The organism is Streptomyces sedi, assembly GCF_006335015.1.
GTDB lineage: Bacteria > Actinomycetota > Actinomycetes > Streptomycetales > Streptomycetaceae > Streptomyces > Streptomyces sedi.
The window spans coordinates 56192-111915 of record NZ_VDGT01000003.1 but is presented as its reverse complement, the minus strand read 5'-3'; the positions used below and the strand labels follow the sequence as shown (position 1 = coordinate 111915).

Here is a 55724-nt window from a genome sequence, read left to right as displayed (position 1 = left end):
CGCCGAACGCGGTGATCGCCGTCGCGGCCCCGCCGCTGACGCCCAGTCGCTTCAGCCAGCCGACGAACGGCTGGAGCAGCGCGGTGATCAAGAGCCCGGCCGCGAACGAGATGACCAGCAGGCTGACCGCGCTGACCACCTGGATCAGCACCCAGATGACCGCCGCCAGCACCAGGGTGCGCCACGCCGCCTCGGCCGCGACCCGCGCCCCCCACGGGATCGCCGCCGCCGGCTCCGGACGCTCGGGGATCGGGGCCTCGTCGTTCCCGCCCGTGCCGCCGTCGTCGCCGCCGCCCCCCTCGGCAGGCGGCGGGTAGAGCGAGGGGCTGCCGGCCAGCACGGCACGGCGCGCCCTGGCCTCAGCCGGCTCACCCGTCGGCTCGGCGTCCGGGGGCTTGGCGGCGCCGCCGCGCGCCGACGGATAGCCCGCGCCCACGACGCCCTGCTCCCCCGCCTCCTGCTCCCTCCGCTCCTGTTCGCGTTCAGCAGCCGCACGGAAACCGGAGACGCGCGACACCGTGCGCGAGACCCCGCTCCTCAGCCGACCCAGACGTGACATCAGGCTCCTCCGCCCCCTTTTTCACCGCAGTGCGCGGAAAGACGTTACCGCGCGGCGGCGACGGCCGGGCGGCGGGCCGGGGAATGCGCCGCTTCCCCACGGCGCGCCCACCCCGCCCCCACGGCTCCCCCTCCGAAACGGCGAGATCCCCACGCCGGTCGGCGTGGGGATCTCGGGAGCGTGTCGCCGCGGGCGGTGCCGCGGGTCGGCTCGGCGCCAGCTGGTCAGTGCCGGCTGGTCAGTACCAGTTGTTGGCCTGCCAGAACTCCCAGGCACCACAGGGGCTGCCGTAGCGGCTCTCCATGTAGTTGACGCCCCACTGGATCTGGGTGGCGGGGTTGGTCTGCCAGTCGGAACCGGCCGAGGCCATCTTGGAGCCCGGCAGCGCCTGCATCAGACCGTAGGCACCCGAGGAGGGGTTGGTGGCCGTGTGGTCCCAACCACTCTCGTGGTCAACGATGTTGGAGAAGCACTGGAACTGGTCGGCGCCCACGATCTGCCGCGCCAGGGCCTGGATGTCGGACTTGGAGTACGACGACTGGGCGGGGGCGGAGACAGCGGCGCTCGCGGCCTCGGCCTCGGCGGCGGCCTGCTCGGCGGCTTCCCGCTCGGCCTCCTCCTGGGCTTCCCGCTCGGCGGCGGCACGACGCTCCTGGGCGTTCTCCGCGGCGGCGACCCTGGCGGCCTCCTGCGCGGCGCGAACGACCTCGGCCTCGGCGGCGGTGGACTGCGACTCCGCCTGCTGGTTCAGCGACGCGGTGTGCAGCTGGGCGTTCGTGCCAGCGGGTATCTCAGCGAGCAGTGTCGCGTCCGCCGCAGCAACCTCGATGTCTCCGGCGGGGCTCTGCTGATCCCCGGAGGCGACACCGACAGCGGCGCCGACGCTGGTCACCGCGGTGGCCGAAGCCACCGCGAATCCCCGGACCGAAATCCCGGTCACACGGTTTCCTTCCGACATCGCCCACGCGAACGACCACCTGGGCGCAATCGTGCCCCTGACACGGGCCTCCCCCGGACTGTCCGGTCGGAGGCGCTGGCCCGGTCGGGGTCCTTCCCGCCGGAGGCGAGGGGACCCACATGGTGCTTCGGGCGGCATACGGCGCGCGACTGTTCAGTTGTGTAAAACGCTGTCCCTGCGGGGTCCTTGGTGGACTCCACTGCCGTATGCGGGGCCTGACAGACGCACACACTGCCGGAGACGGCTACCGCGAAGCAATTCGGTCCTCTGTGGGAAAGCTCACACGCCTTTGGCCCTTGTCAGCACGGGAATTCCCCCAAACAGCCCACCACCTGCGGCTCCGCATCACGGGAAGATCACGGAGGAGGCCAGAGGGGCCCGTCGCCCGACTCCCCGCCGCCGCCGGCCCGCGGGGAAGGTCCGGCGCACCCGCCACCTTTCGGCGGATGCGCCGGAGTTGCCCTTCGGGAGCGGGAACGGACGGAGAACGGCCGTTATCGGCGACGGCCGTCATCCACGCGCACCGCGCCGCCCGGAGGGGCCACGCGTCAGACCCGACCCTCCTCCAGCATCTCCGTCACCAGCGCGGCGATCGGGGACCTTTCGGAACGGGTCAGCGTCACATGGGCGAAGAGCGGGTGCCCCTTCAGCTTCTCCACGACGGCGACGACGCCGTCGTAGCGGCCCACCCTGAGGTTGTCGCGCTGGGCCACGTCGTGGGTGAGCACCACGCGCGAGTTCTGCCCGATGCGGGAGAGCACGGTCAGCAACACGTTGCGCTCCAGGGACTGGGCCTCGTCCACGATCACGAACGCGTCGTGGAGGGAACGCCCCCGGATGTGGGTCAGCGGCAGCACCTCCAACATGCCGCGCGCGACCACCTCCTCGATGACCTCGCGGGTGGTCACGGCCGAGAGCGTGTCGAAGACCGCCTGGGCCCACGGGTTCATCTTCTCGGCCTCGGTGCCCGGCAGATAGCCGAGGTCCTGGCCGCCAACCGCGTACAGCGGCCGGAAGACCATCACCTTGCTGTGCTGCCGACGCTCCAGGACGGCCTCCAGGCCGGCGCAGAGCGCCAGCGCCGACTTGCCGGTGCCGGCGCGCCCACCGAGCGACACGATGCCCACGTCCGGGTCGAGCAGCAGGTCGAGCGCCACGCGCTGCTCCGCGCTGCGGCCGTGGATGCCGAACGCCTCGCGGTCGCCGCGCACCAGCCGCACCCGGCCGTCCGCCGTGACCCTGCCCAGCGCGCGCCCCTTCTCCGAGGAGATCACCAGGCCGGTGTGGACCGGGAGTCCGGCCGCCACCGGGTCGGCGACCGGATCGGCCACGCTCTCCTGCGCGAACAGCTCGTCCACGGCCTCGCCGCCCAGGGTGACCTCGGCCAGCCCCGTCCAGCCGTCGGCGTCCGTGATGGCGAGCTCGGCGCGGTACTCCTCCGCCGCCAGCCCCACCGAGGATGCCTTGATGCGCAGCGGCAGGTCCTTGGAGACGACCGTGACGTCGTGCCCCTCGGCCTGGAGGTTGCGCGCGACGGCGAGGATGCGCGAGTCGTTGTCCGCGAGACGGCCACGCTCGTTGAGCATGGCGGGCGGCAGGATCGCCGGGTCGGAGTGGTTCAGCTCGACTCTCAGGGTGCCCCCGAGGTCTCCGATGGGGAGGGGGGTGTCGAGCCGGCCGTACCGCACCCGGTAGTCGTCGAGGCGCCGCAGCACCTGACGGGCGAAGTACCCGAGCTCCGGGTGGTGCCGCTTCGCCTCCAACTCGGAGATCACGACAACCGGCAGAACCACCTCGTGTTCATCGAACCGGGTGAGTGCCGCGGGGTCGGCGAGCAGGACGCTGGTGTCGAGGACATACATGCGCCGGTCGTGAGTGCGCTTCTTGCTGATGGCCACGGGTGGACGAACCCCCTCGGAAGAGGTGCGGGAATCGCGGCGCCCTGGGCGCCGGGGTTCTGACGGCCGGCCCTGGCCCGCACGCACGGGCCCGGTGCCGGGCCTGGTCCATGTCCGTGGTGCGCAAACGGGCCTCCCGGCGGACCACGCCCACGCGCGGTCCGCGGTGAATATGCCCGCACACCGCCCATCTCATGCGACCGCACGCTCGGACGCGTGAGCGATTCACCCGCCGTTCGGCGGCACGGCGACGCCCCGTCCCCGGCGCGCCGCCTCCCGTCACGCTCCGCTCAGACGCCGTACCTACGGTGCCTCGCCGCATAGTCGCGCAGCGCCCGGAGGAAGTCGACCTTCCGGAACGCCGGCCAGTACGCCTCGCAGAAGTAGTACTCCGAGTGGGCGCTCTGCCAGAGCATGAACCCGGAGAGCCGCTGCTCCCCGCTGGTCCTGATGACCAGGTCGGGGTCCGGCTGCCCCCGGGTGTAAAGGTGCTCCGAGATGTCCTCGACGCTCAGTCCCTCGGCGACCTCGGACAGCGCCTGACCCTCCGCCGCCCGCTTGGCCAGCAGCGAACGGACCGCGTCGGTGATCTCCTGCCGGCCGCCGTAGCCGACCGCGACGTTGACCAGTATTCCCTCGCGCTCGCCCGCCAGCTCCTCCGCCTCGCGAAGCACCTTCCTGGTGCGCTCCGGCAGGGCCTCGACCGCGCCCACGTGGTTGACCCGCCAGCGGCCGTCCTCCGCCAGGTCGCGCACGGCGCCCTCGACGATGCCGAGCAACACCTCCAGCTCGGCCGGCTCGCGGTTGAGGTTGTCGGTGGAGAGCAGCCACAGGGTGACCACCTCCACGTCGGTCTCCTCGCACCAGCCGAGCAGGTCGCGGATCTTGGCCGCGCCCGCCTCGTGCCCCTGCCGGGTGGTGCTGCCGGCGGCCTTCGCCCAACGACGGTTGCCGTCGAGGATCACGCCGATGTGCTTGGGACCGCCGTCGGTGTCGAGGCGCCCCTCGACGCGTCGGGCGTACAGCCTGACCGCCAGCCGCCTCAGGGTCTTGTGCAGCTTGTTCATCGCCTCTGACTCCAGCCCCTCCGTAGGCCCGCGTGTGCCGGGAACTCTACTGCCGCGCGGGGCGCCCTCCGCACCAACTGGGCCTGGACGAGGGGCATCCGGCCAGTCGGCGCCGCCGCGCCTACCCCTCGAAGGGTCCGGGAGAAGGGCCCGGGAGAGCGGCGGTTCGGAGGCCCGGCAGAGCGGGGTGAAGCGGGAAAGAAAGCGGGCCGGTCCGTGGGGGGGGTTACGGACCGGCCCGAGGGGGGGTTTCCACCGTAACGCATCACACGACGACGTGCCCCGCGGCGGCGGCGGATTTACCCGGCGAGTCCGCCGACGGCCAGGGAGCCCAGCGCGCCCAGCGCCATGAACGGCCCGAACGGGACCGCGGTGCGCCGGCTCGCCCGCCCCGCCACCATCAGGCAGAGCCCGTAGCCGGCGGCCAGCGCGAAGCCCACGAACGTGCCGAAGAACACGTGGTCCCAGCCGTACCAGCCGAGGATCAGCCCTATGGAGGGCGCCAGCTTCACGTCACCGAAACCCATACCCCTCGGATTGATGAGAAAGAGGACGAAGTAGACCGCGGTCAGCACGAGCGCGGCCAGCAGCGCCCTCGGCCAGCTGCCCCCGGCCCCGGGCAGCACGGCGCATATCCCCAGCCCGACGGCCAGCCCGACGACCAGCGGCAGCGTCAGCACGTCGGGCAGCCGCTGCACCGCGAGGTCGACCGTCGCCAGCAGCACCAGCGGCGGCACCGCCAGCAGCCAGACGACCAGCTCGGGGCGGGGCCCGGCGACCGCGGCCACCACCCCGCAGCACCCGGCGGTGACCAGCGCGAGCCGCAGCGGCGAGGGGCCGTGGCGGGGAGCCCCCTCCGCGAGACAGTCCGGGCACCGGCCCCGGCCGACCCAGCCGCGCCAACCCGCGCGGACCGGCCGGCCGTCGGCCGACGGCACGCCCAGCGGATGCCCGGCGGGGCAGGAGTCGCGCCACGACTGCTCGGGCTCGACGGCGAGCCGGTAGCCGGCGCGCACCAGCAGCGGACCGGCCCACGCGCCCAGCGCGAGGGCCACCACGACCAGCGCGGAGAGCACGGGAGATGGGGACGACAGCGACAGCACGCGCCGAGCGTACGGCGTGCCCGTGCCACCCGGCGGGATCACCTGTGGACGGAGACACCGACGAACGGAAAAGACGATGAACAGCTGGGGATAAGCCGGGCGGGAAAGGCCGGACGAGGAAGAAGCGGAGGAGGAAGTGGAAGTGAGGGGAGGCGTCGGAGCGAGCGCCGAGCCGCGTCGGGGCACCCGTCCGCCATGACTCCCAGGCGGGTCGGCCCGCCCAAAGGGGGGAAGGGGCAGACCGACCCGTCAAGTGGGGCAGATCGGAGCGGGGGGGGTGGCTCACGATCCGCCCGGCCAGCTGCCGCCGGGGTGGGAGAGGCGGCGCTGGCGCACAAGGTGTCAGCGACTGCCAACACGTAAGAACCATACCGCACGGCCTCGGAACCAGCCCCACGGGAACAGTGTCGGAGCGCAGTGGGGACACGGGGTGAAACGGTTTAGTGCACTGCCCGTCGGACGTTCACCGGATCACCCGCCACGCGTTCACAGGACCACCCCTCGCGCGGCGAGTTCCAGCCACGGCGATGGCGGGGAAGGGCCGCACGGCGCGAACCCCGGCGCGAGCCCGGTACAAGCCCCGGCGCGAGCCCGGCACAAGCCCCGCGCGAGCCCGGCCGGGGTTCCGTTCAGTCCGCGGAGGCGGTGCCGAGGCGGCGCAGCGCGCGGCCGTAGCGTCGGGCGACCACGCGGCGCGCCACGCGGCCCAGCGGGCCCGCGGCCCGCATGTACCAGGCGGCCGGCCGGCTGATCGCCGTGACCGTGAACGTGACCAACCCCTCGGAGTCGCGCTCCAGCACGAACGCCTCCTCACCCGACTCGGGGTGGCCGGCCAGCGTGCCGTAGGCGAACCCGACCCGGTCCCGTTCCGCCACGCACCACACCACCCGGCAGGGGGCGCGCAGAGCCAGGCGGCGGAAGCCCACGACGATCGTCGCCTCGACCCCGGGGGCCGCGCGCGGGGTGTCGCGGGCGACGGGCACCCAGGCCGCGCGGTGCATCCGCCAGTCGAACAGGGCCTCCCCGGCCGCCGCCCACACCTCCGGCCCCGAGCCCAGCGGCACGCGGGAGCGCAGCCGGTGCCAACCGGCCGGAACCCGAACCCGCCCCTCGTCGGCGTCGCGGGTGATCCCGACCTCGTGGTAACTGAACGGCGCGCGGGACGGTTCCTCGGACAAGTGGACTCGTCACCCCTCGTTGCCGGTTGAGGACAGTCACCTCCTACCATGCACGGTACCGTCGTCGGTTTCAGGGGGCCCTCCATGGCAGCGCAGCACGAACCGTCGCAGTTCTCCCCTCTGGGGCCCTCCGACCCCCGCCAGGTCGCCGGCTACCGGCTGGTGGCCAGGCTCGGTTCGGGCGGGATGGGGAGCGTGTACCTCTCGTTCACCCCCGGCGGGCAACCGGTCGCGGTGAAGGTGGTGCGCGGCGAGTTCGCCGACGACCAGGCGTTCCGGCGGCGGTTCGAGCACGAGGTGCGGGCCGCCCGGCGGGTGCAGGGCGTCTACACCGTTCCCGTGTTGGACAGCAACACCGAGGGCGCGGCGCCCTGGCTGGCCACCGCGTTCGTTCCCGGGCTCTCGCTGCACGAGGTGATCGGGCAGCACGGGCCGCTGCCCGCGCAGACGGTGCTGCTGCTGGTCGGCGGCGTCGCGGAGGCGCTCCAGTCGATCCACGCGGCCGGGATCGTGCACCGCGACCTGAAGCCGGGGAACGTGCTGCTGAGCGGCGACGGCCCGAAGGTGATCGACTTCGGCATCGCCAGGGCGGCCGACGTGTCCGCGTTGACCGGCACGGACGTGCGGGTGGGCACACCCGCGTTCATGGCGCCCGAGCAGATCACCGGGACCTCGCTCACGCCGGCGGCGGACGTCTTCGCGCTCGGCATCGTCGCTTTCCACGCGGCCACCGGCGCCCACCCGTTCGGCGAGGGCGCGCCGCACGCCATGATGTACCGGATGGTGCAGGAGGAGCCCGAACTGGGCTCCGCGCCCGAGGCGTTGCGCGGGCTGATCGGCGCCTGCCTGGCCAAGGACCCGGCGGCGCGGCCGACTCCGGCGCGGATCATCGAGGGGTGCCGGGCGCTGTCGCCCGGCCAGACGCTGCAGCGCGGCGAGAGCTGGCTGCCCCCCTCGGTGGCGGCTGCGGTCGCCGTACGGCGCAACGCGTCGCTGCCGGCGCCGCAGGCGCCGGGGGACGCGGGGGGCGCGCCCGCGACGCCCCCGCCGGGGCGGCCGACGCCGCCACCTCCGTCGGGCCCGCCGGCCGCGCCGCCGGCCACCCCGCCGCTGGTGACCAACGAGCCGGGCCCGAACGGCGGTTCGGACGCGACCGCGCCACAGCAGGCGGCGCGGGGACGGCGCACCATCGTCCTGCTGGCGGCGACGGCCCTGGTGGCGGCCCTCGCGGGCGCCGGCCTCGCCATCAAGTTCGCCGGCACGGAGGCCGCGTCGACCAACCCGGAGGCGAGCGAGGGTGCGACCGACGGCGCGTCGAACGGCGACGGTGGCGAAGGCGCGGCCGACACGGGGAACCCCTCGGGCGACGCGCCGGAGCAGGACGGCGACGACGGAGAGGGCGCGGCCGACGACACCGGCCCCGACGCGGGCACGGGGGCGGAGCCCGACCCGGACTCGGAGTACACGCTGGTGGAGAGCGGGGTCAAACTGGACATCGTGGCGCCGGTCTTCACCCGGGACACCACCAGCAACTCGGACGGCCGTTGCATCGGTGGCAACATCACCGAGGTCGACCTGGATGATCTCAGCGTGGGCAACGGCTTCGGTGCGGTGGGGCTACCCCCGGCGAACGGGCCGGAGTTCGTCTACGTGTACTGCGAGGAGCAGGGGCTGACCGACCAGGGGATCGAGTTTCATCCGCAGAGCTTCGTGGGACAGATCGACGACCCGAACCTCTCACCCGAGGACTGCTTCGAGGCCGCCCACGCGGCGAACCTGCCTCCCCTGATCCCGATCGACGACATCTGGGAGGACCGCACGCTCCGGGAGGGCACCGGGCTCTGCTTCGAGACGCCGGAGGACAACGTGGTGCTGCTCTGGATCGACCGGGTGACGCCGCAGCCCCACAACAAGGAGCTGCGGACCTACCTCACCACGGCCACGCAGTGGAGCCCGAAGTAGCCGTCACCCACCGGTGGGCCAGGAGATCTCGACACGGCGGTTCTGCTGGCGGCCCTCTTCGGTGTCGTTGTCGTAGAGCGGGTAGTCCTCGCTGTAGCCGCGGACGTTGAAGTCGATCGTGTCGGGGTCGGCGATCATCTCCAGCAGCACGAGATGGGTGTTGCTGGCGCGGTTCTCGGACAGAGCGACGCCGTTCTCGTAGGAGCCGAGGTCGTCGGTGAACCCGAAGATGTTCACCGTCGACGGCTGGTACTCCTCGATGGCCGCGGCGACCTCGGTCAGCGCCTCCCGCGACTCCTCGGTGATCTCGTCGCTGTCGCGGCCGAAGACGACATCGGTCTGAAGCGTGAACTTGTGCTGCCCGCTGGTGCGTTCCTCGCGCTGCTCGCCACCGCCGTTGGGCTCCTGGCCCTGCTCCTCCTCCTCGGGTGGGGTGGTCGGCTCCTCGGGAGGCGCGGTGCCCTCGGGAGTCTCCTCCTGCTCCCCGGAGTCGTCCGACTGCCCTCCCCCGACGTCCTCGATGATGAACTTCACGTCCAGGACACGCGGATCGGCGAGGGTCGCGCCGTCGGTCAGCATCAGTCCTGAAGCCCCCGGGTCGATCTCGGGAGGCGCGGGCGCCTGGTAGCCCGGCGGTTGTTCGACGGCTTCCACATCGTCGTCTGCCACCGCGAGGGGGACGCCGAACGCCCACACGGCGACGGCGGTCGTGGCGACCACGGCGACCTGGCCGTGGCGGCGGTACGCGTGCATCTCTCGGCCTCTCAGGGGCTTCGGGTGTCCGGCGCGGCGCGCCGGATCAGCGGATCTCGACGGTGGCGGGCGGCATCTGCCCGATCTGGAAGTCGACCTCGGTGGTGCTGGGATCGGGCTCGGGGAACTGCGCGAACCAGGTAGCGGTGTCGCCCGCTTCGAGGTGCAGGTCGAAGTTGGTGCAGAGGCAGCGGCCCTCGGTGTCCCGGAGGATCAGGTAACGCTTGCCCTCCTCCCTCGCCGTGATCGCGGCACCCGCCATGGAGAAGTCGTTGCCGGCGAGTTCGCGCTCGGCCCCCGCCCACGCGCGTGAACGCCAGTCGTCACCGCCGCCGTTGTGCAGGGTGCCCTCGATGGTGAGGAAGCCTCCCGACTCGCGCTGAGCGCTCGTGATGGTGAGCGTGATCTGCTCCTCGCCCGTGACCTCTGCGAGCACCTGCGGCTCCTCGCTGGTCTCCTCCTCGTCGCCCCCTGCTCCGTCGTCCTCCGACGGGTCGCCCTCGGGGGCGCTGCTCTCTCCGCTCGGTGCCGACGCCGACTCGTCGTCGTCCCCGCCGCCGCTGCAACTGGCGACGGCGATCACCAGGGCTGCTCCCAGCGCGACAACGATCAGAATGAGGCGCGATTTATTGTCACGGAGATCCATCGGGCGCTATTCCTTTACCTGTCAATAAGAACTGAGATCATTCTTCCAAATGAACGGCGAACATGTCTCTGGCTTCCGGCAGTTCGTCGCCGCCGGGGTCGAAGGACCAGTCACGGTCGTCCTCACAACCGAACTCGATCCGGTCCTCGTCCTCGGAGACGAGTCGGCAGAGTCCGCCGACCACCGCCGTCGCCTCGGCCTCCGCGTACTCGTTCGACGTGGCGGGGATGAGGGAGTCCCCCACGGGCTCAAGCGTCCGTACCCGCACCGTGTACCGGAGTCCCTCCGCGCTCGGCTCACAGGCGATGACCTCCGCACCGTTGCGTTCGGCCAGCCGGGGCGCCGCCCGGGCGCAGGGCGCGCCCGTCAGCGAGCCGCCGCCGTCGATGATGTCCTCCAGGTCCGCGTCCTCGTCGTCGAGGGCGTCCCGGAAGTCGCCGTAGAGCTGGTCCCTCGCCTCTCGGGCGGCGGCCAGGGCAGCCGCGTCGGCGGCGGACTGGCCGCCGCTCCGGGTCACCGCGGCCTGGGCGAAGACGAAAAAGAGAAAAGCCACAGCCAACAGACCGGTGACCAGCCAGAGATACAGAGGGAACAACGCTCCCCTGGAGTCGGAGAGTAACGTCAGCCCAGAATATCGCCGACCGCGTCGGCCACGGCATCCGCGATATCGTTCTGGATGTTCAACGACACCACCGCCACCACCACCGTCGCGATCAGCAGCAGCAGGCCCGCGTACTCGACGAAGCCAGCGCCGCGGTCGCCGGTGTGAGGGCGGAACCGTGCGTGGATGGTGTGTCTGACATACGACAGCAGCCTGCTCATGGCGTCCCTCTCCTCCGGCTGACGCCGGCTCAGCCGGGCCTGGTGCGGCCCCGCCCCTCCAGGTACCACGGTAGCGCGGGGAAGGGGGTGCGGATATCCGGAGCTGGGGGCAACCGCGTTCCGGTGGGCGCCCGTTGACTGCTGGACACACCGTGCCCGACCCCCTCCCGCAGGCGAACCAGTACAGCTTTCGGCACTGACTGTGCCACATCCGGTGCCTGGCGGTCAGCGAGATCGCGGCCCTCACGAGGGCGGCCGGTGACAACGCGCGAGGCACCGGGCATGGAAGGTCGTGCCCACCCCGGTAGCGGGCCAAACCGGGCGGGTCGGTCACAGGTGGGGCACGGCCCCGCCGGGGCAGGTGGGGGCGGGTGGGGCACGGCCCGCCGGGGCGGGCCGTGCCGGGTCAGACGGCCTGCTGGTCGCCGCCGTTGCCGCCCTCGCCGCCGCTGCCCTCCTGGAGGCTGCGTGCCAGCTCGTCCTCGTAGTCGCTGACCGTGGTGATCACGGTGTCGGTCATCTCGGCGAGGCCGGTCAGCTGTTCGCTGATGTCGCTGCGGCCGTCCTTCCAGCCGCTGACGAAGTCGTCCAGCGCGCTGACCACCCGGTCGTCGCCGAAGGAGTCGTTGTACTGGTCGAAGGTGTCGCCGGTCCTGTTCATGTACTCCTTGACGGAGCGCAGCTGTGGCGCGAACTCCTGGAGCTCGGCGAGCGGGATCGCGAGCCTGTCATCACTTCCGGACACGAGGTGCCCCTCCCCTCCCTGGTCCTGAACCCGATCCTTGCGGCTGGTGCGTCACTCCGGGCCCCCAAGCCCCGAGCCGCGCCGCGACGTCCCCTCAGGCGAAGCGGAACGTCGAGGTGATGGCGTCGAACACGTCGAAGAACGAGTCGGCCAGGTCGAGCACCTGGCTGCTCCCCGAGACCAGCGCCACCGCCTGCTGGTCGCCCGGCACCGGGATGAACGTCTGCATCAGCACGGCGCGCGCCGTCCTGCTGTCGTTGGGCACCTTGATGTCCTCGACGCCCTTGGTCCGCGCCACCCGGCCGACGTCCGGGATGTCGATCACCGAGACCTCGCGCCAGGCGTCGCCCGGCTTCTTCGCCTCGCGGTTGCCGAGTTGGCCGATGATCGCCGCCGGGTCGGTGGGCAGGATCTCGCCGGACGAGGTGCGCGCGCCGATCAGGGAGACCGTCACCGTCGCGGTGATCGGCGGGCCGTCCCCGAAGCTCTGCGCCATGCAGCCGCAGTAGACCGAGCCGTTGTCCCAGGCGTGTTTCGCCTGCTTGCGCAGGAAGCCGGCGATGACCTCGCGGTGCTCGGCCATCTCCGGGTTGGCCCGGACCCGTTCGTCGACCATGCGACGGATGCTGTTGTCCCTGGTCTCCGGCCTGAGGTCGAACTCCCACCACGAGTCGGGCACGTTGATCCGAAAGCCCTCCCGTTCGACGGTGACGGCATCGACCCACTTGTCGGTCACGACGTTCGCTCCCCTCGGCACCCCACGCCCACGCGCTCCGGCTGTGCCACCGGCCCCCGGCGCCTGGCGGCCCGCGGCGCGCGGGCCACCAGCAGCCTACCCGTGGCTATTCGCGCAATCCCTCTTCCAACTGCCGGTCCAGGTCGGCGTAGCCGTCGGCCGCGCCGTCCAGGAAGTCGGCCATGCCCTGCAACGCCTCGACGGCCTCGCGCGCGCCGGTGTTGAACTCGTCGTAGGACTGGTCGAACGCGATGGATGAGGCAGAGGTCACATAGCCGTCCCTGACCAGATCCTGAATGTAGGTACGCAGCGTCTGGAGCTTGGCCAGGATCTCGTCCTTGGCCTCCAGAAGATGATCCGCCGCATCGTGCATGTCCTGATATGTGACATCGATGTCGCCGTCGGCCATGAGGCACCCCCTCCCTGACGAGCCTACGCGGTGGCCCGCCGTGATTCCTCTACGAGTTGGTAACAGCGACCCGACCGGCGCGCAACCGCCCCCGGGCCGCCGGTCGTTCAGCGGCCCAGCACCTCGCCGAAGTCCGTGCCGGAGCCGAGGATCATCCCGGTGACGATGATGATCATGGTGGCGGGCACCATGAAGACCAACGTCGCCAACGTGGCCTTCGGTATCGCCCTGGCGGCCCGGCGGCGCGCGTTCTGTGCGTCGGTGCGCCGCATGTCGTGGGCGATCTGCACCAGGGTGTCGGCGATCGGCGCGCCCAGCTCCTCGCCCTGCTGGAGGGCGGTGACGAACTGGTTGACCGGCTCGGAGTCGTTGCGGCGGCGCAGCGCGTCGAACGCCTCGCGGCGCGAGACGCCCATGTCCATCTGACGGAGTGTGATCTGGATCTCGTCCGCCCACGGCCCGCGGTAGCGGGCGGAGACCCGGTCGAGCGCCTGGCGGAAGCTCAGCCCGGCCGAGACGACCACGGCCAGCACGTCGAGGAAGTCGGGGAGCGTGCGGTCGATCACCTCGCGCCGTTCGCGCACGCCCTGCCAGATGGTGGCGTCGGCGGCGAACAGGCCGAAGGCCAGGCCGAAGAGCGCGAAGAGCGGGAAGCCGGCGATCACGAAGAACAGCGCCGTCCAGAGCCCGAAGACGCCGTAGACGGCGCGTCTGGCCGCGTAGCGGTCGACGGTCAGCCCTCCGGGGTGGCCGGCGAGGTCGATCTGGCGGCGCTTGCGGTCCACGGCGGCACGGCCCATCAGCCGCAGCACCAGCGGCGCGAAGCGCATCCCCAGCCGGTCGACGGCCGAGCCGCTCGCGGAGACCCGGGTGGAGCCGATCTCCAGCGCCAGCGCCAGGTCGGCGGGGAGCGGCGTGCCGGAGCGCATCATCCGGACCGCGGCGACGATCCCGAAGACGGCGACGCCCATCACCAGGCCGAGCAGCAGTGCCATCGCACGCCCTCCCTCGACTCGACAGCCACTGCGAACGGGACCCCCGACGGGCCCCTCCCGCACGTCAGTTCGTGCGGGCTCCCGGTCAACGCGGGGTGAGACCGTCCCCGGGGGGCGCTCACACGTCCACCCGACCGAACCGGCGGACCACCACGAAGCCCACCACATAGAGCCCGAGCGAGACCAGCATGGCGATCTGCCCGCCGGGGCTGCCCGTGACGCGGCCCAGCGCGCCCGGGGACATGCTGTTGATCATCAGCAGCGCCCCGAGGCCCAGCAGCGGGATGGTGACGGCCGTGGCGTTGATCTCGGCGAGCATCGTCCTCACCTCGCGCCGGGTCTCCTTGCGCTCCTCCAGCGTGGCGACGAGGTTGCGCAGCGAGGCGACGATGGTGCCGCCCGCCCGGTTGGCCAGCACCAACGTGGTGACCAGCACGGTCAGTTCGCGGGACGGCAGCCGCTCGCCCAGCTCGCCCAGCGCCTCCTCCAGGGAACGGCCGACTGCCAACTGGTTGGCTACGGTGGCGAGTTCGGCGCCGGCCGGGTCCTCCATCTCCTCGGCGGCCATGGAGAGCGCGGTGCGCATCGCCAGGCCGGCCGCCGTGCCGTTGGCGATCAGCCGGGCCAGCTCGGGGAGTTGGCTGATGAAACGCTCGGTGCGTTTGGCGCGTTGCCAGTTCAGGAACGCGTTGGCGCCCCAGAGCGCCACCAGCCCGAAGACCGGGCCGAAGAACGGCGCCAGCACCACGGAGGCGATCACCCAGAGCGCGACGACCGCGCCCAGCACATAGGCGGCGTACTCGCCGACGCTCAGTTCCAGGCCGGTGGCCTGGAGCTTCAGCCGCAGCCTGGCGCCGAGGCCGGTCGCGCGCAGCCGGCGGTCCAGCTGGTCGAAGCGGCGGCGCCGGCCGCCGGTCGGCGGGGCGAGACCGGCCGACTCGGGGGCGGTGTCGGCCAGCCGGCTGAGCAGCTCGCGCTGCCGGGCCCGGCCGGAGCCGTAGAGCCGCAGACCGGCGACGCCGCAGGTCAGCGCGAGCAGCGTGAGGCCGAGGGCGAGCAACGACAGGTCGCTCATGGTCAGTTCGCCTCCCGGACGGGCAGCCAGGCGTCCGCCGTCTGGACGCCGAACGCGGGCGGGATCGACTGCCCCGCCAGATGGAGCCGTCTGGCCACCACCTCCGGCAGCGGATGGTGCCGGAAGTGGCCGTACACCCGGCCGTCCTGCCCCATCGGCTGGGCGGCGAACTCGCCGACGGTGGCGATCCTGAACGGCTCCCTGCCGTGCGAGGCCAGCACCGCGACCTCGGCGATCCGGCGACCGCCGTCCGGGTGCCGCACCAGCTGCACCAGCACGTCGACGGCGCTGTTGATCTGGTCGCGCAACGCCTCGAACGGCACCTGGAGTTCGGACATCGAGGCGAGCGTCTGGAGGCGGAGCAGGGCGTCCTCGGCGCTGTTGGCGTGCACGGTGGCGAGCGAGCCGTCGTGGCCGGTGGACATGGCCTGGAGCATGTCGAGGGTCTCGCCGCCGCGCACCTCGCCGACGATGATCCGGTCGGGGCGCATCCGCAGCGAGTTGCGTACCAGGTCGCGGATGGTGACCTCGCCCTTGCCCTCGATGTTGGGCGGGCGGGACTCCAGCCGGATCACATGGCTCTGCTGGAGCTGGAGTTCGGCCGCGTCCTCGACGGTCACGATCCGCTCGCCCTCGGGGATCAGGCCGCTGAGCGCGTTGAGCAGGGTGGTCTTCCCCGAGCCGGTGCCGCCGGAGACGATCACGTTGAACTTGGCCCGCACCAGGCCGGCCAGCAGCGTCAGCAGATGCTCGTCGAGGGTGCCGAAGCCGATCAGCTCGGGGAGGGTGTAGGCGCGGGGGAAGCGGCGGATGGTGAGGGTGGCGCCGGAGAGGGAGAGCGGCGGGATGATCACGTTGACCCGCTCGCCGGTGGGCAGCCGGGCGTCGACCATCGGGTTGGACTCGTCCACGCGGCGGTTGACGGCCGAGACGATGCGCTCGATCGTCTGCATCAGCTGCTCCTCCGAGGCGAAGCCGATCGGCAGCCGCTCGACCCGGCCGGAGCGCTCCACATAGATCTGGTCGGGGCCGTTGACCATGATCTCGGTGATCGAGGCGTCCTCCAGCAGCGGTTCGAGGATGCCGAGGCCGAGGGCCTCGTCGACGACCCGGCGGATCAGCAGCGCGCGCTGCTGGGTGGAGAGGACCGGGCCCTCGCGGCTGAGGATGTGGCCGAGGACCCGCTCCAGCCGGTCCCTGCGCTCGGTCAGGTCGAGCGAGGACATCTCGGCGAGGTCGATCTCCTCCAGCAGCTTCGCGCGGTAGGTGGCGACCAGCCGACCGTCGCTCAGGCCGCTGGCGGCCGGCTGGTCGGGGGCGTGCACGCGGGAACGCAGGCCCATCGAGCGCTCCTTCACCTTGGTTCGCACCTCCGTCGGGGTGTGTGGCGGGACGGTCCCGGGGTCGTCGGGTCGTTCAGTCGCACGGCATGGTCACCGTCCGGGAGGCCGTGCCCAGGCCGTTGAAGAACGGCAGCACCGTCGGGATCTCGACGCTCGCGGTGACCGTGGCCTCGTCGCCGCAGGGGTCGAGCTCGAACGTCGCGTTCTCGGCCAGCGGGCCGCTGAGCGCGGCCCGTCCGCTGGTCGCGTACTGGTCCTCGATCTCCTCCTGCGCGGCGGTCCTGGCCGCCGCCCTGGCCGCCGAGCCGGCCTGGAGGGCGGCGAACCCGACCAGGCCCAGCTGGAGCGCGGCCAGCGCCACGGTGAGCAGCAGCGGCAGCCAGCCGGCGAACTCGACGGCGGTGACGCCGCGTTCGCGCTCCGGGTCGGCGCGCCGCGCGGCGCCGCTGGGGCGCGGCATCGGCTCAGCCCTCCTCGGCGGCGCCGGCCGTGCCGGTGACCGTCATCGGGAAGTCGAAGGCGCCGGGGAAGAGCACGGGCACCTTCAGCGCGACCCGCGCCGTCCGCACCTCGCCCTCCAGCGGGCAGTCCACGGATATGTCCCAGGCGCCCGGCACATGCGCGCGCGCCGCGCTGGCGCAGGCGCCCTGCGGGTCGCCCCGGGCAGCGGCGCCGGCCCTGGCGCCCTCGTCCGCCGCGTTCCCCGCGAGGGAGAAGGTGTAGCCGATCAGCACGCACTGCCAGATCACCGCCATCATCAGCAGCACCAGCGGAAAGAGCCCGGCGAACTCCACCATGGCCGCGCCCCGGTCGCCGCCCGGCCGGCGGCGGAGCGGCGCCGGGGTCACGATCTCCTCCCCCGGCGGCGGCCCGAGGGCGCGGCGGGGGCCGCGGCCAGGCCCAGCTCGGCGGCGAGCGACCACATCGCGCGGCGCACCTGGCCGCGCGGGTCGAGGTCCTGGACGCGGCCGGCGTCCATCGACTCCCGCAGCTCCTTGAAGCCGGCGGGGATCACGTTCCCCGCGACCTGGGTGCCGGTGATCCTGGCGACGAGCTGCGGCTGGATGTGGCTGGCGCGGGAGTGGCGGTTGATCACCGTCCAGGTGTCCTGGGCCTTGCGGATGCGCAGCCGGTCCCACATCCGGACCATGCGGTTGACCGCGCGGACCGCGATCACGTCGGGGGTGGTGACCAGCAGCGCGACGTCGGCCATCTCGACGGCGGTGGCGTTGGCGCCGTTCATCTGGGAGCCGCAGTCCACGATCACCACGTCGTAGCGGGAGCGGACGGCGGTCAGCAGCTGCCTGGCCGTGGCGTCGGTGACGTCCTCGCCGCGTTCGCCCTCGGCGGGGGCGATCAGCATGGACAGGCCGGTCTCGTGGGTGAAGACGGCCTCGGCCAGCACCTGCGGGGTGATGTCGGCGATCCCTGCCAGGTCGGCGACGGAACGGCGGAACTGCACGTCGAAGTAGGAGCCGACGTCGCCGCAGAGCAGATCGAGGTCGACGAGCACCACGCCGCGTTCGAACTGGCCGGAACGCTGTGCCGCGAGGGCGAGTTGGGTGGCGAGCAGGGTGCCGCCGACGCCGCCCTTGGCGCCGCAGACGGCGACGACGCGGCCCCCGGGGCCCTGCGGGACGCTCTCGCCGGCGCCGAGGTGGCGGCGCATCCCGGCCGCCCACTGGGCGGCGGCGGCCACCCGCCCGGCCAACTCGTCGAAGGAGGCAGGCAGTCCGGCCAGCCCCCGGGCGCCGGCGTCCATGGCGGCGGCGTACAGGTCGGGGCTCGGCGCGGCCGAGACCAGCACCACGCCGACGGCGGGGAAGCGGAGCGCGACCTCGTGGATCAGCTCCAGCGCGGGCAGCGGGCCCACGCCCTCGTGGATCACCACCACCTCGGGCAGCCCGGTGACGGACTCGTTGGCCAGCGCCGCGAGGGTGTCCAGCAGCGTGGTCGAGTCGGGCACCGGGCGCAGCGGCTCGGTGTCGGGCAGCTGGCTGAGCAGCGTTATCAGGGAGCGGGCGGTGTCCGAGTCGCCCACCACGGGCAGAATCCGGGTCGTCAACGGTGCCACCTGCTTCCTTACGGGGACAGCTCGTCGAGACCGGAGTGAGGGCTGCCGACGATGTCACCCATGATGGTGTATGTGCGCTCCTCCGGGGGAATCTCGGTCTCCTCCCCGGGGGCGACCAGCGCCAACCGCACCTGCTCGGCGAACGCCTCGGCGTAGGTGACCCGTTGGGCGTCCGTGTTGTCCAGCGCGAAGGTGATCGGCACGGCCTCCATGGTGGCGCGGTCCTCGTCGTCCACCTCGGTCAGCTCGCCGACCTCGATGACCTCGGCGTTGTTGACCATCAGTCGGACGATCTCGACCTCGTCCTCCTCCTGGCCGTCGCGCTCCCTGACCCGGAACGCGGCGTACATGTTGATGGTGGCGCCGGGGTAGATCTTGCCGGCCACGCCGGTGGAGGCGTCGATCATGACCGCGATCTCCTGCTGGCCCTCGTCGAGTTCGGGCCGGTCGGAGAGCATGTCGGCCTGGAGCAGGGAGCCTTCGCTGAGGGGGCCGGTCGCGACCTTGTCGTCGAGCTGGTCGAGGTCGGTTATCGCGGAGTCGGGGACGTAGCGCTCCGGGATGGAGACCTCGGTGAGCTGGTCGGCCGTGACCTCCTGGTACGGCTCGACGTCCTCGGCCAGCTCGTAGGCGGTGGTCTCCGGCCCGACCTTGGACTCCACGTCGTTGATCACCATGACCACCCCGGCGAAGGCGCCGAGCGCCAGGACCAGGGAGAGCAGGAGCAGAAGCAGGCCGCGCCGCTGACGAGCGTTCATGAAAGGGGTCTACCTTCTCCTGCGACTTCGGCTGCGGGGGGCATGGACGGGCCGCCGGTCAACTGGTCTGGCCGGTCGGGCCGGTGACCAGGGCGGGGCGGTGGCTGGGCGCTATGGCCCTGGGCCGCCGCTCCATGGGCACCAGCGGGGAGGAGCAGAAGGCGCAGCGGTCGCCGATCAGCGTGAGGCCGCACCAGTGGCACGCCTCCTGCCGCATGGAGCTGACCATCTGGTAGAGCAGCGAGACATCGGGGACGGCGGCGGCGAACTCGACGAGCTTGCCCGTGGCCCACCAGGCGGCCGACTCCTCGGGCAGCGGCACCGGGTGGAGCGCCTGGACCTGCCAGCGGCGGGCCAGGGTGGCGGTGACCCAGTCGCTGCCGAGCGAGCCCGTGGCGTAGGTGAGCGAGGTGGAGAACTGCGGCCCCGCGAGGGTGGCGCCGCCCTCGGGGCGCACCAACTGCGGGGTGGGGCCGGCCAGTACGGCGCAGGAACGGCCGGAGGGGCGCGCCGGCTCCTGGCTCGCGGGCAGGGTGACGGGGACCCTGGCGAGCCGGCTGCCGGAGGCCAGCAGGGCGCCGGCGTAGATGTAGTGGGCGAGCAGCCGCGCGGAGGCGCCGAGGACGCCGGGGCTGAAGTCGCAGACGGACAGCTGGCGCAGCTGGCGGATCAGCACCGCGGTGCCCAACGGCGGGAGCGCGCTGGGCAGCAGGGCCATCCGGTCGGTCTCCAGCATGGCCCGGACCGCGTGCAGGCGCTGCACGGTGGGCAGGGGGGTGGTCGTCGGGTAGACGGCTATCAGATAGCCGTGCTGGTCCAGGGCGTGGCCGATCTCGTCGAGCGCGGCGGGGAAGTCCTGCTTGTCCGGCGGGGTGAGGACGTGGGCGCCGGGGGTGTGCTGGTCGGTGGGGGGCAGCACCAGGTCGGCGCTGGTGACCGCGATGGCGATCGACATGTCCACCCCCTTGTGCTGAGGACCCGTCCGCTGTTCGGCTGTGTCCGCCCGTTGGGTCTGTCTGCCCGGTGGGAAGCTTATCGATTCCCACTGACAGGGGAACACCACTGTCCGCGTCCGCGGGAACACGGGGGCCGCGGGACGCTTCCTGTCCAGACCATTGACAGCCCCCGATGGTCTGGACCAATGTGCTGGTCAACGGTGGCCACCGTTTCCCCCCCGTATCCCTGCTTCCGGCGACCGGGTCAACATCCCCCTCATCGCCGGGAGTTCCCCCACATCCGTATGACGGAGGCGAGCGTGGACAGCAACACTTCGCAGGTGACGACGCCAGGACACCGCCGCCGGAGCCGGCTGCCGCTGCGGCTCGGCGCGGCCGTCGGGGCCGGCGCGCTGCTGGCCGCCGGCCTGGTCGGCGCGGCCTCGGCGGTCGGCTCGGACGAGTCCCCGGCGCCGGCGGCCGTGCCCGCCCACACCCTGACCGGCTACTGGCACAACTTCGACAACGGCTCGACGCTGCTCAAACTGGGCGAGGTCTCGCCGGAGTACGACATCATCGCGGTCTCCTTCGCCGCGTCGACGGCCACCGCGGGGCAGCTCGACTTCGAGCTGGACCCGGTCCTGGGCTACGGCTCGGAACAGGAGTTCAAGGACGACATCGCGGCCAAGCAGGCCGAGGGCGTCGCGGTCGTGCTGTCGGTCGGCGGCGCGGAGGACCATGTCACCGTCAACGACGACGCCTCGGCCAGCGCCTTCTCGGAGTCCGCGCTCGGGCTGATCGAGGAGTACGGCTTCGACGGCATCGATATCGACCTCGAACACGGCATCGACGCGCAGTACATGTCGCAGGCGATGGAGGCGGTCCACGCCGGCGTCGGGGACGACCTGGTGTACACCATGGCCCCGCAGACGCTGGACATGCAGAGCACCGACACCGAGTACTTCCAACTCGCGCTGAACACCAAGGACTTCCTGACGGCGGTCCACACGCAGTTCTACAACAGCGGTTCCATGCTGGGCTGCGACGGCCAGGTGTACTCGGCGGGCACGGTGGACTTCCTCACCGCGCTGGCCTGTGTCCAGCTGGAGGGCGGCCTCGACGCCTCCCAGGTCGGCCTCGGCGTGCCGGCCACCCCGGACGCCGCGGGCTCCGGCTATGTGGAGCCCGGCGTGGTCAACGACGCGCTGGACTGCCTGACCCAGGGCACCAACTGCGGCTCGTTCACGCCCGAGCAGACCTACCCGGAGCTGCGTGGCGCGATGACCTGGTCCGTCAACTGGGACGCGAACGCCGGCAACTCCTGGTCGGACACCGTGGGCCCGCACGTCCACGCCCTGCCGTGACCCCCTGAGAGACCACCACTTCGCCGGCCCCGCGGCTCCCCGTCCCACGGGGGCAGCGGGGCCGGCGCGGTGTCGCACACCGGTGGGGCGCGGGCCGGCGCCGGCTCAGAAGAACGTGCGCAGCAGCTCGACCACCGCGCCCCGCCCGTCGACCACGGGGATCAGCGGCCACCGGTCGAAGATGGTGCACGGGTGCGACATGCCGAGCGCCACCCACTCCCCGACGGCCGGCGCCTCGACGCCCTCCCTGGCCTGGAGGAAGGCGTGCTGGTCGGAGAGCTTCACCACCGTCAGCCCCGCCCCTTCCCCGACGGTGCCGTCGGGCGAGCGGACCCCGACCACCTCGGGCAGGCCCAGGTCGTGGGCGATGTCCCGCTTGCCCCCGTTGAGCAGCGCCAGGCCGGCCTCGGGGCGCGAGACCACCTGCGCCCACAGCAGGAACGCCGGGCGCAGCGAACCCTCCTCGGGGATCCGGCGGAACGGCGTGACCTCCCGGTAGCGCCCGTGGTCGTGGCTGACATAGGCGCCGGCCCGCAGCATCCGCACCGTGGGGCGGGAGAGCGCGGGCAGCTCGGCGAACGACGCGGCCAGCACGTCGAACCAGGCGCTGCCGCCGGCGCTGACGATGATCTCCGCGCTCCGCTCGAAGCGGCCCTCGGTGTCGAACCGGGCGGCCAGCGCGCCCAGCCCGTCCAGCCAGGCGCGCACCGAGGCGGCGTCGGCGTCCGGCACCTCGCCCTCGTAGCCGGCGACGCCGACCAGCCGCAGCGTCTCCACCCCGGCGACGGCGTCCGCGACGGCGGCGGCGCCCTCGGCGTCCCGCACCCCGCTACGTCCGCCGGGCACGCCCCACTCGACGACCACCTCGACCGGCCGGATCGCGCCCGCCTCGCGCAGCGCCGCGTCCATCAGCGCGACCCCGGCCGGGGAGTCGACATAGACCACGCAGCGGAACGCGGGGTCCGCGTCCTGCTCGCCGGCCAGCCAGCGCAGCGCCGCCGCGTCGACCAGCTCGTTGGCCAGGAAGATCCGGCCCACCCCGAACTCCCTGGCCACCCGCGCCTGGTGCGGGACGGCGACCGTGATGCCCCAGGCGCCCAGCGCGAGTTGGCGGTGGAAGAGCGCGGGGGCCATCGAGGTCTTGCCGTGCGGCGCGAGCGCCAGGCCGTGCCGGTCGGCGAACGCGGCCAGGGTGCGCAGGTTGTGGTCGAGCGCGTCGGCGGAGGCCGTCAGCAGCGGGGTGGTGAAGCCGCCGGTGGCGAAGTCCCGGCGCTGCGCGGCCAACTCGCCGACGGTGGACCCGGCGGCGTCCGGCGGCAGCCCCTTGAACCGGCTGTCCACGATCTCCTGGCTGAGCTGGTCGAACGGACCGGCCATGGGGCGACTCCGGGGGTCAGGGGGCGGGTCGCCCCGACCCTATGCGCGCCGGCGCCGCACCGTCACCCTCCCGGAACGGCGCGGCCTCGGGCAGCGCCGCCACCGCCAACGGCACCGCCCGCGCCACCGCCAGGTCCCGCGCCGCGTAGGAGCCGTTCCCCGCGGCCGTGCTCACCCGGACCGTGGCCAGCCCGAGGCGCCGCTGCAACGGGGACTGCCGCACGCACACCCCGCTGACCGCCTTGCGCCGCAGTGCCGAGGTCTCCCGGTTCATCGCCCCGGAGCGCAGCACCAGCCAGGGACCGGAGACGGCGTGCCCCAGCGAGCGGTACCCGGCCCAGGCCAGCCCCAGCGTCACCGGCGCCGCCACCGCGAGGCCGACCAGCCAGGCCCGCCCGCCCAGCGGCGCCAGCGCCAGGCCGCAGCCTCCCGTCGCCCACAGCGCCCACGCCAGGCGCCGCCGCAGCGCCGCCGCCGGGTGCCGCACCAGCGGCGCGGTCAGCGGCTCGTCGCCCAGCACCGCGGCGGCCACCCGGCGCGCCACCCGCCGCGGGCCGCGCGGAAGGATGGTCACGCCCTCGCTCCACCAGAAGGCGCCCGTGGTGATCAGGCTGGTGTCCGTGGTGCCCAACCAGCGCCACAGCAGCGGCTCGGAGAGCGATATCCCCCGCGTCCTGGACTCGTCGCGCGCCACCTCCCTGGTGCGGAAGAGCCCGCGGCGGGTCACCAGCACGCTGCCGCCCTCCTCCCCCGGCTCCCGGGTCAGCCGGAAGAACGCCTGCGCGGTGAGGAACTGGATGCTCATCCCCACCGCGCCCAGCAGCGCCATGGCGACGACGCCCCCGACGAGCGCCGCCGCCGTGGCCTCCAGCCCCAGCGCGTCCCGCAGCGCCCCGAACCACCCGACCAGGTCGAACCCGAAGACGCCCAGCGTGAAGTGCGCGCCCCAGAGCAGGCCGGCGGCCATCACCATCGCCCAGATGCCGAAGGCGTTGTGCACCACCCAGCGCCAGTCGAACGCGGCCAGGGCCGGCGGCTCCTCGGCCGCCCGCTCGCGCGGGGCGCCGGTCAGCTCCTGGCGCAGCTCCTCGGCCGAGTCCCTGGAGAGGGCGTCCAGGGTGAGCGCGGCCTCCAGCGCCGTCGTCGTCTGCCCCGCGCCGATGGTGACCCGGCGCACCCCGGCCACCCGGTGGAGCAGCCGGGCGTCCGCGTCCACCGTGCGGATCAGCTCCCTGGCCACCGCGCGGTGGCTGCGCACCAGCAGACCCGTGCGGCGCTCCAGATGGGTCTCCGTCACCCGGTACCGCGTGGTCACCCACCGCACCGCGTCGGTGAGCGCCCCCCACACGCCCCAGCCGGCCAGGGCCAGCAGCGGCATCACCGTCATCCCCTGGGTCTGGTCGAAGACGAACAGCGCCACGGCCCCCGGCAGCATGGACAGCACCACGCGCAGCGCGTCCGCCCAGATCAGCCTCGGGTCCAGCCGCCGCCACGGCACCTCGGCCGTCGAGGGCCCGTCCGCGGGGGCGTCGACGACGAGCCGCGGCGCCCCGGCCGCGCTCATGTCGCGTCCCCCGGGGTGCGCCGGGTGATCTCGGCGAGCCGGTCGGCCGCCTCGCTCGCCACGCCGGGGTCGAGCCCGCGGATGGAGATGGCACCGCTGGAGGAGGCCGTGGTGACCACCAACGTGGACAGCCCGAGCAGCTGCTCCACCGGGCCCCGCACCGTGTCCACCGTCTGTATCCGGGAGAGCGGCGCGATCCGCCACTGCCGGACGATCCACCCCTCGGCGGCGAAGACCGCCTCCTCCGTGCTCTCCCAGCGGTGCACCCGGTACCGCCACAGCGGCATCACCACCGCGTGCAGCGGCACCAGGACGGACGCCGCGACCAACAGCGGCCCTGTCCACGGCCGGGAGGCCGACCAGAACGCGTACGCCACCGCGAGAACGCCGACCAGCGGCAGCGAGAACGCGAGCCCCCGCGCCGCCCACAGCGCCATCGCCCGCCGCTCCACACGGTGGCGCGGCGGGCGGAGCGCCACACCACCCACGCCGCCGGAAGGCGGAACCCCCAGATCCATCATGAGACACACTGTCCCACACTCAGACGCGGAGTGCCACCCCGATACGCGTTATCCCGTCATCGCACGCGCCTACCATGGGCGCATGGCAGCGACGGCTCCCTCCGCCCCGGGCCCCACCGGCACCCCGGGCCCCACCGGCACCCTCCAGCGCACCCGCCGCGCGATCCTCGACGCCGCGATCGAGGTCTACTCCCAGGACGGCTCGGCCTCCCTCGGCGAGATCGCCAGAGCCGCCCAGGTGGGCCGGAGCACGCTGCACCGCTACTTCGCCGACCGCGCGGCGCTGATACACGCCCTGCTGGAGGACTGCGCGGTGGCCACCCGGCACGCGGTGGAGGAGGCCGGGCTGGAGGACGGCCCGGTCGCCGACGCGTTCCGCCGGCTGGTGCGGGCGATGTTCGACCTCGGCTACCGGGTGAACTTCCTCTTCTCCGAGGACACCGTCTCCCCCGACGAGTGGACCGAGTCGGGCTGGGACGCCGCCCATGTCCCGATGGCGCTGCTCTTCCAACGCGGCCAGGACGAGGGCTACTTCGACGAGGAGGTCGAGGTCGAGTGGTTCGTCCGCTCGCTGTGGTACCTGATCTCCGCCGGCTGGGAGGCCATGGACGAGGACGGGCTGCCGCGCCACGTGGCGCTGGAGCGGGTCACCAGGACGCTGGAGGGCGGCCTGCGCCCGCGCCGGGACTGACGCGCGAGGCGGCGCGGGCGCGCGCCCGCCGGCCGGGACCCGGGTGGGCGAAAACACAGCGCGCCCCGCGTTACACGGTCGTAAGGTAACGAGCATGATGCAGGTGATCCAGTCCAGCAAGCTCGCCAATGTCTGCTACGAGATCCGGGGTCCGGTTCTTGAGGAGGCAATGCGGCTGGAGGCAGCGGGCCACCGCATCCTGAAGCTCAACACGGGCAACCCCGCCATCTTCGGCTTCGACTGCCCGCCGGAGATCCTGGAGGACGTCCTGCGGAACGTGGGCGAGGCCCACGGCTACGGCGACGCCAAGGGGCTGCTCTCCGCCCGCCGCGCGGTGATGCAGCACTACCAGACCAAGGGGATCCAGCTCTCCGTCGAGGACGTCTACCTGGGCAACGGCGTCTCCGAGCTGATCCAGATGTCGATGCAGGCCCTGCTGGACGACGGCGACGAGGTCCTCGTCCCGGCCCCGGACTACCCGCTGTGGACCGCCTCGGTCTCGCTGGCCGGCGGGACGGCCGTGCACTACCGCTGCGACGAGCAGTCCGACTGGATGCCGGACATCGCCGACATCGAGCGGAAGATCACCGACCGCACCCGGGCGCTGGTCATCATCAACCCCAACAACCCCACCGGCGCGGTCTACGACGACGAGATGCTGCGCCAGCTCACCGAGCTGGCCAGGCGCCACCGGCTGGTGCTCTGCTCGGACGAGATCTACGACCGCATCCTCTACGACGGCGCCACCCACTCCTCCACCGCCGAGATCGCCCCCGACCTGCTGACGCTCACGTTCAACGGGCTGTCCAAGAACTACCGGGTGGCCGGGTTCCGCTGCGGCTGGCTCGCGGTCTGCGGTCCGAAGGACCACGCCACCAGCTACATAGAGGGTCTGACGATCCTGGCCAACATGCGGCTGTGCGCCAACATGCCGGCCCAACACGCCGTCGCCGCCGCGCTCTTCGGGCGGCAGTCGATCGAGCAGCTGGTGCTGCCGGGCGGCCGGATCAAGGAGCAGCGGGACGTCGCCTACGAGCGGCTGACCGCCATCCCCGGCGTCACCTGCGTCAAGCCGAGGGGCGCGCTCTACGCCTTCCCCCGGCTCGACCCCAAGGTGTACAAGATCAAGGACGACCGGCAGATGGTGTTCGACCTGCTGCGCGCGGAGAAGATCATGATCGTGCACGGCACCGGCTTCAACTGGCCGGAGCCGGACCACTTCCGGATCGTGACGCTGCCCCCCGCCGACGAGTTGGCCGACGCCGTCGACCGCATCGGCGAGTTCCTGGACGGCTACGCCCAGTTCTGATCAGACGAGATCGGACCGGGCCGGCGAGATCGAGAAGCGGACGGGTCAACGGGTGAACGGCGCCCACGCCGAGGGGCGCCGTTCACCCGTCCGTTCACCCGCCGGTCAGCCGGCCGCCCGGCGCAGCCGCTCGACCAGCGCCCGGTGCTCCTCCCACAGCCCCTCCGGGGCGTGCTCCCCGTAGGTCTCCAGGTGGCCGGGGATCAACTCGGCCTCGGCGCGCCACTCGTCGAGGTCCACCTCCAGCAGCGTCGCCCGCTGCTCGTCGGTGAGTTCGAGCCCCTCGACGTCCAGCTCACCGGGCGCGGGCAGCCGCCCGACCGGGGTCTCGACGCCCTCGGCGCGCCCCTCCAGCCGGTCGACGACCCACTTCAGGACCCGGATGTTCTCGCCGAACCCGGGCCAGACGAAGCGGCCCTCGTCGTCCTTGCGGAACCAGTTGACGTAAAAGATCCGCGGCAGCTTCGACTCGTCCCCGACACGCTCCCCCATGGACAGCCAGTGCGCGAAGTAGTCCCCCATGTGGTAGCCGCAGAACGGCAGCATGGCGAACGGGTCCCGGCGCAGCTCGCCCACCGTGCCCTCGGCCGCCGCGGTCTTCTCCGAGGCGACGTTGGCGCCCAGGAAGACGCCGTGCCGCCACGAGAGCGACTCGGTGACCAGCGGCACCGTGGAGGCCCTGCGCCCGCCGAAGAGGATCGCCGAGATCGGGACCCCGGCCGGGTCCTCCCACTCCGGCGCGATGGTCGGGCACTGCGCCGCCGGCACCGTGAACCGCGCGTTGGGGTGCGCGGCCGGGCGGTCGGCGTCCGGGGTCCACGGCTGGCCGCGCCAGTCGGTGGCGCGGGCCGGCGGCTCCTCCGTCATGCCCTCCCACCAGACGTCGCCGTCCTCGGTGAGCGCGACGTTGGTGAAGACCGCGTTGCCCCACAGGGTGCGCATGGCGTTGGCGTTGGTGTCCTCGCCGGTGCCGGGGGCCACCCCGAAGAAGCCGGCCTCCGGGTTGATCGCGCGCAGCCGCCCCTCGTCGTCGAACCGCATCCACGCGATGTCGTCGCCGACGGTCTCCACGCGCCAGCCGGGCAGCGAGGGGCGCAGCATGGCGAGGTTGGTCTTGCCGCAGGCCGAGGGGAACGCGGCGGCCACGTAGCGGGGTTGGCCGCCGTCCGGCGGGGTCAGCTTGAGGATCAGCATGTGCTCGGCGAGCCAGCCCTCGTCCCTGGCCATCACGGAGGCGATCCGCAGCGCGTAGCACTTCTTGCCGAGCAGGGCGTTGCCGCCGTAGCCCGAGCCGAACGACCAGATCTCGCGGCTCTCGGGGAAGTGCGAGATGTACTTGGTCGTGTTGCACGGCCAGGGCACGTCCGCCGCGCCCTCGGCCAGCGGCGCGCCCACGGAGTGCACGGCGCGGACGAAGTCGCCGTCCTCGCCCAGCTGTTCCAGGACCGGGGTGCCCATCCTGGTCATGGTGCGCATCGCGGTGACGACGTAGGCGGAGTCGGTGATCTCCACGCCCAGCGCGGAGAGCGGCGAGCCCAACGGGCCCATGCAGAACGGGACCACGTACATCGTCCGACCGCGCATCGCGCCCCGGAAGAGGCCCGCCTCGCCGGAGAAGATCTCCCGCATCCTGGCCGGGTCCATCCAGTGGTTGGTGGGACCGGCGTCCTCCTCGCGCTCGGAGCAGATGAAGGTGCGGTCCTCGACGCGGGCGACGTCCGTCGGGTCGGAGGCGGCGTAGTACGAGTTCGGGCGGCGGTCGGAGTCGAGCCGGCGGAAGGTGCCCCGCTCGACCAGCTCGGCGCACAGGCGGTCGTACTCCTCCTGGGAGCCGTCGCACCACACGACCTGGTCGGGTTGGGTCAACTCGGCGATCTCGGCCACCCACGCCAGCAGTTCGGCGTGCCGGGTGGGGGCCTGGGCGGCGACGGGAGCTGAGGTCAGCATCGCGTTCGCTCCTGAGGGTTGAGGTTTTGAGGGTTGTCGGGACACCGGGACGGCGAACGTCGCACCGTTGCCACCCGGGCCGGCCGCTCATCCGAAGGGAAGAGCCGCTCATCTGATACTGACCCTATCTCTCGTCTGTGTCCAGGGCAGCTCATATGAGCAGCACCAAGGGAGAGCAAAACCACCTTGACGAACGACGCACTTCTGGGAGTCACTATCATTTGGCAACGACCCCACGAAGAGCCGACCGAAGCCGCCCCGCGCGCAGCGCACGCACCGGACCCACGAACGCCCCGCACGAGAGACAGCACGGATGACGAGCCCCACCCCACAGGCGCCGAGCCGCTGGTGGGCGCTGTCCGTGCTCGGGCTGATCTCGCTCACGCTGGGCTTCGACATGACCATCCTCAACATCGCCCTGCCCACCCTCTCCGCCGACCTGCGCATCGGCACCGACGAGCAGCAGTGGGTGGTCAACTCCTATCTGGTGCTGAGCGCCGCCGCCGTGCTCCCCGGCGGGCTGCTCGGCGACCGCTACGGGCGCCGCCGCACGCTGCTGACCGGGCTCGCCATGGTGCTGCTCGGCTCCACGCTCGGCGCCTCGGCCGGCGGCACCGCCCAACTCGTCGCCGCCCGCGCCCTGATGGGGATAGGCACCGGACTGATCGTCCCGCTCACCCTGGCCCTGGTGCCGACGCTCTTCCCCGTCGCCGAACGCGCCAAGGCCGTCGCCGCGATGGCCACCGCCTTCGCCGCCGGACTCCCGCTGGGGCCGCTGATCGGCGGCTGGCTGCTGAACGAGTTCCACTGGGGCGTCCTCTTCCTGGTCAACCTGCCCGTGCTGGGCCTGGCAGGACTCGCCTGCCGGCTGCTGCTCCCGGAGTCCTCCGACCCCGGGGCGCCCCGCGTCGACCCGCTGAGCACGGTGCTGATCGCCGCCGGCGTCGGCTCGCTCTTCTTCGCGGTGATCGAGGGCGCCGCGCGCGGCTGGGACAAGCCGCTGGTGCTGCTGGCGGTGGGGGCACCGTTGCCGCTGCTGGCGCTGGCGCTGCTGCGGGAGAGCCGGCGGGAGCGCCCGATGGTCGACCTGGCGCTGCTGCGCGACCCCGCGTTCGGCTGGCCCACCTTCTTCGGCGCGCTGGCCAGCCTGATCCTCGCCGGCCTGCTGTTCTTCCTGCCGCAGTACCTCCAGGCCGTGCGCGGCCACGACTCCTTCGCGACCGGCGTCCGGCTGCTGCCGCTGCTCGCCGGGCTGTTGGCGACGGTGCGCGGCTGCGGGCCGCTGGTGCGGCAGTTCGGCACCGGGGGCGTCGTCGCCGGCGGGATGGTGCTGCTCTCGTTCTCCGGGTTCCTCGGCAGCTCGATGCTGGCCGACGCGGGCGACGGGCAGCTGGCGATCTGGCTCGCCATCACCGGCCTCGGACTCGGACTGGCCCTGGTGCCGGCCGTGGACGCGGCGATGAACGCGCTGCCGCCCGACCGGTTCGGCGGCGGCTCCGGGCTGCTGAGCACGATGCGGCTGCTGGGCTCGGCGATCGGCGTCGCGCTGCTCGGCAGCCTGCTGGCGCACAGCTACCGCGAGAACCTGGACGTCGACGGGCTGCCGGCCGAGGCCGCCGAGGACATCGGCAGGTCCGTGGTGGCCGCGCACGAGTGGGCCGCGTTCCTCGGCCGCCCCGAGCTGGCCGAGGCCGCCGACGCCGCGTTCACCCGGGCGACCAGCGTCGCCCTCTTCGTCTGCGGCTATCTGGCGCTGCTCTCCGGCCTGTTGGCCGGCTGGCTCCTCAACCGCGCCGGCGAGACCGCCGCGCTGCTCTCCCAGACCGAACCGGACACCGGGGGGTGACCACGCCATGAGAAACGCGTGCTCCATGACGCCGCAGGGCCTGCGGGAACGCAAGAAGCTCCGCACCCGCCGGGAGATCAGGGACGCCGCCTACCGGCTCTTCGCCGAGCAGGGCTTCGAGGCCACGCGCGTCGACCGGATCGCCGCCGAGGCCAACGTCTCGACCAGCACCTTCTTCCGCTACTTCCCCACCAAGGAGGACCTCGTCCTCAGCGAGGACACCCCGGCCCGCCCGCTGAGCGTGGAGCTGGCCGCCAGGCCCGTCGACGAACCGGTGCTGACGGCGGTGCGCCACGCCATCCACGCCTGCGTGACCGTCGCGGAGGGCGAACCGGGCGCGCTCGAACGGGCCAGGCACCGCATGGAGTTGATCGCCTCCGTGCCCTCCGTGCGGGACCGGCTGCACGAGACGATGGCGCGGCCGGGCGACGACCTGGCCGAGTCGCTGGCGGCGCGCATCGGGCGGCCCGTGGACTCGCTGGAGACCAGGGTCCTGCTCGGCGCCGTACTCGGCGCGTTCCGCGAGGCGCTGCTGCACTGGGCCGGCGTCGAACCGGAGGCCGACGCCCGCGCCCTCGCCGACCGCACCATCGACACCCTGGCGCGCCACCTGTCGGCCTGAGCGCCGCCCGCGCCCGGCGCCCGCTCACGCCAGCCGCGCGGCCAGGTCCTCCGGGCTCGTGGTCGGCTCCAGACAGACGAACCCCCGGCACACGTACGCCGCCGGCCGGCCGTCCCGCAGCGGCCGGTCCACCAGCAGCGGCGGGGCGTCCGCCGCGCCCGGCTCCCCCACGGCGACCACCGCGCCCGGCGCCGTGCCGCGCAGCGCGGCCCGGTGCAGCGCCGCCGTGGCCGGGTCGCCGGCCGGGCCGACCACGGCCACCTCGCGCGGCCCGTCGACGGCGGCCTCGGCGACGGCCAGCCCCCAGCCGGCGAACCGCGGCGCGCCCGTCGCCAGCCGGGTGACGACGCCCAACGCCCGTTCCGCGGCGGCCCGGTGGCGGCCCTCGCCGGTGTAGGCGGCGTAGGCGAGCAACGCGCCGGTCGCCGCCGTCCAGCCCGAGGGCGTCGCGCCGTCGGTCGGGTCCTGCGGGCGGCGGATCAGACGCTCCCCGTCGTCGGGGGTGTCCCAGAACGCGCCGTCCTCGTCGGTGAACCGGCTCAGCACGATCTCCAGCAGCGCCCCCGCCTCGGTCAGCCACACCGTCCCGCCGGTCACCGCGTAGAGCGCGAGCAGCCCCTCGGCCAGGTCGCCGTAGTCCTCCAGCACCCCGGCGCTCGGCCCGGCGACGCCGTGCCGCGAGGTGCGCGCCAGCCGCCCGGTCGCCGCGTCCCGGTGCACGTCCAGCAGCAGCCGGGCCGCGCGCTCGGCGGCGGCCACCAGGTCGGGGCGGTCCAGCAGGCCGCCGACCTCGGCCAACGCGGCGATCGCCAGCCCGTTCCACGCGGTGACCACCTTGTCGTCCCGCTCCGGCGCGGGCCGCGCGCGGCGGGCCGCGAGCAGCCTCGCCCGCACCTCGTCCGCCGGCGGCTCGCCCGGCAGCCTCAGCACCGAGGTACCGGCCTCGAAGGTGCCCTCGTCCGTCACCCCGTACCGCCGGGCCGCCTCGGCCCCCGCCTCGGCGCCGAGCACCTCGGCGAGCCGCGTCGGCGTCCACACGTAGTACGCGCCCTCGGCGTGCTCGCCCTCGGGCGTCTCGCTGTCCGCGTCCAGCGCGGAGGCGAACCCGCCCTCGGGCGTGCCCAGTTCACCCACCAGGAAGTCCGCGGTCTCCTCGGCGACCCGCCGCGCCAGCGCCGACCCCGTGGCCCGCCACAGATGCGCGTACACCCGGGCCAGCAGCGCGTTGTCGTAGAGCATCTTCTCGAAGTGCGGCACCATCCACTCGGCGTCCACCGAGTAACGGGCGAAGCCGCCCCCCAACTGGTCGTAGATCCCGCCGCGCGCCATCGCCTCGCACGCGCGCTCCACCATGGCCAACGCCCGCGGCGCGCCGGTGCGCGCGTGGTGCCGCAGCAGGAACTCCAGCACCATCGACGGCGGGAACTTCGGCGCGCCGCCGAACCCCCCGTTCCGCTCGTCGAACTCCCCGGCCAACGCCGTTGCGGCCAGCGTCAGTTCGCCCTCGCCCGGCGGCGCCGAAGCGCGGTGCTCCAGCCGCCGCCCCGCCAACTGCCCGGCGATCCGCGAGGCGACCTCCCCCACCTCGCCCCGCCGCTCCCGCCACGCGTCGACCACGCCCTCCAACAGCTGCCGGAACGACGGCAGCCCGTGCAGCGGCCTGGGCGGGTAGTAGGTGCCGAAGTGGAACGGCTCCCCGTCAGCCGTCATGAACACCGTCATCGGCCAGCCGCCCTGCCCGGTCGCGGCCTGCACCGCCTCCATGTACACGGCGTCCACGTCGGGGCGTTCCTCCCGGTCCACCTTCACCGCCACGAAGTGCTCGTTCAGGTACCCGGCCAGCGCCGGGTCCTCGAAGCTCTCCCTGGCCATCACGTGACACCAGTGACAGCTGGCGTAGCCGACGGACAGCAGCACCGGCACCCCCCGCCCCCGCGCCTCCTCGAACGCCGCCTCGCCCCACGGCCACCAGTCGACGGGGTTGTCGGCGTGCTGAAGCAGGTACGGCGAGGTCTCCCCCACGAGTCGATTCGGCATCCCCTCAACCTATGCCCCCGCGCGCTTCACCCCACCCGCCGGTCAGGAACGGCGTGCCGACTCACGTCTTCCGAGATCCTGTAATAGTTAGTGTATTAAACTAGGGCCATGAAGCCATCCCGCCCCGGAACCACCGAGAACATCTCCGTTTCCATGCCCGCCGAGCTGGTCAGTGAGCTTCGCTCCCGAACCGGTCGCCGCGGGCTGTCCAGCTATGTCGCCGAAGCAGTGAGACACCAGCTCGCCATGGACGGGCTCGCCGAGATCGTGGCGTCCCACGAGGAGGAGCACGGCGCGTTCACGGAGCAGGAGATCGAAGCCGCTCGACGCGAGCTGTTCGGAGAGGCGACCGCCGAGGATGTCGGACGGGGCGCCGCGTGAAGGAGCAGCCGGCCCGCTCGCTGGTGCTCGACTCCGAGGCGCTCTCCCTGCTCCTGCGCGACGACCGCGGCATGACGGCTCGCATCGAGGCGTCCCGGCGGGCCGGGGTCCCCGTCCTCATGTCCGCGCTGACCGTTGTCGAAGCCGTACGCGGCAAGACCGACCTGGCGCGCCTGAAGTGGGTGCTCTCCCGGCTGCGGGTGGAACCGGTCAGCCAGGAGGACTCCCTGACCGCGGTGAAGCTGCTTCAGGACGCGGGCGGGCTCCACGGGCACAAGTACGCGATCGACGCCCTCGTCGCCGCGCTCGCGCTCCGCGTCCCGGCTCCCGTGATCATCCTGACCTCCGACCGTGACGACTGGTCGAAGCTCTGCGGGAAGCGCGTGATCATCAGAGACGTGTAAGCACCACCGACTACATGCGTCCGCGAGTTCACCGGCACCAGCGACAGCTCGCGTAGCCGGCTGACTCCTTTCCGCATCGGGCAGCCCGCCACCTCGAAACATTAGGCTTGGCGCAGCAGCGCCGGACCTGCCGATGCCTCTCGAAGGAGGTACACCATGACCGCCGAGACCGGATTGTGAAGGTGGACCAGTACGCCAAGGCCGGCATCCCCTTCTACTGGCGGGTCGAGCAGGTCGCCACCGGGGTTCCGATCGTGTACACCTACGTACTCGACCCAGCCACCAAGGCGTACAGGGACGGCGAGATGTTCACCGGAACGGTGAGAGCCGCCCTGCCGTTCCCTGTCACGGTCGACCTCGGGGCCCTCTGAGCGACGAGGAATCGCCCGCGCCTCGTCGCCTCCGCTGTCCCGCGGGCCAGGACACGTCTGTGTCTGTAACCGGGGACCTCTGGGCATCGCCCTCCAAGCTCGGCCCGGGCCCTCCCTGACGATCCGCACTTCTCCGTCCATGCCGACCCCGACACCTGGTGCGCTCGTGGACCGTTCTCCGCGTAGCCCGTGGGCGTTCCCGGCTTCTGGTCCGTGGTCGCGGTCGGCTTCCTCCCCGCTCCGGTGTCAGTGACCGCCACTGTGCGCTGCCTGATCCGACGCGCCCGGACCCACTACCGACGGGACGCACGCCCCCGCACACCACGCATCCGACGCGCCGGGCGCCGCGCCGCCGGGGCACAGCGCGGGTCGCCATGCCGTGGCCCGCAGGCCCCGTAGGGATGTCGCGCGGAACGGGCACCACCACGACCTTCCTGCTGCTAGCGTGCAGCTGCACACCGTTGGCAATAAGGTCAGAGGATGTTGGACATGGCGATCTACACGCTGCCGGACCTTCCGTACGACTACGCGGCGCTGGAGCCGGTGATCAACCCGGAGATCATCGAGCTGCACCACGACAAGCACCACGCGACCTACGTGAAGGGTGCGAACGACACCCTGGAGCAGCTCGCCGAAGCACGCGACACGCAGTCGTGGGGCGCGATCAACGGCCTGGAGAAGAACCTGGCCTTCCACCTCTCCGGCCACATCCTGCACAGCATCTACTGGCACAACATGAACAGCCCGAGGGACGGTGGCGGCGGGGAGCCGACCGCCGCCGACGGTGTCGGCGACCTCGCGGACGCCATCAACGAGTACTTCGGCTCGTTCGCCGGCTTCAAGGCCCAGCTCACCAAGGCCGCCGCGACCACCCAGGGCTCGGGCTGGGGCGTCCTCGCCTACGAGCCGCTCAGCGGGCGCCTGATCGTCGAGCAGGTCTACGACCACCAGGGCAACGTCGGCCAGGGCTCGACCCCCATCCTGGTCTTCGACGCCTGGGAGCACGCCTTCTACCTGCAGTACAAGAACCAGAAGGTCGACTTCATCGACGCCATGTGGGCCGTCGTCAACTGGCAGGACGTGGCCAAGCGTTACGCCGCCGCCAAGGAGCGCGCCGGCGGTCTGCTCCTCGCCCCCTGACCCCCTCGGGGCATCCGGATGTCCTGCTCGTGATCGTCTTCTCACCGCTCACCGGCAGGCACGGCAAGGGCCTCCACGGACCTCGGGTCCGTGGGGGCCCTTCGCCTCGCGGGGGTCCGCCCGCCGAGAGCCCGTTGATAGCCTGCGTCCCCATGAGGCGCGCCTGGGTTCTGCCGATGCTGTTCGTGCTCAGCGGCGTGGCGATCGCCGTGGCCCAGGGACTCGGGGGGAACCCGGGCGGGGCCGTCGTGGCCCTGGTGGCCTTCCTGGTGCTCGCCGGCGTGTACTCGCCCCTGTTCTTCCCGAGGCCGGTCAGCGCGGAGGAGGCGCGGCGGCGCAGCGCGGTCGACGGCCGGCCGGTCGTCTTCTGGCGGCCGGGCTGCAAGTACTGCGTACGGCTGCGCGTCCGGCTGGGCCGCGGCGCCCGCCGGGCGCACTGGGTCGACATCTGGCGCGACCCGGCGGGCGCCGCCGAGGTGAGGGCGGCCAACGGCGGCGACGAGACCGTGCCGACCGTCGTCGTGGCGGGCCGGCCGCACACCAACCCCGATCCCCGGTGGGTGCGCGCCCAGCTCCCGTGAGCCGCGCGGGCCCGCGCGAAGTCCTCAGCCGGCGTCGGCGGCGGCGGGTGCCGGGCCGGCGGTGACGATGGTGCCCTGGGCGACGGCGACGACGCGGCCTTCCGCGTCGCCGTCGGCCGCGCCGTCCCGGTGCACCGTGATGGTGCAGCGGCAGATCGCCTGCCGGCGGGTGGTGACCACGGCCTCGGCCCGCGCGACGATCACGTCGCCCACTGCGGGCTTCGCGTAGTTGATCTTGTATTCGGCGGTGAGCGCGTCGCCGCCGAGGGCCAGGCCGCCGGCGAACGTGAGGGCGTTGTCGGCGAGGTAGCTGACGACGCCGCCGTGGAGGAAGCCGTGCTGCTGCCGGAGTTCGGGCCGGTTGCGGACCCGGATCTCCGCCGTGCCGGGGCCGACGCCGGTCAGTTCGGCGCCCAGGAAGCCGCTGAACGGCTGCGCGTCGAAGACGCCGTGGGCGAAGGCGGTGAGTTCGTCGGTGGTCATGCCGGCTGTCCCGTCGTGGTGTCGCGAGGAGTCGTGTCGCGAGGAGTCGTGTCGCGAGGAGTGGCGTCGTGGGAAGTGCTGTCGTGGGAAGTGGTGTCGCGAGGAGTGGTGTCGCGGGGCGTCAGGCGCGCGTCGATGGTGTTCTGGAACATGGCCAGCAGCCCCTCGGCGAGCCCGAGTACGTGGTGGTCGCTGCCGCCGTGCTCCAGGCCGCGCTGGACGTTCTCCGCGATGGCGAAGTCCTCCTGGTCGAAGACGGTGTCGTTGGTGAACACGAACCGCTTCTCCAACGCGCTCTGCCCGACCGACCCGGAGAAGTCCGCGTCCCGGTAGAGCATGTCGTGGGTCCAGATCGTCCGGTCGGGGGCCAGCGGCCAGAAGGTGTTGATGGACACGTAGTCGGGGTGGAGGATGAAGAAGGTGTTGGGGAAGAGGGTGTAGTAGACCGACGCGTGGTCGAGGATGCGCCACTCGTCCTCCGGCTTGGCCGTCACCTCCCCGATGTTGGTGCGCGCCGCGGAGAGCCTGATGTGCGGACCGTCCTCGTCGTGGGCGATCACGCCCCGCTTGAACGCCCGGGCCAGGGTGTCCCGGTGCAGGTAGGGGACGTGGTAACCCTCCAGGTAGGTCTTGATCAGCAGCTTCCAGTTGGCCTCCTTGACTACCCTGGTCTTCTTGTACTGGACCAGTGAGGCGACGTCGAAGTTGACCAGGTCGTCGTGGAAGGTGCCGAGGAAGCCGGGGATGTCGAGGGTGGCCCCGGGGTCCCTGGAGACCCATATCAGCCCGCCGGACTCCGCCGCCGGCAGCTCGACCAGCCCGTACTCCCGGGTGTCGACGCCGGGGAAGTCGTGCGCGCGGGTCATGCCGCGCAGCATGCCGTCCAGCTCGTACACCCAGCCGTGGAACGGGCAGACGAAGTTCTTCACGCAGCCGGTGCGTTCGCCGGCCAGCCGGGCGCCGCGGTGGCGGCACTGGTTGTAGAACGCCCGCACCCGCCCGTCGTCGCCGCGCACCACGACGTAGGGGAACCGCTCCCAGTCGCTGGTGACGTAGGAGCCGGGCTCGGCGAGCGCGGAGGCGTGGCAGGCGACGAGCGGGAACCGGCTGAAGGCGGAGGCCAGTTCGCGGTCGAGCAGGTCCTGGTCGGTGTACTTGGTGACCGGGATCGTCACGACCTCGTCGAGCATCCGCTCGTCGCGCCGTGTCTCGCGGAGCGCGAGAAGACGCTTGAGCATCGCCACCTGTTCGTGTTGCTTCATCTCGGACCCACTCCTCGAAGACGAGTTCGTACCGGCGGCCTCGGAGGCGCCTCGCCGCACGTACGCCACCGCGCTTCGGTCACCGGTCGCGCGGGCGGTGCCACCGCCGGCGGTGCGGGGCCGATCCGCGCGACGCGGAGGGGCGCGAACCGAGATTCGGCGTTGATCGTAGCCACCGGCCCGCGAGCGGACAATCACTCTCCGGAACTCTCCGGAACTCTCCGGAACACTTCGGCGCGCTCCGGAACTCTCCGGCGCTCTCCGGACGCGCACGCGCGGGCGGGCGGGCGGGTCAGCGGGTTCAGGAGTCGCCCAGATAGGTGGTGGCCTCGACGTCGTGGAGGTGGATGAGGATGTCGTGGGCCCGGCCGAGGGCCGTCGTGTACTCGGTGGGGTCGGGCCAGCCGGCGCCGATGATCCAGGCGGGGCGTTCGACGTCCAGCCAGGCGCGGGCCGGCTCGGGGGCCGTGCGCATGTCGAGGAAGTAGTCCTCGCGGCGGGTCCGGTCCAGGATCGCCTCGTTGGAGCCCGGCTCGGCGGCGCCCACGCGGTAGGTGCGGATCACGTCGTCGTCCGTGCCGAACGCCTTGAACGCCCCCTCGTGGAAGCTGAAGCCGATGCTGAGGTAGCCGTCGCCCAGCGCGTCGCGGAGGAAGGCGCCCTGCGTCTTCGGGTAGTTGGCGTCGAACGAGTCGTAGGACACATGGGTGTTGTGCGCCGAGAGCAGGGTGCGGTCCCCGGTCTGCCGGTGCCACCAGCGCACGTTGTCGGCCATCACCTCGTCGCGGTACTCCATCATCTCCACGAGCTGCGCCTCGTCGTCGAAGTCGAACGACATGCCCTCCGCCATCTGGTGGATCGCCAGCGCGTGCCGCGTCGTCCACGCGTGCTCCCCGTCGCCGGGCTCGGCGGCGCGCAGCAGCGCGTGGACCTGCCCGGTCCGCTCGGCCCTTTCGCGGCGCTCGTCGAGCGGCAGCGCGAGGTACTCCTCGCCGTACGTGCCGGCGTCGGTGGTCGGGGGCAGGCCGCGGTACAGCTCGGTGACCTCGTCGAGAAGCTCCGGGTGCGCGCGGGCCACGTGGTCGACGACGCGCTCGTACAGTTCCGGTCCCGCGTAGCCCATGTCGTTGCCCATGAACCGCACCGGGTCCTCCGGGTGCCGCCGGTTGTGGTTGCGCATCCAGGTGAGGAGGTCGCGGTAGTCCTGGTTGTTCCAGGCGCGGTAGGTGCCGAGGAACTCCTCGCCGGCGATCTCGTCGAGGTCGCCCTTCCCCTCCACCACGTACTCGTTGAGCCGCACTCCGCTGCTCCAGGGCAGCTCAAGGGAGAACGTCCGGAAGCCCTTCTCCTCGACCAGGTAGCGGAAGACCCGGTGCTTCATCCGGAAGAACTCCCGCGAGCCGTGGGTCGCTTCGCCGAGCCCCACCACCTCGGCGTCCCCGACCATGCGGCCCAGGGCGTCGAGGTCGCGCAGGGAGCCGGTCGGCCGGGTGGTCCGCAGCGTGTGGGCGCCGCGGTCGATGGCCTCGACCACGCTCTCGTGGTGGCGGGCCGAGGCCGCCGGCTCCGAGGCTCCGGCGGGCGGGTGGCCGGTGGAGCCGATGGCCGGCGTGGTGAGGGCCAGCGCGCCGAGGGAGAGGAGGACGGAGGGAACGAGTACGGCGGTGCGTCGCTTCATGCCCCCAGATTCCCGTGCACGCGGGGCCCGCCACCAACCCGCCTGCCGCCCTTCCGTTACTGGTGCGGGCCCTACCCCGCCGGTGGGGGACGCCCCCTCAGCCCAGGGTGAACGGGTCGCGTGGCACCCCCGTCAGCTCGGTCCAGACCGCCTTCTCCTCCAGGTAGGGGCCGAGGGAGTCGACGCCGTTCTCGCGGCCCAGGCCGGAGTCGCCGAAGCCGCCGAAGGGGACGCTGGGGGCGACCGCGCGGTAGGCGTTGATCCAGACGGAGCCGGCGCGGAGCCGGGCGGCGACGCGGTGGGCGCGGTGGACGTCGGTGGTCCACACGCCGGCGGCCAGGCCGTACGGGGTGTCGTTGGCCAGCGCGACGGCCTCCTCCTCGTCGGCGAAGGGGACGACGGAGAGCACCGGGCCGAAGACCTCCTCGCGGAAGACGGTGTCGCCCGGCGAGACGGAGAGCACGGTGGGTTTGACGAAGTAGCCCCCGAGCGCCTCGTCGACGCCCCCGCACACGAGGGTCGCGTGCTCGGCGGCGGCCGTGTCGAGGTGGCGGCGGATCTTGTCGTACTGGGGGCGGTTGGCGACCGGGCCCATCTCGGTCTCCGCGTCCAGCGGGTCCCCGAGGCGGATGCGGGAGGCGCGTTCGGCGACCAGGTCGACGAGCGCGTCGTGGACCGACTCGTGGACCAGCAGCCGGGAGCCCGCCATGCAGCTCTGGCCGGTCGCCGCGAAGACGCCGGCGACCAGGCCGTTGGCGGCCGACGTCAGGTCCGCGTCGGGGAAGACGAGTTGGGGCGACTTGCCGCCCAGTTCCAGCGTGGCGGGGATCAGCCGCTCGGCGGCGGCGCGGGCGACGGCGCGGCCGGTGGCCGTGGAGCCGGTGAAGGCGACCTTGTCGACGCCGGGGTGGGCGACGAGGTGCTCCCCCAGTGCGCGGGAACGGCCGGTGACGACGTTGACGACCCCGGGCGGGAGGCCGGCGCGCGCGAGGAGTTCGGCGAAGGCCAGGGTCGCGGCCGGGGAGTGCTCGGAGGGTTTGACGACCACGGTGCAGCCGGCGGCCAGCGCAGGCGCCAGCTTCCAGGTCATGAGCAGCAGCGGCGAGTTCCAGGGGGTGATCGCCGCGACCACGCCGACCGGTTCGCGCCGGGTGTAGACCAGGTAGTCCGGGTTGGGCACCGGGATCTGGCGCCCCTCGACGGTCTGCGCGAGCCCCGCGTAGTAGTGGTACCAGGTGGCGAGGGCGCGGACCTGGCCGAGCATCTCCCGGTGCAGCTTGCCGGAGTCGTTGACCTCAAGGCGGGCCAGCTCGTCGGCGTTTTCGAGGACCAGGTCGCCGAGGCGGCGCAGCGCCTCGGCGCGGGCGAAGCCCGTGGTCGCGCTCCAGCCGGGGAACGCGGCGCGGGCCGCTTCGACGGCGGCGTCGACGTCCTCGGGTCCGGCGTCGGGGACCTCGGCCCAGTCGTCGCCGGTGTAGGGGTTCTCGCTGGTGAAGGTGCGCCCGGAGCGGGCGTCGACGGAGCGTCCGGCGAGCAGCATCCGGAACCGTTGGGGGGAAGCCATGGCGCGTCCTCGGGTGGGTGGGGAACGGGCGGGTTCAGCGGTGCAGCAGCCCGCCGTTGACCGAGACGGTCTGGCCGGTGACATAGGCGCTGTCGTCGCTGAGCAGGAAGACGGCCGTGCCGACCATGTCCTCGGGGCCGGCCGTGCGGCGCAGGGCCTGGGCGTCGAGCATCGCGGCGCGCTGCGCGGGGCTGACCGTCTCGCGGGGGATCTCGGTGTAGACGGGGCCGGGCGAGAGGGTGTTGACGCGGATGCCGTCGGCGCCCAGTTCGTGGGCCATGGAGTAGGTCAGGCCCTGCACCCCGCCCTTGCTGGCGACGTAGTGGAGGTAGCCGGCGCGGCCCAGCGCCGGGGCGTCGGAGCCGATGTTGACCACGCTGGCGGCCGGGGCGGCGCGCAGCAGCGGGAGCAGTGCGCTGGTGACCAGCCAGGGGCCCTTGAGGTTCACGGCGAGCACCTCGTCCCACTCGCGTTCCCCGATCTCCCAGAACGGCCGCATGGTGAGGCCGGAGAAGACGGCCGCGTTGTTGATCAGGCCGTCGAGTCGGCCGAAGCGCTCGGTGAGGGTGGCGGCCAGCCGCGCGTTGCTGTCGGGGTCGGCGACGTCCAGCGTGACGCCGAGCGCCCTGTCGGGGTGGTGCTCGGCGAGTGCGCGCACGGCCTCGCCCTCGCGGTCGGCCAGCACCACCGTCGCACCCTCGTCGAGCAGTCGGCGGCCGTAGGCGGCGCCGATGCCCTGGGCCGCGCCGGTGACCACGACGATCTTGTCCTGAAGCCTGCCCATGTGCCCTTGCCTTTCGGTGGGTTCGCGGGGGTGGCGGCCCGGTGCGCGCCGTGGGGCGGCACCGGGCCGTCGGGGGTCGAACGGGGTCCCGGTCAGTCGGGCAGCGGCCTGCCGCGGGTCTCGGGGCCGGCGATGAGGGAGAAGACCAGTCCGAGCGCGTAGATCGAGCCGATGGTGAGCGCCGCCGTGGAGATGCCGCCGAGGCCGGCGACGATCGAGCCGGAGAGCAGGGCGCCGGCCGCCGCGATGAAGCGGGTGCCGTTGAACACGGTGGTGATCGCGGTGCCGCGCACGGCCGTGGGGAAGAGTTCGGCAGGGTAGGTCGCCATCCAGCCCATCTGCCCCAGCGTGAAGATCCCGTTGACGAAGACCACCACGGTCAGCCAGCCGAGCGAGGGCCAGTCGACTCCGAAGAGCAGCCAGGTCAGCGACAGCGCGCCCAGGTAGTAGCCCCACAGGGTCCAGCGGCGCCCCACCACGTCGGCGAGGACGCCCCACAGCAGCCAGCCGAGGACTCCCCCGACGTTGTAGGCGAGCACGATGAGGGTGACCGTCGTCGTGGAGGAGCCGGCCGCCGCGACGGCCTCGCCGACATAGCGGGGGATCCAGGTGGAGACCGCCCACCAGCCGACGAGGCTCGCCGCCGAGAGCACCAGCAGCCGCAGCAGCCGGGAGCGCCAGAGCGGGTCGGCGAAGATGCGCCGCAACGGGAAGCCGATCAGGGCGCGTTCGTCGTCCGTGAGCGTCTCGCCGGCGCGGGCGCGGCGGGCGACGTCGCGGCGGCGGTCGTCGGTGGCCTGCCACAGTTCGGACTCGCCGACGGTGCGGCGGATCACCAGCACGAGCAGCGCGGGCACCGCGCCCAGCAGCAGCATCCACCGCCAGGCGTCGCTCCCGGTGCCCTCCAGAAGCTGGAACGCGCCGGTGGCGAGGAGGAAGCCGACGCCGAACGCCGACTGGAGCAGGGCCACGCCCCGGCCGCGCGAGCGGTTGGGCCAGGACTCGGCGACCAGGGCGCTGCCCGGCCCCCACTCGGCGCCCATGCCGAAGCCGGCGAGTACGCGCAGCGCCAGGAAGATCCCGAAGTTCGGTGCCAGCGCGGCGAGTCCGGTGGCGACCGAGTAGAGCAGGATCGAGTACATCAGCACCCGGCGGCGGCCGAAGTAGTCGATCAGCACGCCGGAGGCGAGCCCGCCGACGGCCCAGGCGACCAGTTGGACGGCGAGGACGACGCTGAAGTACATCGGGGAGGCGTCGGGGCCGACGAGGTCGGCCATGACCAGGCCGCCGACGAGCACGATGGCGTAGGTCTCGAACCCGTCGAGCATCCAGCCCAGCCACGCCGAGGCGAAGGCCGCGCGGCGCTGGCGCCGGCCGGAGCGCGGCCGGCCCGCGGTGGCGGGGGGTGTCGTGGTGCTGGTCATGACCGCTCTCCGTTCTCGATCCACTCGACGAGGCGGGCGACGGCGTGCTCGCCGAACTCCTCGGGGTCCGGGGGCCGGTGGGACTTGGCCCGTCCGGCGAACTCCTTGAGCAGCCGCAGCGCCGAGGGGGAACGTGCGCCCAGCTCGGCGACGGTGCGTTCGACGACGGCGTCGAGGTCGGCCTCGGCGACGACCCGGGAGAGCAGCCCCAGGTTCAGCGCCTCGGCGGCGCCCAACCGGCGTCCGGTGAGCACCAGTTCGTCGGCGGCCTTCGGGTGGACGTGCCGGTAGAGGTAGGTGAGGACGACCAGCGGCGGGAGTCCGGCGGCCAGTTCGTCGAAGCCGAGGACGGCGGTATCGGCAGCGATCGCCAGGTCGCTGTGGAGGGCGAGGCCGGTACCGAAGCCGAGGGCGCGTCCGCGCACCGCGGCGACCGTGATGCCGGGGAACGTGCGGAGCAGTTCGTTGGCGCGCAGGATGAGCCGCAGGTTCTCCTGGCGGCTGACGCCGGGGACGCGTTCGGCCTTCTCCCGTCCGACGGTGAGGTCCTGGCCGGCGCCGGTGAGCAGCAGCACCGGCGGGTCGGCGGCGTGCGCCCGCTCCAGGGCCTCGATGAGGGCGAGCATGGCGGCGTAGCTGAGGGCGTTGCCGTGTGCGGGTCGGTCGAGGGTGAGGCGGGCGAGCGGTTCCGTGACCGTGAGGGTCACGGGAGCGGGGTCGTTCATGGGTGTCCTTCTGTGACGGGTGGGAGCCCGAGGTGGTCGCGCAGGGTGTCGCCGAGGTAGTCGCGCGGGAACAGACATCGCTCGCGCAGGCGGGGGACGGCCTCGTCGACCACGGCGTCCAGACCGCTGGGAAGGACGTCGATCATGAGGTTGAAGCCGTCGGCGGCACCGGCCTCGAACCAGGTGGCGGCCGTGTCGGCGACCTGGTCCGGGGTGCCGACGACCTGGAGGTGGCCGCCGCCGTTGGCGTGGAGGAGTTCGCGGACGGTGAGCCCCTCGCGTTCGGCGAGCGCGACGGCGGCGTCGCGGAAGCCGTGGGAGCCGCGGAAGTCGGCGTTCTCCCTGATGCGGGCGAACGGCAGCGGCGCGTCCAGCTCCAGGGCGTCGACCGGCACGCCGACCCGCAGCGCGAGCTTCTCCAACTCGGGTCGGTAGCCGCGCAGTTCGTCGAGCCGCTCCTTGCGGGCGCCGGCCTCGGCCGCAGTGGAGCCGACGATCGGCAGCAGCCCAGGCAGGATCTTGACGGCGTCCGGGTCGCGCCCGTGGGCGGCGGCCCGCCGGCGGATGTCGGCGCGGAAGGCGACGGCGGCGGGCAGGGTGTTCTGGGCGGTGAACACCGCGTCGGCGTAGCGGGCGGCGAGGTCGCGCCCGCCCTCCGAGGCGCCGGCCTGGAAGACGACCGGCCTGCCCTGGCGGGAGCGCGGCAGGGTGGCGGGGCCGCGCACCGCGAAGTGCGGGCCCCGGTGGTTCAGTGCGTGGACCCTGGCCGGGTCGACATAGACGTTGCCCGCCTTGTCCCCCACGGTCGCCTCCGCCTCCCAGCTGTCCCACAGCCCGAGGACGACGTCGAGGAACTCGGCGGCGCGCGCGTAGCGTTCGGCGTGCGGCGGCAGCTCGCCCGCGCCGAAGTTGCCGGCGACGGCGGGGACGAACGTGGTGACCGCGTTCCAGCCCGCGCGGCCCCGGCTGAGCGCGTCGAGGCTGGCGAACCGGCGCGCCAGGTTGTAAGGCTCGTTGAACGTGGTCGACGAGGTGCCGACCAGCCCGATCCGCTCGGTGTGCGCCGCCATCAGGGCGAGCACCACGGCGGGGTCGAGCGCGCCGAGGTTGGGGCGTTCGAAGCGCTCCTCGCTGACGTCCAGGGTGTCGGCGAGGAAGACGGCGTGCAGCCCGCCGCGTTCGGCGGTGGTGGCGATCCGCCGGTAGTACTCGGGGGTGGTCTGGTCGAACGGGTCCCCTTCGCGGAAGCGCCAGGCGCCGTGGTGCATCCCCAGGCCCATGACGGTGGCGGTGAGGATCAGATGCCGGTTCACCGCCGCAGCCCCCGCGCTTCGAGCAGCGGCTGGACGGCCTCGGTGAAGTACTCCAACTCGGCCTCGTAGTCGAAGAACCCGAGCTGGACGCCGTCGAACCCGGCCGCATGGAGGCGTTCCAGGCTGCGGGCGACCTTCTCCGGGCCGCCGACGATCTGGAGGTGGCCGCCGAGCGCGCGGTCGGCGAGGACGTGCCGCGGCCAGGCCGCGCTGTCCCCGCTGGTGTGCCGGGCGTGGTAGTTGACCAGCGACTCGTGGTCGGCGTGGGCGACGATCCGGTCCCGGTACGCCTCGGCCTCGGCGTCGGTCTCCCGGCAGATCACCAGCGGGAAGATGATCACCTTGACCTCGCGGCCCCGTTCCCGCGCGGCGCTCTTGATCCGCTCGACATGGGCGGGGAGCGCGTCGATCGCCCCGTCGAAGTCGGCGCCGGCCGGGCTGGAGGTGAAGACGATGTCGGCGTGCCGCCCGGCGAACGCGTAACCGGCCGGGGAGCCGCTGGCGGCGACCAGGATGGGGCGGCCGTGGCGCGGGCGCGGCGAGACGTAGGCGTCGCGCAGCGAGTAGAACTCCCCGTCGTGGGTGAGGTTCTCCTCGCCCGCCCACAGGTCCTCCATCACGGAGGTGAACTCGTCCGCCATGTCGTATCTGCGGTCGTGGTCGATCCGGTCCATGCCGAACATCGGGGGCTCGCCGGCCGCGTAGCCGGTGACGATGTTCAGCCCGTACCGCCCGCCGGCGATGTGGTCGGCGGTGGCGGCGAACCGGGCGAGGTGCAGCGGGTGCCAGTTGCCGTAGAGCACGTGCACGGTGGAGATGGACAGGATGGTGGAGGTGGTGGCGGAGAGCGCGACGGTGGAGATGAACGGGTCGAGGAAGTTCTCCCGGTAGCGCTGCTCGCCGCCGAAGCCGCCCTTGCCGATCCACTGCTGGAGCCCGAAGACGAAGTCGAAGCCGGCCGCCTCCGCCCGCAGGGTCAGCCGCTGGTTGTAGTCGAACTCCCAGCGGGTGCCGCGTTCCAGCGTGGACTGGGAGAACGCGCCGGTCTGGAGCGGGAGGAACAGCCCCAGCATCAACGGCTGGCGGGCGGCGCGGGAGAGCGGGCTCTCGGGGTCGTCCAGCGGCGAGGGCGCCGGACGCAGCGCACGGTGCGGACTGCGGCTCACGGCGTCTCCCCCGTCCCGGTCCCCGACTTCTCGGTCTCCGCGGTCCCCGGCTCCTCCGTGCCCGGCTCCTCGGTCTCCGCGAGGACCCGGGCCGGTCCCGCGTCCCCGCCCCTGATCGCCAGGGGGAAGGCCAGCAGCCGCACCCGGCGACCGCCGAGCGCGGCGAGACCGGTCAGGTTCTCGGCGATCAGCACGTCGTTGCCGAGCAGGGTGCGGTGCACCGGGAAGTCGAAGCCGGGCCCGCGCCGGTGCACCGGCAGATCGGGCGTGATCAGGTCGACGCCGACGAACGGCACGCCCCGTTCCACCGCCCACTCCGCCAACTCCGGCGCGAGGCTGGGGTGGTCGCCGTACTCGGGCGACGTGAAGCGGTCGTCCCAGCCCGTCGCCACCAGCAGGAACTCCCCCGGCTCCGGCGCCGGCCCGCCGGCCAGCACGTCCTCGACGGTGATCTCCTCGCCGGGGCGCCGGTCGACGCGGCTGACGACGGCCCGTCCCGAGAAGCGCTCGACGGGTATCTCGTCGATGGCGGCGCCCCCGGCCACCACGTGGGACGGGGCGTCCACGTGCGTGCCCACGTGCAGGGCGAGGGTGATCGACGAGATGTCCATGGGGGCGCCCTCGGCGATCGAGGTGATCTGGTGGCGCTCCACCTCGGGCAGGATCGGGATCTTCGGCATTCCGGCCCACAGCGGGTGGGTCAGGTCGACCAGGGTCATGCGGACACCTCCGTGAAGTGGTCCAGGAGTTCCCAGCCGGCCAGGAACTCCCGCAGGTCGGACACCGCGTCCGCGTCGAGCGCGGACCACGGGTACACGGGTGGACCGAGGTCGCACCCCATGAGCCCGGCGGCGGCCTTGACGGCGGGCAGAAAGCCGAGGCCGGTCCACCGGCTCGGGAAGTCGGCGAAGAAGCGCGCCAGTCGGGCGGCCTCGTCGATCTCGCCGGCCTCGACGTGGGCGACCAGCCGGGCGGCGACCGGCAGCCCCGGGGTCGGCAGCATGGCGCCGCTGCCGCCCAGCAGGAGCGTGCTGAAGAGCAGCTCCATGTTGGTGTAGACGTGGGCGTCGCCCTGGACCCGCGTGACCAGGCCGAGCAGCTTCCCCTCGTCGCGCGAGGTCTCCTTCAGGGCCACGACGTTGGGGTGGGCGCAGATCCTGGCAATCGTGTCGACCGACAGGTCCACGCCGAGCCGGGGGTTGTTGTAGAGCAGGATCGGCAGCGGGCTGGCGTCGGCCAGCAGCGAGAACCAGCGGTGCGCCTCGTCCGGCGTGGGCGCGGCGCCCCACGGCTTGGGGCTCGCCACCGCCGCCGCGACGGCCGCGCCCCGCGCGGCGCCCTCCTTCGCGAGGGCGACCGACTCCCGCAGCGAGGGGCTGGAGACCCCGGCCACCACCGGCGTGCCGGCGGGCAGCGCGGCGACGGCGGCGTCGACCAGTCCGAGCCGCGCGGCGCGGCCCAGCACCTGGAACTCCTGGCTCTCGACGGCCCCGACGGTCACCGCGACCGGCCGGGCGCGGCCGAGCGCCTCGATCTGGGCGGCGAACCTGCCCCGGTCGACACGCGTGCCGTCCCGGACGAACGGGGTCAGCGCGGCCACCACCAGACCACGACGCAGCACCTGCTCAGCCGACATGCCGACACCTCTCGTTGCTCTCTTGGCTCTCGTTGCTTTCGACGGGCCGCGGCGCGGCGCGGCGGAACGTCCGCCGTCAGGGGAGGGCCGGGCGGCCCACCGAGGGAACGGGGAACGGCGGGGAACACGGAAAACGCGGGGAAAACGGGGAAACGCGGGAAAACGGGGCGGGGAACGCCGGCGCGAGGCGAAGGAACGCGGGTCAGCGCGGGCGGACGGCGCCGAGGGTCAGACGGCGCGAAGGCAGCGGCGACAGCTGTGGCAGCCGCGGGCACCGCGGGTGTCACGCGGGTGGGAGAGGACATCGCGCTGCGAAACGAAACGCACGGGCGCACTCCTCTCGGCTCACCCCGCCGATGCCTGCCAGGCCCGGTGCCTGTCAGAGGCGGACGAGAAAGACCGTAAACGGAACTCCCACCGTCGCGCAAGCACGTGTAGACACGCGTCTCCACATGTGGACACTGACAAGCAGTCAGTCCGCACACGTCTCTGTGCGTGCGCACACGTGGCGTAGAGTTGCTGCCGCTCAGCCACCCGTCACAGCGAAGGAGCGATCCGTGGCGCTTCCCCCACAGAGCGGTGCGGGCGTCCCGCCCTACCAGGTACTCCGCGACGAGATCGTGGGCGGCGCGCTCCCCCCGGGCGAACCGCTGCTGGAGACCGCCCTCGCGACCCGGCTCGGCGTCGGCAGGGCACCGGTGCGGGAGGCGATCCAACACCTGGAGTGGGACGGCCTCGTCGTCAGGGGCAGCCGAAGCCCGCAGGTCAGAACGTTGACGGCGACCGAGGTCGTGGAGATCTACCAGGCCCGCATCGCCCTGGAGTCCGAGGCCGCCGCCTCGGCGGCTGCCCACCGCTCGGCCCTCGACCTCGCGCGGCTCCGCCACGTGCACGACGAGGCCCGCCAGAGCGAGGACCCCGACGAGATCCGCGCCCTGCACGGCAAGTGGCACGAGGTCCTGCGACGCGCCTGCCACAACCGCACCATCACCGACGTCCTGGACCGGCTGGCACTGCAACTGGCGCTCTACGACAGCGCCGACATGTCCCGCAACCCCAACCTGGACTCCTCAGACGACGAGCACGCCGAGATCCTCGACGCCATCGCCGAAGGCGACCAGGACCGCGCCCGCACCCTCCTCCGCACCCACCTCGAACGCACCCGCGACGTGCGCATCGCGGCCCTGGTGCGGGAGGAGACGACGGCGGGATGACGCCGAGCGGGAACAGCGCGCGCGGGTGACCGTGCGGTGTGACCGCCTGATCCGGCGCGACGGCGCCACGTCACACCGGGCTTCTCGTTAGGCAGGGCACATTCCCGAGCCGCGAGCCCCGTTCACCCCGGGGCCCTCGCCGTCACCCTCCAGGGAGTCGCCCCGTGACCACCGACGTGACCGCTGACGAGGCCCGCCACGCCCTCGTCGACGCCCTCACCGCCAACGGCTCGCTCGCCCACCCCGGTTGGACCGCCGCGTTCACCGCGGTGCCGCGCGAGATGTTCGTGCCGCGCTTCACGATCCGGCGCGACGGCGCCCGCCTGGTGCTCGCCGCCGGCGACCCGGGTTACCTGGAGGACGTCTACGCCGACACCAGCCTCGTCACCCGCTGGGACGCCGCCGGCACCGCCGTCAGCTCCAGCAGCGAACCGTCGTTGATGGCCCGCATGCTCCACGCGTTCGACATGCCCGCCGGCGCCCGCGTCCTGGAGATCGGCACCGGCACCGGCTACAACACCGCGCTGCTGTGCCACCACCTCGGCGACACCCGCGTCACCACGATCGACATCGACCCCGCCCTCACCACCGTCGCCGCCGAACGCCTGGCCGCCGCCGGCCACCATCCGCACGTCGTCACCGGCGACGGCACCGCCGGCCACCCCGAAGGCGCGCCCTACGACGGCATCCTCGCCACCTGCGGCGTGCACCGCGTTCCGACCGCGTGGCTGGAGCAGGTCAGGCCCGGCGGCCTCGTCGTCACCAACATCAGCAACGGCATCGCACGCCTCACGGTCGCCGACGACGGCTCCGCGCACGGTCGCTTTCTGCCGGCCCCGGCCATGTTCATGCGCGCCCGCCCCGACACCGGCCATGTCGCGCCCGCCGCGCGGCAGTACGCCGAACTCGTCGCCACCGGAACCGCCACCGGCCGGCGCCGCGCCGCCGCCCTGCCGGCCGAGGTCGACGAGGACGCGTTCTACCGGGAGCTGGTCTTCGCCACCGCCATGGAGACCTGCTTGGCCCACCACGACGTGCTCGCCCTCAGCCTGTCCGACCCCGACTCCGGCACCACGCACGGGCTGATCCACCCACCCACCGGGTCATGGGCCCGGATCACGCCCCAGCCCGGTCGGCGGGCCCACGTCGAGCACTCCGGTCCACGTGACCTGTGGGACGAACGCCTCCGGTTCGCCACGCGATGGCTCGCCGCCGGCAGCCCGGGACCCGACGCCTACACCCTGCGTGTCACCCGATCCGGCGACCACACCCTCCGCCGCGACGGCAACGCCCCGGCCGACTGGACAGTCTGAGCGCGCCCCCGGGGGGACCCCGCCGCGCCGTTGAAAGGCAGTCGATGAAAACCCGCACGATCCGCCGCACGAGCGTCACGCTCCCCGACCTGAACGAGCCGGGCCGCTACCTCTCCCACGTCACGTCGCTGGAGGGCGGTCGCGGCCGGGTCGCGGAGTTCCACTACGCGGACGCGGACCTGCGGGACCTCGACCTGGCCGACACCCACCTGATCGACGGACGGATCACCGGCCTCAGAATCCGACGCACCCACCTGGAGCAACTCCGCGTCGACTCCGTGGAGTTCACCGGCTGCGACCTGGGCTCCCCGCGGTGGACCGACAGCAGGATCTCCCGTGCCGCCTTCCGCGACTGCAAGCTCATGGGCGCCGCCCTCGAAGACGTCACGCTCGACAACGTCCTGTTCGAGAACTGCAAGTTCGACTACGGCACCCTCACCCGCGTCCGGGCCGCCGGCCCCGTGATCCTCGCCGGGTGCTCACTACGCGAGACCACCTTCGCCGGCGCCGACCTCGGCGCCGTTCTGCTCGACGACTGCGATCTGCGGCTGACCGAGTTCGACGGCGGCACCTACCGCGGCCTGGACCTCCGAGGCAACGACCTCTCCCAGCTCCGGGGCCTGGCCTCCCTCAGAAAGGTCGTCATCGACCATGCCCAGACACTCCAACTGGCCGACGCCCTCACCGCCGAACTGGACATCACCTTCGGCGAAGACCTCGCCGACAAGTAGCCCCTTCGCGGCGCGGGCCCGTGGCTCGTGATGGTCGGCGCCCTGGTGGAGCAGCCGGGCCACTCCGCCAGAGGGCACAGCGAAACGCGCGGCGAGACGCGAGCGAGAGAGACGACATGACGGCTGAGACAGAGACAGAGACAGAGACAGAGACAAGCATCGAGGGCCTTCGGGAACGGATGGTCCGGGATTTGGTGGAGCGTGGCGCGATCGTGTCCCGGGCCGTCGAGGCGGCGTTCCGCGCGGTGCCGCGCCACCGCTTCGCGCCCGAAGTACCCCCGGGGGATGTGTACGGGGCGCCGGAGGCGATCTTCACCAAGCGCGCCGAGGGCGGGCGAGCGGTCAGTTCGCTCTCGGCTCCGTGGCTGTACGCGCGGATGCTGGAGGCGGCCCGAGTGGCGCCGGGGATGCGGGTGTGGGAGATCGGTTCCGGTGGCTGCAACGCCGCTCTGCTGGCCGAACTCGTCGGCCCGACGGGCACGGTGACCAGTCTCGACATCGACGCCGATATCACCGGCCGCGCGCGCCGCCTCCTGGACGAGACCGGGTATCGGCATGTCCGAGTTCTCACGGGTGATGGCGCGCTGCCGGTGGCCGACGCCCCGGCAGGCGGGTGGGACCGGATCATCGTGACCGCCGGTTCCGCGGACCTTCCCGAGACGTGGTGCGACCAGCTGGCCGCCGACGGAAGACTGGTGGTGCCCCTGCGCTTCCGCGGGCTCTCCCGCACCCTGGCTTTCGCCCGGGAGGGCGAGCGGCTGCGGAGCTACACCACGATCGTCTCCGGGTTCCTCTCCATGCGCGGGGAGAGCGCCGACAGGCCCCGGGTGGTGCGGCTCGCCGACGACGAGGTCAGACTCACCGTCGACGAAGGTCAGCACTGCGACGAGGCCGCGCTCCAGGCGGCGTTCCCCACGGCACGTCACGAACGGTGGACCGGTGTGCGGCTGACCGGCTCCGAGGGCTTGCTGCCCCGCCTCGATGTCTGGCTCGCCGGCGCGGTCGCACCCTACGGAAGACTCCGCGCGACCCCGGCCGCCGCCGAACGCGGCCTGGTCGGCTGGGTCCTGGGCACCGGCGCGGCCACGGTCTGGAACGACACCTCGCTCGCCTACGTCGCCCTGCGCCAAGCTCCCAACCACGCCGACCAGTTCGAACTCGGCGTCATCGCCCACGGCCCCGACCACGAACACCTCGGCACCATCCTCGCCGAAGCCCTCACCCGCTGGGACAAGACCGCCCGCCACCACGGCGACCCCGTCATCCACGCGCGGCGGCGCGGCGCCCCCGAACAGCGCACCGGCGTGGTGATCAAGAAGCCCAGCACCCGCCTGACCATCGCCTGACCGCGGCGCATCGATGACAGCCGCCTGACGTACACCCCGGTTCAGGCCATGGCCGACCTGCCGGAGAGGAAACCAACGTGACCGACCCGACCGACCCGACCGATGACAAATCCCTCCGTCTGCGCCTGGCCGACCAGTTGGTCGAGGGCGGCCACCTGCGGACCGTCCCGTGGCGGACGGCGGTGGAGGACGTGCCCCGCCACGAGTATCTGCGCGGCGGGTACTTCGAGCGCGTGGACGGGCCGGGGCCGACCGCCTGGACCCCGGTGCTCCCGGACGATCCCCGGTGGCTGGCGCGCTGCTACGCGGACGAATCCCTGGTGACCCAGATCGCCGGGACGATCGCCCCCCCGGGACGTGCGGGGGGCGATCCTGCGCGCGCCCACGTCGTCGCGCACCATGCCGTCCCTGGTGGTGAGGATGCTGGAAGAACTCCAGGTCGAGGACGGCCACAACGTGCTGGAGATCGGCACCGGTTACTCCACGGGCCTGCTCTGCCATCGGAGCGGTGACGACGCGGTCACGTCTGTGGAGGTGGATCAGGACGTGTCCGCGTCGGCCGGCGTCGCGCTCGGGGCGTCCGGCTACTTCCCGAACCTGATCGTGGGGAACGGGCTCGCCGGCGACAAGGACGGCGGGCAGCGTGACCGGACCATCGCCACCTGCGGTGTTGTCCGCCTGCCCTACACCTGGGTGGAGCAGACGCGGCCTGGCGGGATCATCCTCGCCACGCTGTGCGGCTGGATGTACTCCTCCGAGCTGGCCCGCCTGACCGTCGCCGAGGACGGCACCGCGCGCGGACGGTTCCTCGGCGGTCAGGTGTCGTTCATGCTCGCCCGGCCCCAGCTACCGCCGCCGCTGGGGATGCTGCCCGACCTGGACGGCGGGGACGAACAACCGACCTCGGTCGGCGCGGACGCCCTGGACGACTGGGACACCAGGTTCGTGGCCCAGCTGGCCACCCCCCGGGCACAGCGCATCAGTCTGGAGCGCGACGGCCGCACCGAACACGTCCTGATCGACGTGGAGTCCGCCTCCTGGGCGGCGCTCGCGCAGCACGGGGACACCTGGACGGTCCGGCAAGGAGGCCCGGCGCGGCTGTGGGACACGGTCGCGGAGCACGTCACTCACTGGCGGCGCGACGGCTCACCACCGCTGGAACGGTTCGAGATCACCGTCACCCCCGCGGGGCAGGCCGTCACATGGCCGCGCCCATAAAACGGCGCGCCGCCGGTCCCGTGATCTCCGCCAGGTGCTCGCTGCGAGACCGCCTTCGCCGGCGCTGACCCGGTACGGCGGCACGCCGCGCTGGTTCCGGTCAGCGGGTGAGGTGATCGACGAAGCTCGCCCAGGCGGCGGCGGCCGGGATGATCAGCGCCGCGCCGCCGGGGGTCTTGGAGTCACGAACAGGAACCACGCCCGGGTAACCGTCCGCCACCTCCACGCAGTTGTTGCTTCCGCCGTTGCTGTAGCTGGACCTGCGCCAGCGCGCGGTGTTCGGATCGGGGTGTGAGGCTCGCATAGCTTCCAGCCTTCCCGAGTCACGGTGCGGCGGAACGCCGCGCGCTGGTTTCGGTCAGCGGGCGAGGTGCCCGACGAAGCTCGCCCAGGCGGCGGCCGGGATGATCAGCGCCGCGCCACCGGGGGTCTTGGAGTCACGCACGGGAACCACGCTCGGGAAACCGTCCGCCACCTCCACGCAGTTGTTGTCGCCACCGTTGCTGTAGCTGGACTTGCGCCACCGTGCGGCGTCGAGGTTGGGGTGGGAGGCTCGCATGGTCTCTAGCCTTCCTTCATCTGGGTGCGGATGAACTCCAGGGAGTCCAAGGGGGATAGCGCACGAGCGCTGATCTCATCGTAGGAGAGCTTCAACTGCTCCACCTCCTCCGGCTCCTCGATCACCTCGCCGCCCTTGGCGTGCTCCTGGTAGGCGGCGGAGGTACCGTCCGGGAGCCAGAGAAGAGCAACGGAGCCGCCCAGCAGATCGTGCAGCCCGGTACTCAAGGGCAACACCTGAATCGTCACATTGGGCAGCTTGGCGTCGTCGATCAGCCGTTGCAGCTGCCGGAGCCAGGCCGCTCGATCGCTCAACCGCCGCCCGAAGATGGACTCGTCCAGCACGAAACGCGCATGAACCGGGGACTCCTCACGACGCACCTTCTCCTGGCGGCCGATCCGCAGCGTCAACTGGTTCGCCAGCTCTACCTCTTCCTCCGGGCGGTGGGGGCCGGACCACAGCTGCTCCCTGGCGTACTCCTCGGTCTGGAGGATGCCGGGAATCGTCTGTGGTACGTATCGCTGGATCACCCTGGCGATGCTCTCCAGCTCCATGTACCGCTGGTACCGCCCCGGATACGCCTCTTCCTTCGCCAGCCACCACAGGTTCTGAAGGCCGCGCCCCGTCCCGTACACCTCGTCCAGCCTGCGGGCCGTCTCCAAGTCGCCGATGCGCTCGCCGCGTTCGAGTCTGTTCAGGTACGAGCGGTCGAACCGGACGCGTTCGGACAGCGCCCCGAGCGACAGGCCGGACTCCTCCCGGAGTCTCGCCAACTCGTCCATGAACCTCTTGCGGGCCGGAGCTGCGGGCTTGGCTTCCGGCTTTGCGGCGGTGGTGGTGGCCATCAACTTCCCCCAATCGAAGGGCATCGCGAAACCCCTGGTCAGGGTAGCGCCTACAACTCAGTCTCGTAGTCGCCTCGTTACAGGAAGTTAAAGAAACCGAGGACGTGCCGCCGCACACCCCTACGGAGAATCGCCCGAAAGTGTTTGTCCGACCTCCTGACGAACGCGGCGCGTCAGGCGATGGCTGCGATGTCGCCGTCGTCGAAGTAGATGGCCTGATGCAGCCGGCCACCGAGCGCGGTGGCGAACCGCGCGAGAACGTCCTGCCCGGACAGGTGGCCACGTTCGATCT

56 protein-coding genes and 1 pseudogene (2 of these 57 running past the window's edge) are annotated in these 55724 nt (G+C 72.5%); 16 read left to right on the top strand and 41 right to left on the bottom strand.

Going from position 1 to position 55724, the window contains the following annotated elements; all coding sequences use genetic code 11:
- The 6 genes from FH715_RS05340 to FH715_RS05315 form a co-directional block, all read right to left on the bottom strand.
- Window positions 1-559: the beginning of an AI-2E family transporter gene (locus FH715_RS05340; RefSeq protein ID WP_139641237.1), read on the bottom strand. It extends 983 nt beyond the left edge of the window; the window shows 559 of its 1542 coding nt (coding positions 1-559); its start codon is at window positions 557-559; its stop codon lies beyond the left edge, outside the window.
- 238 nt (window positions 560-797) lie between these two features.
- On the bottom strand, window positions 798-1499 hold the full coding sequence (locus tag FH715_RS05335; protein WP_139641235.1) for an aggregation-promoting factor C-terminal-like domain-containing protein: 702 nt from the start codon (window positions 1497-1499) through the stop codon (window positions 798-800).
- Between the two features lie 566 nt (window positions 1500-2065).
- Window positions 2066-3379: an RNA 5'-3' helicase PhoH2 gene (phoH2, locus tag FH715_RS05330; protein ID WP_097230632.1), complete on the bottom strand. Its 1314-nt coding sequence runs from the start codon at window positions 3377-3379 to the stop codon at window positions 2066-2068.
- Window positions 3380-3705: 326 nt separating this feature from the next.
- Window positions 3706-4482: an isoprenyl transferase gene (locus tag FH715_RS05325; protein ID WP_139641232.1), complete on the bottom strand. Its 777-nt coding sequence runs from the start codon at window positions 4480-4482 to the stop codon at window positions 3706-3708.
- A gap of 299 nt (window positions 4483-4781) precedes the next feature.
- A complete protein-coding gene (locus FH715_RS05320) occupies window positions 4782-5585 on the bottom strand; it encodes a prepilin peptidase (protein WP_246108573.1) in 804 nt (267 codons plus the stop codon).
- A gap of 629 nt (window positions 5586-6214) precedes the next feature.
- Window positions 6215-6763 (bottom strand): DUF1990 domain-containing protein, encoded by a 549-nt coding sequence (locus FH715_RS05315; protein ID WP_139641230.1) that lies wholly within the window; start codon window positions 6761-6763, stop codon window positions 6215-6217.
- A gap of 84 nt (window positions 6764-6847) precedes the next feature.
- Between FH715_RS05315 and FH715_RS05310 the strand changes: the two genes are divergently transcribed.
- The gene (locus tag FH715_RS05310) at window positions 6848-8725 is read left to right on the top strand and encodes a serine/threonine-protein kinase (protein ID WP_139641228.1); all 1878 of its coding nucleotides are present in this window, start codon (window positions 6848-6850) and stop codon (window positions 8723-8725) included.
- 3 nt (window positions 8726-8728) lie between these two features.
- Here FH715_RS05310 and FH715_RS05305 read toward each other — a convergent pair whose 3' ends face one another.
- The 15 genes from FH715_RS05305 to FH715_RS05240 form a co-directional block, all read right to left on the bottom strand.
- Window positions 8729-9478, bottom strand: coding sequence for an OmpA family protein (locus FH715_RS05305; protein WP_139641226.1), 750 nt, complete (start codon window positions 9476-9478; stop codon window positions 8729-8731).
- A gap of 46 nt (window positions 9479-9524) precedes the next feature.
- On the bottom strand, window positions 9525-10124 hold the full coding sequence (locus FH715_RS05300; RefSeq protein WP_139641224.1) for a hypothetical protein: 600 nt from the start codon (window positions 10122-10124) through the stop codon (window positions 9525-9527).
- Between the two features lie 37 nt (window positions 10125-10161).
- Complete coding sequence (locus tag FH715_RS05295) at window positions 10162-10677, bottom strand: hypothetical protein (protein WP_139641223.1); 516 nt, start codon at window positions 10675-10677, stop codon at window positions 10162-10164.
- 68 nt (window positions 10678-10745) lie between these two features.
- Window positions 10746-10946 (bottom strand): hypothetical protein, encoded by a 201-nt coding sequence (locus FH715_RS05290; protein ID WP_097230625.1) that lies wholly within the window; start codon window positions 10944-10946, stop codon window positions 10746-10748.
- Window positions 10947-11352: 406 nt separating this feature from the next.
- A complete protein-coding gene (locus FH715_RS05285) occupies window positions 11353-11691 on the bottom strand; it encodes a hypothetical protein (protein WP_139641221.1) in 339 nt (112 codons plus the stop codon).
- 94 nt (window positions 11692-11785) lie between these two features.
- Window positions 11786-12427 (bottom strand): hypothetical protein, encoded by a 642-nt coding sequence (locus FH715_RS05280; protein ID WP_097230623.1) that lies wholly within the window; start codon window positions 12425-12427, stop codon window positions 11786-11788.
- Window positions 12428-12533: 106 nt separating this feature from the next.
- On the bottom strand, window positions 12534-12836 hold the full coding sequence (locus tag FH715_RS05275; RefSeq protein ID WP_097230622.1) for a WXG100 family type VII secretion target: 303 nt from the start codon (window positions 12834-12836) through the stop codon (window positions 12534-12536).
- Window positions 12837-12943: 107 nt separating this feature from the next.
- A complete protein-coding gene (locus FH715_RS05270) occupies window positions 12944-13831 on the bottom strand; it encodes a DUF5936 domain-containing protein (RefSeq protein ID WP_139641219.1) in 888 nt (295 codons plus the stop codon).
- 118 nt (window positions 13832-13949) lie between these two features.
- The gene (locus tag FH715_RS05265) at window positions 13950-14906 is read right to left on the bottom strand and encodes a type II secretion system F family protein (RefSeq protein WP_139641217.1); all 957 of its coding nucleotides are present in this window, start codon (window positions 14904-14906) and stop codon (window positions 13950-13952) included.
- Between the two features lie 2 nt (window positions 14907-14908).
- The gene (locus FH715_RS05260; protein WP_139641215.1) at window positions 14909-16249 is read right to left on the bottom strand and encodes a TadA family conjugal transfer-associated ATPase; all 1341 of its coding nucleotides are present in this window, start codon (window positions 16247-16249) and stop codon (window positions 14909-14911) included.
- Window positions 16250-16322: 73 nt separating this feature from the next.
- The gene (locus FH715_RS05255; RefSeq protein WP_139641213.1) at window positions 16323-16709 is read right to left on the bottom strand and encodes a TadE/TadG family type IV pilus assembly protein; all 387 of its coding nucleotides are present in this window, start codon (window positions 16707-16709) and stop codon (window positions 16323-16325) included.
- A 4-nt stretch (window positions 16710-16713) separates the two neighbouring features.
- The gene (locus FH715_RS28075; protein ID WP_246108571.1) at window positions 16714-17097 is read right to left on the bottom strand and encodes a TadE/TadG family type IV pilus assembly protein; all 384 of its coding nucleotides are present in this window, start codon (window positions 17095-17097) and stop codon (window positions 16714-16716) included.
- The gene (locus FH715_RS05250) at window positions 17094-18314 is read right to left on the bottom strand and encodes a CpaE/TadZ family protein (protein WP_170184638.1); all 1221 of its coding nucleotides are present in this window, start codon (window positions 18312-18314) and stop codon (window positions 17094-17096) included. Before FH715_RS05250 ends, FH715_RS28075 begins: the two co-directional genes overlap by 4 nt.
- 17 nt (window positions 18315-18331) lie before the next feature.
- Window positions 18332-19081 (bottom strand): Flp pilus assembly protein CpaB, encoded by a 750-nt coding sequence (cpaB, locus tag FH715_RS05245; RefSeq protein WP_139641211.1) that lies wholly within the window; start codon window positions 19079-19081, stop codon window positions 18332-18334.
- 58 nt (window positions 19082-19139) lie between these two features.
- Window positions 19140-20036: a hypothetical protein gene (locus FH715_RS05240; protein WP_139641209.1), complete on the bottom strand. Its 897-nt coding sequence runs from the start codon at window positions 20034-20036 to the stop codon at window positions 19140-19142.
- 300 nt (window positions 20037-20336) lie between these two features.
- On the opposite strand from FH715_RS05240, the gene FH715_RS05235 reads away from it, so the two are divergent.
- Window positions 20337-21380, top strand: coding sequence for a chitinase (locus tag FH715_RS05235; protein WP_246108570.1), 1044 nt, complete (start codon window positions 20337-20339; stop codon window positions 21378-21380).
- A gap of 105 nt (window positions 21381-21485) precedes the next feature.
- Here the strand turns inward: FH715_RS05235 and FH715_RS05230 are convergent, their stop codons facing one another.
- From FH715_RS05230 to FH715_RS05220, 3 genes are read right to left on the bottom strand one after another with little or no spacing between them, the layout of a single operon-like run.
- Window positions 21486-22757 carry an alanine racemase gene (locus tag FH715_RS05230; protein WP_139641206.1) on the bottom strand — a complete coding sequence of 424 codons (1272 nt, stop codon included), beginning with the start codon at window positions 22755-22757 and terminating at the stop codon, window positions 21486-21488.
- 16 nt (window positions 22758-22773) lie between these two features.
- The gene (locus FH715_RS05225; protein WP_139641204.1) at window positions 22774-24321 is read right to left on the bottom strand and encodes a PH domain-containing protein; all 1548 of its coding nucleotides are present in this window, start codon (window positions 24319-24321) and stop codon (window positions 22774-22776) included.
- Complete coding sequence (locus FH715_RS05220) at window positions 24318-24842, bottom strand: PH domain-containing protein (protein ID WP_139641202.1); 525 nt, start codon at window positions 24840-24842, stop codon at window positions 24318-24320. The genes FH715_RS05225 and FH715_RS05220 overlap by 4 nt, the downstream gene beginning before the upstream one ends.
- Before the next feature lie 82 nt (window positions 24843-24924).
- Between FH715_RS05220 and FH715_RS05215 the strand changes: the two genes are divergently transcribed.
- Together FH715_RS05215 and FH715_RS05210 are read left to right on the top strand one after the other, a co-directional pair.
- Window positions 24925-25533: a TetR/AcrR family transcriptional regulator gene (locus FH715_RS05215; protein ID WP_170184637.1), complete on the top strand. Its 609-nt coding sequence runs from the start codon at window positions 24925-24927 to the stop codon at window positions 25531-25533.
- Window positions 25534-25630: 97 nt separating this feature from the next.
- Window positions 25631-26842, top strand: coding sequence for a pyridoxal phosphate-dependent aminotransferase (locus tag FH715_RS05210; protein ID WP_139641710.1), 1212 nt, complete (start codon window positions 25631-25633; stop codon window positions 26840-26842).
- A gap of 105 nt (window positions 26843-26947) precedes the next feature.
- Here FH715_RS05210 and FH715_RS05205 read toward each other — a convergent pair whose 3' ends face one another.
- Window positions 26948-28789, bottom strand: coding sequence for a phosphoenolpyruvate carboxykinase (GTP) (locus FH715_RS05205; RefSeq protein WP_139641199.1), 1842 nt, complete (start codon window positions 28787-28789; stop codon window positions 26948-26950).
- Between the two features lie 313 nt (window positions 28790-29102).
- Between FH715_RS05205 and FH715_RS05200 the strand changes: the two genes are divergently transcribed.
- Together FH715_RS05200 and FH715_RS05195 are read left to right on the top strand one after the other, a co-directional pair.
- Entirely contained in the window at window positions 29103-30635 is a 1533-nt protein-coding gene (locus FH715_RS05200) for an MFS transporter (protein ID WP_139641197.1), read from the top strand.
- Window positions 30636-30660: 25 nt separating this feature from the next.
- The gene (locus FH715_RS05195) at window positions 30661-31257 is read left to right on the top strand and encodes a TetR family transcriptional regulator (protein ID WP_139641194.1); all 597 of its coding nucleotides are present in this window, start codon (window positions 30661-30663) and stop codon (window positions 31255-31257) included.
- A gap of 24 nt (window positions 31258-31281) precedes the next feature.
- Here FH715_RS05195 and FH715_RS05190 read toward each other — a convergent pair whose 3' ends face one another.
- The gene (locus FH715_RS05190; RefSeq protein WP_139641192.1) at window positions 31282-33294 is read right to left on the bottom strand and encodes a thioredoxin domain-containing protein; all 2013 of its coding nucleotides are present in this window, start codon (window positions 33292-33294) and stop codon (window positions 31282-31284) included.
- A gap of 108 nt (window positions 33295-33402) precedes the next feature.
- Here FH715_RS05190 and FH715_RS05185 point away from each other — a divergent pair, with 108 nt between their 5' ends.
- The 5 genes and pseudogenes from FH715_RS05185 to FH715_RS05165 all read left to right on the top strand — a co-directional run bounded on the left by FH715_RS05185 (window position 33403) and on the right by FH715_RS05165 (window position 36171).
- Window positions 33403-33675: a hypothetical protein gene (locus tag FH715_RS05185; protein ID WP_139641190.1), complete on the top strand. Its 273-nt coding sequence runs from the start codon at window positions 33403-33405 to the stop codon at window positions 33673-33675.
- Window positions 33672-34079: a type II toxin-antitoxin system VapC family toxin gene (locus tag FH715_RS05180; protein WP_139641187.1), complete on the top strand. Its 408-nt coding sequence runs from the start codon at window positions 33672-33674 to the stop codon at window positions 34077-34079. The genes FH715_RS05185 and FH715_RS05180 overlap by 4 nt, the downstream gene beginning before the upstream one ends.
- Window positions 34080-34246: 167 nt before the next feature.
- Window positions 34247-34450: pseudogene (locus FH715_RS05175) on the top strand (Uma2 family endonuclease); the annotation flags it as partial.
- A gap of 489 nt (window positions 34451-34939) precedes the next feature.
- Window positions 34940-35590, top strand: coding sequence for a superoxide dismutase (locus FH715_RS05170; protein ID WP_139641185.1), 651 nt, complete (start codon window positions 34940-34942; stop codon window positions 35588-35590).
- A 152-nt stretch (window positions 35591-35742) separates the two neighbouring features.
- Complete coding sequence (locus FH715_RS05165; protein WP_139641183.1) at window positions 35743-36171, top strand: glutaredoxin domain-containing protein; 429 nt, start codon at window positions 35743-35745, stop codon at window positions 36169-36171.
- 24 nt (window positions 36172-36195) lie between these two features.
- Here the strand turns inward: FH715_RS05165 and FH715_RS05160 are convergent, their stop codons facing one another.
- The 11 genes from FH715_RS05160 to FH715_RS05110 all read right to left on the bottom strand — a co-directional run bounded on the left by FH715_RS05160 (window position 36196) and on the right by FH715_RS05110 (window position 48206).
- A complete protein-coding gene (locus FH715_RS05160) occupies window positions 36196-36654 on the bottom strand; it encodes a PaaI family thioesterase (RefSeq protein WP_139641181.1) in 459 nt (152 codons plus the stop codon).
- Complete coding sequence (locus FH715_RS05155; RefSeq protein WP_139641179.1) at window positions 36651-37916, bottom strand: aromatic ring-hydroxylating oxygenase subunit alpha; 1266 nt, start codon at window positions 37914-37916, stop codon at window positions 36651-36653. The genes FH715_RS05160 and FH715_RS05155 overlap by 4 nt, the downstream gene beginning before the upstream one ends.
- Window positions 37917-38217: 301 nt before the next feature.
- A complete protein-coding gene (locus FH715_RS05150) occupies window positions 38218-39594 on the bottom strand; it encodes an erythromycin esterase family protein (RefSeq protein WP_139641177.1) in 1377 nt (458 codons plus the stop codon).
- 97 nt (window positions 39595-39691) lie between these two features.
- The gene (locus FH715_RS05145) at window positions 39692-41158 is read right to left on the bottom strand and encodes an aldehyde dehydrogenase (RefSeq protein ID WP_139641175.1); all 1467 of its coding nucleotides are present in this window, start codon (window positions 41156-41158) and stop codon (window positions 39692-39694) included.
- Window positions 41159-41192: 34 nt separating this feature from the next.
- Window positions 41193-41942, bottom strand: coding sequence for an SDR family NAD(P)-dependent oxidoreductase (locus FH715_RS05140; RefSeq protein ID WP_139641173.1), 750 nt, complete (start codon window positions 41940-41942; stop codon window positions 41193-41195).
- Between the two features lie 92 nt (window positions 41943-42034).
- A complete protein-coding gene (locus FH715_RS05135) occupies window positions 42035-43366 on the bottom strand; it encodes an MFS transporter (RefSeq protein ID WP_139641171.1) in 1332 nt (443 codons plus the stop codon).
- Window positions 43363-44091, bottom strand: a complete 729-nt coding sequence (locus FH715_RS05130; protein WP_170184636.1) for an enoyl-CoA hydratase/isomerase family protein — start codon at window positions 44089-44091, stop codon at window positions 43363-43365. The genes FH715_RS05135 and FH715_RS05130 overlap by 4 nt, the downstream gene beginning before the upstream one ends.
- A complete protein-coding gene (locus FH715_RS05125; RefSeq protein ID WP_246108569.1) occupies window positions 44088-45404 on the bottom strand; it encodes an LLM class flavin-dependent oxidoreductase in 1317 nt (438 codons plus the stop codon). The genes FH715_RS05130 and FH715_RS05125 overlap by 4 nt, the downstream gene beginning before the upstream one ends.
- A complete protein-coding gene (locus FH715_RS05120) occupies window positions 45401-46570 on the bottom strand; it encodes an LLM class flavin-dependent oxidoreductase (RefSeq protein WP_211367450.1) in 1170 nt (389 codons plus the stop codon). Before FH715_RS05120 ends, FH715_RS05125 begins: the two co-directional genes overlap by 4 nt.
- On the bottom strand, window positions 46567-47289 hold the full coding sequence (locus tag FH715_RS05115; RefSeq protein ID WP_139641167.1) for a cyclase family protein: 723 nt from the start codon (window positions 47287-47289) through the stop codon (window positions 46567-46569). The genes FH715_RS05120 and FH715_RS05115 overlap by 4 nt, the downstream gene beginning before the upstream one ends.
- On the bottom strand, window positions 47286-48206 hold the full coding sequence (locus tag FH715_RS05110; RefSeq protein ID WP_139641165.1) for a dihydrodipicolinate synthase family protein: 921 nt from the start codon (window positions 48204-48206) through the stop codon (window positions 47286-47288). The genes FH715_RS05115 and FH715_RS05110 overlap by 4 nt, the downstream gene beginning before the upstream one ends.
- A 557-nt stretch (window positions 48207-48763) precedes the next feature.
- Here FH715_RS05110 and FH715_RS05105 point away from each other — a divergent pair.
- The 5 genes from FH715_RS05105 to FH715_RS05085 all read left to right on the top strand — a co-directional run bounded on the left by FH715_RS05105 (window position 48764) and on the right by FH715_RS05085 (window position 54028).
- A complete protein-coding gene (locus tag FH715_RS05105) occupies window positions 48764-49420 on the top strand; it encodes a GntR family transcriptional regulator (RefSeq protein ID WP_211367448.1) in 657 nt (218 codons plus the stop codon).
- A 164-nt stretch (window positions 49421-49584) separates the two neighbouring features.
- Window positions 49585-50733, top strand: coding sequence for a methyltransferase domain-containing protein (locus FH715_RS05100; RefSeq protein ID WP_139641161.1), 1149 nt, complete (start codon window positions 49585-49587; stop codon window positions 50731-50733).
- Between the two features lie 44 nt (window positions 50734-50777).
- The gene (locus FH715_RS05095) at window positions 50778-51464 is read left to right on the top strand and encodes a pentapeptide repeat-containing protein (RefSeq protein ID WP_170184635.1); all 687 of its coding nucleotides are present in this window, start codon (window positions 50778-50780) and stop codon (window positions 51462-51464) included.
- A 116-nt stretch (window positions 51465-51580) separates the two neighbouring features.
- A complete protein-coding gene (gene fxlM, locus FH715_RS05090; protein ID WP_139641157.1) occupies window positions 51581-52810 on the top strand; it encodes a methyltransferase, FxLD system in 1230 nt (409 codons plus the stop codon).
- Window positions 52811-53230: 420 nt separating this feature from the next.
- A complete protein-coding gene (locus FH715_RS05085) occupies window positions 53231-54028 on the top strand; it encodes a methyltransferase domain-containing protein (RefSeq protein WP_246108567.1) in 798 nt (265 codons plus the stop codon).
- A 100-nt stretch (window positions 54029-54128) separates the two neighbouring features.
- Here the strand turns inward: FH715_RS05085 and FH715_RS05080 are convergent, their stop codons facing one another.
- The 4 genes from FH715_RS05080 to FH715_RS05065 form a co-directional block, all read right to left on the bottom strand.
- Window positions 54129-54332 (bottom strand): DUF397 domain-containing protein, encoded by a 204-nt coding sequence (locus FH715_RS05080; protein ID WP_139641154.1) that lies wholly within the window; start codon window positions 54330-54332, stop codon window positions 54129-54131.
- Between the two features lie 54 nt (window positions 54333-54386).
- Window positions 54387-54587 carry a DUF397 domain-containing protein gene (locus FH715_RS05075; RefSeq protein WP_139641152.1) on the bottom strand — a complete coding sequence of 67 codons (201 nt, stop codon included), beginning with the start codon at window positions 54585-54587 and terminating at the stop codon, window positions 54387-54389.
- 5 nt (window positions 54588-54592) lie between these two features.
- Window positions 54593-55456 carry a helix-turn-helix domain-containing protein gene (locus FH715_RS05070; RefSeq protein ID WP_139641150.1) on the bottom strand — a complete coding sequence of 288 codons (864 nt, stop codon included), beginning with the start codon at window positions 55454-55456 and terminating at the stop codon, window positions 54593-54595.
- Window positions 55457-55605: 149 nt separating this feature from the next.
- Window positions 55606-55724: the end of a helix-turn-helix domain-containing protein gene (locus FH715_RS05065; RefSeq protein WP_097230578.1), read on the bottom strand. 199 nt of this gene lie beyond the right edge of the window; the window shows 119 of its 318 coding nt (coding positions 200-318); its start codon lies beyond the right edge, outside the window — the gene reads right to left on this strand; it ends in the stop codon at window positions 55606-55608.

Excerpts from the sequence above, each read along its gene's own strand:
- FH715_RS05270 (WP_139641219.1), bottom strand. The coding sequence starts at position 13,831 with ATGGCACTGCTGCTCGGCCTGGTGATGGGCGTCGCCGTCTTCGGGATC.
- FH715_RS05185 (WP_139641190.1), top strand. The coding sequence starts at position 33,403 with ATGAAGCCATCCCGCCCCGGAACCACCGAGAACATCTCCGTTTCCATG.
- FH715_RS05215 (WP_170184637.1), top strand. The coding sequence starts at position 24,925 with ATGGCAGCGACGGCTCCCTCCGCCCCGGGCCCCACCGGCACCCCGGGC.
- FH715_RS05275 (WP_097230622.1), bottom strand. The coding sequence starts at position 12,836 with ATGGCCGACGGCGACATCGATGTCACATATCAGGACATGCACGATGCG.
- FH715_RS05135 (WP_139641171.1), bottom strand. The coding sequence starts at position 43,366 with ATGACCAGCACCACGACACCCCCCGCCACCGCGGGCCGGCCGCGCTCC.
- FH715_RS05325 (WP_139641232.1), bottom strand. The coding sequence starts at position 4,482 with ATGAACAAGCTGCACAAGACCCTGAGGCGGCTGGCGGTCAGGCTGTAC.
- FH715_RS05160 (WP_139641181.1), bottom strand. The coding sequence starts at position 36,654 with ATGACCACCGACGAACTCACCGCCTTCGCCCACGGCGTCTTCGACGCG.
- FH715_RS05260 (WP_139641215.1), bottom strand. The coding sequence starts at position 16,249 with ATGGGCCTGCGTTCCCGCGTGCACGCCCCCGACCAGCCGGCCGCCAGC.
- FH715_RS05255 (WP_139641213.1), bottom strand. The coding sequence starts at position 16,709 with ATGCCGCGCCCCAGCGGCGCCGCGCGGCGCGCCGACCCGGAGCGCGAA.
- cpaB (WP_139641211.1), bottom strand. The coding sequence starts at position 19,081 with ATGAACGCTCGTCAGCGGCGCGGCCTGCTTCTGCTCCTGCTCTCCCTG.
- FH715_RS05310 (WP_139641228.1), top strand. The coding sequence starts at position 6,848 with ATGGCAGCGCAGCACGAACCGTCGCAGTTCTCCCCTCTGGGGCCCTCC.
- FH715_RS05140 (WP_139641173.1), bottom strand. The coding sequence starts at position 41,942 with ATGGGCAGGCTTCAGGACAAGATCGTCGTGGTCACCGGCGCGGCCCAG.
- FH715_RS05290 (WP_097230625.1), bottom strand. The coding sequence starts at position 10,946 with ATGAGCAGGCTGCTGTCGTATGTCAGACACACCATCCACGCACGGTTC.
- FH715_RS05155 (WP_139641179.1), bottom strand. The coding sequence starts at position 37,916 with ATGAAGCAACACGAACAGGTGGCGATGCTCAAGCGTCTTCTCGCGCTC.
- phoH2 (WP_097230632.1), bottom strand. The coding sequence starts at position 3,379 with ATGTATGTCCTCGACACCAGCGTCCTGCTCGCCGACCCCGCGGCACTC.
- FH715_RS05205 (WP_139641199.1), bottom strand. The coding sequence starts at position 28,789 with ATGCTGACCTCAGCTCCCGTCGCCGCCCAGGCCCCCACCCGGCACGCC.
- FH715_RS05200 (WP_139641197.1), top strand. The coding sequence starts at position 29,103 with ATGACGAGCCCCACCCCACAGGCGCCGAGCCGCTGGTGGGCGCTGTCC.
- FH715_RS05075 (WP_139641152.1), bottom strand. The coding sequence starts at position 54,587 with ATGCGAGCCTCCCACCCCAACCTCGACGCCGCACGGTGGCGCAAGTCC.
- FH715_RS05305 (WP_139641226.1), bottom strand. The coding sequence starts at position 9,478 with ATGCACGCGTACCGCCGCCACGGCCAGGTCGCCGTGGTCGCCACGACC.
- FH715_RS05110 (WP_139641165.1), bottom strand. The coding sequence starts at position 48,206 with ATGTCGGCTGAGCAGGTGCTGCGTCGTGGTCTGGTGGTGGCCGCGCTG.
- FH715_RS05095 (WP_170184635.1), top strand. The coding sequence starts at position 50,778 with ATGAAAACCCGCACGATCCGCCGCACGAGCGTCACGCTCCCCGACCTG.
- FH715_RS05130 (WP_170184636.1), bottom strand. The coding sequence starts at position 44,091 with ATGAACGACCCCGCTCCCGTGACCCTCACGGTCACGGAACCGCTCGCC.
- FH715_RS05230 (WP_139641206.1), bottom strand. The coding sequence starts at position 22,757 with ATGGCCGGTCCGTTCGACCAGCTCAGCCAGGAGATCGTGGACAGCCGG.
- FH715_RS05240 (WP_139641209.1), bottom strand. The coding sequence starts at position 20,036 with ATGTCGATCGCCATCGCGGTCACCAGCGCCGACCTGGTGCTGCCCCCC.
- FH715_RS05070 (WP_139641150.1), bottom strand. The coding sequence starts at position 55,456 with ATGCCCTTCGATTGGGGGAAGTTGATGGCCACCACCACCGCCGCAAAG.
- FH715_RS05085 (WP_246108567.1), top strand. The coding sequence starts at position 53,231 with ATGCTGGAAGAACTCCAGGTCGAGGACGGCCACAACGTGCTGGAGATC.
- FH715_RS05150 (WP_139641177.1), bottom strand. The coding sequence starts at position 39,594 with ATGAAGCGACGCACCGCCGTACTCGTTCCCTCCGTCCTCCTCTCCCTC.
- FH715_RS05300 (WP_139641224.1), bottom strand. The coding sequence starts at position 10,124 with ATGGATCTCCGTGACAATAAATCGCGCCTCATTCTGATCGTTGTCGCG.
- FH715_RS05165 (WP_139641183.1), top strand. The coding sequence starts at position 35,743 with ATGAGGCGCGCCTGGGTTCTGCCGATGCTGTTCGTGCTCAGCGGCGTG.
- FH715_RS05080 (WP_139641154.1), bottom strand. The coding sequence starts at position 54,332 with ATGCGAGCCTCACACCCCGATCCGAACACCGCGCGCTGGCGCAGGTCC.
- FH715_RS05210 (WP_139641710.1), top strand. The coding sequence starts at position 25,631 with ATGCAGGTGATCCAGTCCAGCAAGCTCGCCAATGTCTGCTACGAGATC.
- FH715_RS05265 (WP_139641217.1), bottom strand. The coding sequence starts at position 14,906 with ATGAGCGACCTGTCGTTGCTCGCCCTCGGCCTCACGCTGCTCGCGCTG.
- fxlM (WP_139641157.1), top strand. The coding sequence starts at position 51,581 with ATGACGGCTGAGACAGAGACAGAGACAGAGACAGAGACAAGCATCGAG.
- FH715_RS05145 (WP_139641175.1), bottom strand. The coding sequence starts at position 41,158 with ATGGCTTCCCCCCAACGGTTCCGGATGCTGCTCGCCGGACGCTCCGTC.
- FH715_RS05195 (WP_139641194.1), top strand. The coding sequence starts at position 30,661 with ATGACGCCGCAGGGCCTGCGGGAACGCAAGAAGCTCCGCACCCGCCGG.
- FH715_RS05115 (WP_139641167.1), bottom strand. The coding sequence starts at position 47,289 with ATGACCCTGGTCGACCTGACCCACCCGCTGTGGGCCGGAATGCCGAAG.
- FH715_RS05220 (WP_139641202.1), bottom strand. The coding sequence starts at position 24,842 with ATGATGGATCTGGGGGTTCCGCCTTCCGGCGGCGTGGGTGGTGTGGCG.
- FH715_RS05190 (WP_139641192.1), bottom strand. The coding sequence starts at position 33,294 with ATGCCGAATCGACTCGTGGGGGAGACCTCGCCGTACCTGCTTCAGCAC.
- FH715_RS05170 (WP_139641185.1), top strand. The coding sequence starts at position 34,940 with ATGGCGATCTACACGCTGCCGGACCTTCCGTACGACTACGCGGCGCTG.
- FH715_RS05225 (WP_139641204.1), bottom strand. The coding sequence starts at position 24,321 with ATGAGCGCGGCCGGGGCGCCGCGGCTCGTCGTCGACGCCCCCGCGGAC.